This window comes from Pseudomonas corrugata, assembly GCF_001269905.1.
In the GTDB taxonomy this organism is placed as follows: Bacteria; Pseudomonadota; Gammaproteobacteria; order Pseudomonadales; family Pseudomonadaceae; genus Aquipseudomonas; species Aquipseudomonas corrugata.
Genome location: NZ_LHVK01000009.1, coordinates 112501 through 168971 on the forward strand (window position 1 = coordinate 112501; position 56471 = coordinate 168971).

Consider the following 56471-nt stretch of genomic DNA (forward strand, 5'->3'; position numbering starts at 1 on the left):
CCCAGGGTATCGGGCCGTTCGCGACGAAAGGTGCCAGTGCCACCGGCGATGTAGCAGGACAGCGTGTGGTGGCTCGGCGCCTCGTAGTCCCGGGCGTCATGATGATTGGTCCACAAGGCGGCCGCCATGCCGTCGCCGAGCTCGGCACTGTGCTCCAGGCGGGCATTGGGCGAGCTGTTGAGGGCCTGGAAGACTTGCAGGGTTTGCAGTGTGGGCATGATCGGTTATCTCCAACGCCTTGCATCCTACTCCGTTGGGGGGGCCGTGCCAGCCTGCACGCCGACAAAACCGCAAGTTTACGCAAGTGCCCGGTGGACGGCGGCGTGACACTGAGCGTCACTGTCAGGAGCCGTCACCATGAACCTCTCGCTATACCTGCTCACCGTGCTCATCTGGGGCACCACCTGGATTGCGCTGAAACTGCAACTGGGCGTCGTCGCCATCCCGGTATCGATTGTCTATCGCTTCGGCCTCGCAGCCCTGATCCTGTTTGCGATGCTCCTGCTCAGCCGGCGACTGCAGGTGATGAACCGTCGCGGTCATTTGATTTGTCTGGCCCAGGGGCTGTGCCTTTTCTGCATCAATTTCATGTGTTTCCTCACCGCCAGTCAGTGGATTCCCAGCGGCCTGGTGGCGGTGGTGTTTTCCACGGCCACGTTGTGGAATGCCCTCAATGCCCGGGTGTTCTTCGGTCAGCGGATCGCCCGTAACGTGCTGTTGGGCGGTGCGTTGGGGTTGTTGGGGCTGGGGCTGTTGTTCTGGCCGGAACTGGCCGGCCATCATGCGAGCCCGCAGACGCTGCTCGGGTTGGCGTTGGCGTTGCTGGGGACGTTGTGTTTCTCGGCGGGCAATATGCTTTCGAGTCTGCAACAAAAGGCCGGGCTCAAGCCGCTCACCACCAACGCCTGGGGCATGGCTTATGGCGCGACGATGCTGGCGGGCTGGTGCCTGTTCAACGGAATTGCTTTCGATATGGAATGGAACCTGCGCTACATCGGTTCGCTGCTGTACCTGGTGATCCCGGGCTCGGTGATTGGCTTCACCGCTTACCTGACGCTAGTGGGGCGCATGGGGCCGGAACGGGCGGCGTATTGCACGGTCCTGTTCCCAGTCGTAGCGCTGAATGTCTCGGCGTTTGTCGAAGGCTACCAGTGGACGACACCGGCGCTGGCCGGGCTGGTATTGGTGATGCTGGGGAACGTGCTGGTATTTCGCAAGCCTCGACCAGCGGCGACCAGTGTCGCGCTTTGTGGGAGCAAGGCTTGCCCGCGATGAAAGCGACGCGCTCTGTCAGAAACCGAGGCGCTCGTTTCGCGGGCAAGCCGTGCTCCCACAAAGCGGGGCGATGGGATGTGGCGCCGGCTTCTACTTCCAGACTTGCGGATTGACCAGGTTCTGCGGCCGTTCACCCAGCAGCGCACTGCGCAAGTTTTCCACCGCGAGATTGGCCATGGCTTCACGGGTTTCGTGGGTAGCCGAGCCGATGTGCGGCAGGGTGACGGCGTTCTTCAGCTGGAACAGCGGCGATTCGGCCAGCGGCTCTTTCTCGTAGACGTCCAGCCCGGCGCCGCGGATGCGGTTGTTCTGCAAGGCCTCGATCAGTGCCGGTTCATCCACCACCGGGCCACGGGAAATGTTGATCAGAATGGCGCTTGGTTTCATCAGCGACAGTTCCCGCTGCCCGATCAGATGGCGAGTCTTCTCACTCAGGGGCACAACGAGGCAGACAAAGTCCGCTTCGGCCAACAACTGGTCCAGCTCGCGAAACTGTGCACCCAGCTGGTTTTCCAGTTCGATTTTTCGGCTGTTGCCGCTGTACAGGATCGGCATGTTGAACCCCAACCGGCCACGTCGGGCAATGGCTGCGCCGATGTTGCCCATGCCCACGATGCCCAGGGTCTTGCCGTGCACGTCGCTGCCAAACAATTGCGGTGCCACCGTCGCCTGCCATTGGCCGGCCTTGGTCCAGGCGTCCAGTTCGGCGACGCGACGGGCGCTGCTCATCAGCAGGGCGAAGGCCAGGTCGGCGGTGCTTTCGGTCAGCACGTCGGGGGTGTTGGTGAGCATGATCCCGCGTTCATTGAAGTAGGCCAGGTCGTAGTTGTCGTAACCCACCGACACACTGGCGACCACCTGCAGGTTCGCGGCGCCTTGCAGTTGCTCGCGACCGAGTTTGCGACCAACACCGATCAGGCCGTGGGCATGAGGCAAGGCTTCGTTGAACTGTGCGTTGATATCGCCCTTCGATGGGTTCGGAACGATCACATCGAAGTCCTGTTGCAGGCGCTCGACCATTTGGGGCGTGATACGGCTGAAGGCAAGTACGGTTTTTTTCATCGTGCAAGGCTCGTCTTGGAGGCAATACCAAGCACGCTAACATTCTCGGCGAGGATTAGGCGAGAGGGGAGTGCAGGTTATGAAGTGGAATGGCCTGTGGGAGCGAGCCTGCTCGCGATGGCGGCGGTTCAGCCAGCGTTGATGTTGACTGACATACCGCTATCGCGAGCAGGCTCGCTCCCACAAAGGGACTTGTGTTGCCCCTAGGCCGCCCGCAGCGAAATGAACGCATAATCCGAAGCTGCCTCGGTGACGACCCGTGCCCCACAGGCCATGACCTCGCGGGCGATGTCATCCCCGGACAAATGGAACTGCCATTCTCCGGTTTCCTGCGCCATCGGCTGCAAACGCACCTGATCGATGGCGGCCGCGAACGCGGTCATGTCCGGCAGATAGGCGGTAAACCCATCGCCTTTCAGCGCGGTGGTGCGGATCCCCAGGGCCGCGCAGATGCGGTCCTTGATCGGAATTTCTTCACGATCGGCCTGGCGCGAGCGTTCGATCAGCCCAGCCAGCTCTTCATCCACCAGTTTCCCGCCGACGATCAGCTGCGGTCCGGTTTCCCAGGATTCCGGCGGGCAGTCCTTGGCGGCAGGATTGAGCGGGATGTGCGGATTGATCTCCATCGGATAGATGCGGCACACCAGCGGCCTGCGTTCATAGATGCGGCACAGGTTTTCTTCGTCGAGATTGTGGCAACGGCCCGCGTTATAAGCGGCGAAGGTGATCGCCACGAAGGCATCGCTGCTGCCGCTCTGAACCCTGACGGAACGGCGTTCGGCATGCTCGCGTTGTGCCATGGGCAGGCCGAGGCCGTTGGGCAGGAAGGCTTCCACCAGGACGATGACCTGACCGCCGTCGCTCGCCCACATCCGGGCTTCGTCGAGGGTCAGGGGAACATGGTGGCCGGAGCAGCATTTGCCGCAGCCTACGCAGGAAAACGTTGTATTCATTGAGCGACCGGTCGAGAGCTGAAAGGCGGCGACAGAAAAACGCCGTGACGAGCCTCACGAAGCAAGTTATGCGCCACTCATTGCTCGGTCGCGGCGGGGCGGATCGAGTCCCACTCGGTCACATGGGCCGTCTTGGTTTTCTTGCGGTAGAGACACAGTTCGGTACCGGTCGCTCCTTTCATGTGTTTCTGCGGGTATTGGCCTTGCAGCAACAGTGCGGTGTAGCCGATCCGGTCGTCGAATTGCGCGGCGGTGCCCACCGGCTCAGCGTTCTTCAGGCCACTGGCCTTGATGCAGCTGGCCAGCACGGCTTTGTCGTAGGCGGCCCAGGCCTCTGGGCTGGAGGCTTGGGCCTGGGAGGCCAGGGCAGCGACGCCAAGGAGAATCAATATGCGGATGTTCATCGGGATGTCTGGTTCCGGAAAGTCAGGGCAAAAGTATGCCTGAGGTTGCCGGACCCTCCCACGCCGGAACGCAGGAGCAAGTCATCGGTACAACTCAGTGGCCTTGTTCGGCCACCGCCTTGGCCGCCGTGATCAGGCACTTGGTCAGTTCTGGCGAGGAAAACTTGGTCAGTACTCCGTTGGCGCCGGCCAATCGGGCCTTTTCGCTGTTCATGGCGCTGTCCAGCGAGGTGTGCAGCAACACGTAGAGGTGGGCGAAGTCCGGTGTTTCCCGCAGGGTGCGGGTAAGGGCGTAACCGTCCATCTCCGACATTTCGATGTCGGAGACGATGAGGTTGATCTGCCCGGCTGTGCCTTGCAGGTCCAACAGGCATTCGATGGCTTCCTTGGCGCTGCGGGCGGTATGGCATTGCAGGCCCAGGTTGCGCAGGGTATGCACCGATTGCTGCAACGCCACCTGGCTGTCATCGACCACCAGGATCCGAGCGTTGCCCAGCACTTCGGCGTCTTCCATGCTCAGTTCGGTAGGCGCGGTTTCGATCTGCGCCGGAGCGATGCCGTGGATGACCTTCTCGATGTCCAGTACCTGCACCAGCGTGCCGTCCACCGACGTCACGCCGGTGATAAACGCGCGGTTACCGCCGGAGCCGTAAGGCGGTGGCTTGATGTCGGTGGTCAGGCAGTGGACGATTTTGCTCACCGCCTGCACATGCAGGCCCTGCTTGGAGCGGCTGACATCGGTGACGATCAGGCAGCCGCCATCCGGATCCTCCAATGGCCGCTCGCCAATGGCACGGCTCAGGTCAATCACTGATAACGATGCGCCACGCAGGGTCGCGATGCCTTTCACGTGCGGATGCGACTCCGGCAGTTTGGTCAGTGGCGGGCACGGAATGATCTCACTGACTTTGAGCAGGTTGATTGCCATCAGCTTGCCGCTGCGCAAGGTAAACAGCAGAAGCGAAAGTGAATCTGCGCGGGCTTTGTTAGAAGACATAAAAACCTTCTGTGGAAAAAGGTGGGGCGAACGTGACGATCGCCAAAACAGCTTTTGATATCGGGTTATCGACTTGTTGGGGGCAGGCTTTAGGGTGAAAGCTGTCGACATCCGATTTCCGGGCCAACAACTTATAGATACACAGCCTGTGGCGGTTGAGGGGAGGGCTATTTGAGCCCCAGACGCCGTGCCATCCGCCCCAGGTTCGCCCGATCCAGCCCCAGTTCCCGGGCGGCACTGGCCCAGTTGTGCTGATGTCGTTCCAGGCTGGCGCCGATCAGCCTGCGCTGGAAATCGTCCACGGCTTCGCGCAGGTCGCCCACCACCTGTTCCACCGCCGTTGCAGAGTGGGTAAATGAAGGCTCGGACGTGGCCTCGGCAGCCTGGGGCAAGTCCAGGTCCTGGGCACTGAGGCTGAGGATTTTCGGACGCACCGGGCATCTGCCCAGCGCTTTCAGGGCGCTACGGCCGATCAGGTGTTCCAGTTCACGAACGTTACCCGGCCAGTCGTAGGCCAGTAGAGCGGCCTGGGCGTCGCTGCTCAGACGCAGGCTGTTAAGGCCCATGCGCGAGCGGTTCTGCTCCAGGAAGAAGCCGCTGAGCAACAATACATCCCGGCCGCGATCCCGCAGCGCCGGTACCAGCAAGGGGTACACGCTCAAACGGTGATAGAAGTCGGCCCGATAGCGGCCGTTGCGCACTTCTTCGGCCAAGTCGCGATTGGTCGCGGCGATCAGGCGCACGTCGACCTGGTGTTCCTTGTCCGAGCCCAGGCGCTGCAACTGCCCGCTCTGCAACACTCGCAACAGTTTGGCCTGGACGGTCAGCGACAATTCGCCTACTTCATCGAGGAACAACGTGCCGCCATCGGCCAGCTCGAACTTGCCGCGCCGGTCGCTCGTGGCTCCGGTGAACGCGCCGCGTACATGGCCGAAGAGTTCGCTTTCCACCAAAGTGTCCGGCAGGGCTGCGCAGTTGAGGCTGATCAACGGCTGATCGGCGCGTTTGGAGGCCGCGTGGATGGCCTGGGCGACCAACTCCTTGCCGACGCCGGTTTCCCCGGTGATCAACACGGTCAGGTCGCTGCCGCCCACCAGATTGATCTCTTCCACCAGACGTTTATGGGCCTTGCTCTGGCCGACCATATCGCGGGGTTGCTGGCCGCTGGCCTGGCGATAGAGCTCGGCGCGACGGTGTTCGTCTTCGGCTTTCAAGGCCAGGCGCTCAATGCGTTGGGCGGCGCTGACCGTGGCGGCGGCGAGACTGGCGAAGGCTTGCAGCGCACTGAGGTCGATAGGTTCGAAACGCTCCGGGTCCAGGGAGTCAAGGGTCAGCAGGCCCCAGGGGCGCTCGTCGACGAACAGCGGGCAGCCCATGCAATCGTGAACTTCCAGATGGTCGTCGAGACCTTCGACCAGCCCGTCATAGGGATCGGGCAGGTCGCTGTCGGTGGCGAAACGGGTGGGGTGCGGGTTGGCCAGCAGCGTTTCGAAGCGCGGGTGTTCGCTGACCCGGAAACGCCGGCCCAAGGTGTCGGTGCTCAAACCGTCTACCGCCAACGGCACCAGGCAGTCGCCATCCAGCTGCAACAGTGCCGCCGCGTCGCAGGGCAGCAAGGCGCGCAGGGCTCCGAGCAAGCGGCGATAACGCTCACCCTCAGGCAGTTCGCGAGACAGATCGGCTACCAGCGGCAACAGGGCAGTCAGCAGGGAGGTTGCGGTCATAATGACTCCTAGTAGTCAAAAAGACTATAACGCCAACCGTGTCGTTATGACTACTTTATTTTTAACCTATTGAAAAACAAGAAAAATATTTGTGGCATGGAAACTGATAAGCATGGATATCCGTTTCCGTAACACACGAGGAGTCACCTAATGCTCACCCGGGAAGAACGCGCCATCATTCGCTCCACCGTTCCATTGCTCGAAAGCGGTGGTGAAGCGCTCATTACTCATTTCTATCGCATGATGCTTTCCGAATATCCCCAGGTTCGTCCTTTGTTCAACCAGGCTCACCAGGCCAGCGGCGATCAACCCCGGGCTCTGGCCAACGGCGTATTGATGTACGCGCGGCATATCGACCAGCTCGACCAGTTGGGTGACCTGGTGGCGAAGATCGTCAACAAGCACGTCGCCTTGCAGATCGAGCCACAGCATTACCCGATTGTCGGTTCCTGCTTGTTGCGGGCGATTGCCGAAGTGCTGGGCAACGAGATTGCCACGCCCGAAGTGATTTGCGCCTGGGGCGCTGCCTACAACCAACTGGCCGATATCCTCATCGGCGCCGAAGCCGGCATGTATGACCAGAAAGCCGCTGCCCCGGGTGGTTGGCGGGGCGAGCGGGAGTTCATCCTGGTGGCCAAGGTCCAGGAAAGCTCGGAGATTACCTCGTTCTATTTCGAGCCGGCGGACAAGGGGGCGATTCTGCAGGCCGAACCGGGTCAGTACATCGGCATGAAGCTGTTCCTGGACGGTGAGGAAGTACGCCGCAACTATTCGCTGTCGGCCCTGGCGGACAACGGCCAGTACCGGATCAGCGTCAAGCGTGAGCCGGGCGGACGGGTATCGAACTACCTGCATCATGATTTCCAGATCGGCAGCAGCATTCAGTTGTTCCCGCCGTCAGGAGATTTCTACCTGACCGCCAGTGACAAACCCCTTGTGCTGATCAGCGGTGGTGTCGGCATCACCCCGACCCTGGCGATGCTGCAGGCGGCGCTGCAAACCGAACGCCCCGTGCATTTCATCCACTGCGCACGCAATGGTCGCGCCCATGCCTTCCGTGAGTGGATCGACGATCTGGCCGGGCGGCACCCGCAGCTCAAGCGCTTCTATTGCTATGACGAAGACGACGGCTTGAGTCCGGCGGCCGACCGGATTGGATTGTTGAGCCAGGAGCAACTGGCCAAATGGCTGCCGGAACAGCGTGACCTGGATGCCTATTTCCTTGGACCTAAGGGCTTCATGGCGGCCGTGAAGCGTCATCTCAAGGCCCTGGGTGTGCCGGATGGGCAGAGCCGCTACGAGTTCTTCGGGCCGGCTGCGGCGCTGGAATAAAGGCAAGCGGCAAGCCCGGCAGAACCGGGTTGCCTTCATCGCGAGCAGGCTCGCTCCCACATTGGATTCGGGGTGCACGCAGCATTTGCATGCACCATCGGACCCTGTGGGAGCGAGCCTGCTCGCGAAGGGGCCGGTAATGCGTTGCACTTACTCAACTGACCCTTCGCCCGCTCAAAGTTAATCCGCATTTAACCTTTCTTCTGTTTATTCCCCCTCAAAGTTGGCGCAGCCGCTCGTTCGCCGTCATGGCCAACGTGTAGACTCCGACCATCCGACGGCGCGCCGAGTGTCGCAAGGCTGCGCGTCGATCCATGCATCCAAAGGAAAACGCAATGAGTGAGGAAATGATGCGGTTGGGCCGCGAGCGTCGCTATCTGGTGCTGCTGGGATTGATCTGCCTGGCGCTGATCGGTGGAGCGCTGTACATGCAGGTGGCCCTCGGTGAAGCACCGTGCCCGCTGTGCATCCTGCAACGTTATGCGCTGTTGCTGATCGCGATCTTCGCCTTCATCGGCGCGGCCATGCGCACCCGTCGCAGCCTGACGATCCTTGAAGGTATTGTGGTGCTCTGCGCCTTGGCCGGTGCTGGAGTGGCGGGGCATCACGTATATACGCAGTTCTTCCCGGCAGTCAGCTGCGGTATCGACGTGCTGCAGCCGATTGTCGACGGTCTGCCTCTGGCGAAGATCTTCCCGCTGGGTTTCCAGGTCGATGGGTTCTGCTCGACCCCGTACCCGCCGATCCTGGGCTTGTCCCTGGCGCAATGGGCGCTGGTGGCCTTCGTACTGATTGTGGTGCTGGTGCCCTTGCTGGTGTCGCGTAACCGCAAGCCCCTTCGCTGAAGCGCCTTGATGGAACGCCTTGATGGAACGCCCCGGTCTCTCTGTTGGAGAACCGGGGCGTTTTGCGTTTCACTCCTCGAAGGGGTCGACCTTGATCCGAGACAAGAATGACCTGCGACACTGTGCGACACGTTGTCACACATTCCCCTGTTCCAGGGGCGTTCGCGGCGTGGATAGGTACCTCCTCTTGCAATAAAAAACACGTTGCTGCTTGCCATGCCTGTCATCTTTGTGGAGTAGGCAGCAGGCATTTTTAACAGCGCAGCGTCACTTGGCGAGCCCCCCGAAAAACGGGCGCTTGCCAAGCATGAAAGCTCAAAGCCTCCCCTTCATGCTGTCTGAATCGGGCGTAGTAGACCTACGTTTTTTGGGGTTCTTGTTGAGAATCAATTTCGATAACATGCCGCACCGTTGCGGTATCGGGAAGAGATTGTTGTCGGTTTGGATAAAAATTATTTCGGGATGAGACATGGTCTCCGGCGCTTCAGCTCACTACAATCGCCCGCACCGAATATCCGACCCGGCTCAAGCTTGAGCACGAGAGGTGGTCGAAGGGCGCCAGCGCCCCATGCGACCCAGGTGTCGGTGCCTTCCAACTACCCGCACCAAATGGAATTGGGCTGTAACCAAGGCCTTTTACCGACGAATTCGAATAAGAACTCACTGCTGGCCCAGGATATGTCGAACAGCGTCTGACGCTCGACGGGCAGCCCTTATTCAAATCCAAGAAAATGCCAACCCTTGGCAGGGTGAAGTGTTGGCGATCAAAACCCAACTGCATTGCGCAAGCTGCTTTAGAGGTCGTGAGATGAGTAAAAACAGGTACCCCCGATTACTAGGCTTGTTGCCGCTGCTCGGCACGTTGCTGCTGGGAGGCTGCAACATGACCTTGCTCGATCCCAAGGGTCAGGTCGGCCTGGATGAACGAAACCTGATCATCACCGCCACGCTGCTGATGTTGCTGGTCGTCGTGCCGGTTATCGTCATGACGTTCCTGTTCGCCTGGAAATACCGCGCATCCAACACCAAGGCCGTGTACACGCCGAAGTGGTCGCACTCCACCAAGATCGAAGCGGCCGTATGGACAATCCCGGTCCTGATCATCATTGCCCTGGGTTATGTCACCTACAAGTCGACCCACGCCCTGGACCCGTACCGTCCGCTGGAATCCGACGTCAAGCCGATCACCATTGAAGTGGTCTCGATGGACTGGAAGTGGCTGTTCATCTATCCGGAACAAGGCATCGCCACCGTCAACAAGATCGTGTTCCCGGCCCACACGCCGATCAACTTCAAGGTCACCTCCGACACCGTGATGAACTCGTTCTTCATTCCGGGCCTGGGCGGCCAGATCTACGCGATGGCGGGCATGCAGACCAAGCTGCACCTGATCGCCAACCAGAACGCCGAACTCGAAGGGATCTCCGCCAACTACAGCGGCGCGGGTTTCACCGGCATGAAGTTCAAAGCAATCGCCACCACTCAGGAAGACTTCGACGCCTGGGTCAACGATGTGAAGAAGGCACCTAAACAGCTTGAAAAAGCTGAATACGAAGCCCTTTCCAAACCGAGCCAGAACAACCCAGTCGAACTCTACTCCGCGGTCACGCCGAACCTGTTCCAGACCATCATCGACAAGTATGAAGGGATGAATCCGGGCAAGCCGATGCACCACGAGAAGAAAGAGCAGGAAGTGGCGCACAACATGGAAGGGATGGACATGAGTTCGCATTCAGCTGCCGGGGCAGAGGAGTAAACGATGTTTGGTAAATTAAGTTGGGAAGCGATCCCGTTCCACGAGCCGATTGTCATGGTGACCCTTGCCATCATCGCGCTCGGTGGTCTGGCGCTGTTCGCCGGGATCACTTACTTCAAGAAGTGGACCTACCTGTGGACCGAGTGGCTGACGTCGGTCGACCACAAGAAAATCGGCGTGATGTACATCATCGTCGCCATGGTCATGCTGCTGCGCGGTTTTGCCGACGCCATCATGATGCGTACCCAGTTGGCCATGGCCACCGAGGGTTCGCCTGGCTACCTGCCACCTGAACACTATGACCAGATCTTCACCGCCCACGGTGTGATCATGATCATCTTCATGGCGATGCCATTCTTCACCGGCCTGATGAACCTTGCAGTGCCGCTGCAGATCGGTGCCCGTGACGTTGCCTTCCCGTTCCTGAACTCCCTGAGTTTCTGGTTGCTGGTATCCGGTGTCGTGCTGATCAACCTTTCCCTGGGTGTTGGTGAATTCGCCAAGACCGGTTGGGTTGCCTATCCGCCGTTGTCGGGGCTGCAATACAGTCCGGGTGTAGGTGTGGATTACTACATCTGGGCGCTACAGCTATCCGGCTTGGGTACGACGCTGACGGGGGTCAACTTCCTGGCCACCGTGCTGAAAATGCGTACCCCGGGCATGAAGTTGATGGACATGCCGATCTTCACCTGGACCTGCACCTGGGCCAACGTACTGATCGTCGCTTCGTTCCCGATCCTGACCGCTACCCTGGCACTGCTGACGCTTGACCGTTACATGGATTTCCACATTTTCACCAATGAACTGGGTGGAAATCCGATGATGTACGTCAACCTGTTCTGGGCCTGGGGTCACCCTGAGGTGTACATCCTCATTCTGCCGGCGTTCGGGATCTTCTCCGAAGTCATCTCGACCTTCTCCGGCAAGAAACTGTTCGGCCATCACTCGATGATCTACGCTTCCGGCGCGATCTCCGTGCTGGGCTTCATGGTCTGGCTGCACCACTTCTTCACCATGGGTTCGGGGGCCAGCGTCAACGCCTTCTTCGGCCTGGCGACGATGCTGATTTCGATCCCGACCGGGGTGAAGCTATTCAACTGGCTGTTCACCATCTATCAGGGGCGCCTGCGTTTCACCAGCCACGTCATGTGGACCCTGGGCTTCATGGTGACCTTCGCCATCGGCGGCATGACCGGCGTACTGCTGGCCATCCCGGGTGCCGACTTCGTTCTGCACAACAGCCTGTTCGTGATCGCGCACTTCCATAACGTGATCATCGGTGGCGCGGTGTTCGGCTACATCGCCGGCTTCGCCTTCTACTTCCCGAAAGCGTTCGGCTTCAAGCTGCACGAAGGCTGGGGCAAGGGCGCGTTCTGGTTCTGGATCACCGGCTTCTTCGTCGCATTCATGCCGCTCTATGTACTGGGCTTCATGGGCATGACGCGTCGCTTGAACACCACCACCAACCCTGAGTGGGTGCCGTACCTGTACGTCGCCATGTTCGGTGCGGTGCTGATCGCCGTCGGTATCGCCTGCCAGCTGATCCAGCTGTACGTCAGCGTGCGTGACCGCAACAAGCCAGAGAACATGTGCGCACACGGCGACCCGTGGGATGCCCATACTCTTGAGTGGTCGACCTCTTCGCCACCGCCGTTCTACAACTTCGCCGTGCTGCCGAAAGCGGACACCATCGACCCGTTCACCGAAGCCAAGGAAAACGGTACTGCGTACCAGCCTGCGGCCAAGTACGCGCCGATCCACATGCCGAACAACACCGCTACCGGTGTGGTCATGGGCGGCCTGTTGACCGTGTTCGGTTTCGCGATGATCTGGCACATCTGGTGGCTCGCCGCTGCCAGCCTGGTCGGCACCGTGGTGTATTTCGCCATCCATGCCGCCCGCGACGATCAGGGCTACATGGTGCCGGTGGATGTCATCGAGCGCATCGAAGCCGAGCAGCACAAACGTCTGGTCGCGGCCGGGAAAGTCCGGGCAACCTCCACCCGTGTTGAAACCTCGTTGGAACAGGCTTAAACCATGTCGAACTTAGTGACCAATGTTGGACACGCCCATGGTCATGACCATGGGCACGATGACCATCACCACGACTCGGGCGAGATGACCGTATTCGGTTTCTGGCTCTACCTGATGACCGACTGCATTCTGTTCGCGTCGATCTTCGCGGCCTATGCGGTGCTGGTAAACAACGTAGCCGGTGGCCCGTCGGGCCACGACATCTTCGAGCTGCCCTACGTACTGGGCGAAACCGCTCTGCTGCTGTTCAGCTCGATCACCTACGGCTTCGCCATGCTGGCGTTGTACAAGGGCAAGAAAACCCAGGTCCTGGGCTGGCTGGCCATGACCTTCCTGTTCGGTGCCGGCTTCATCGGCATGGAGATCAACGAGTTCCACATGTTGATCTCCGAGGGCTTCGGTCCTAACCGCAGTGGCTTCCTGTCCGGGTTCTTCACCCTGGTAGGCACCCACGGTCTGCACGTGACCAGCGGCCTGATCTGGATGGCGATCATGATGTACCAGGTCCAGAAAAATGGCCTGACCGCCACCAACAAGACTCGCCTGAGCTGCCTGAGTCTGTTCTGGCACTTCCTGGACGTGGTGTGGATCTGCGTATTCACCGTTGTTTATCTGATGGGGACCCTGTAAATGGCTAACGCACATTCCCATGATGGTCATGACGCCGGCCACGGCAGCGTCAAGTCCTATGCCATCGGCTTCATCCTGTCGGTGATCCTGACCATCATCCCGTTCGGCCTGGTGATGTACCCATCGCTGCCCAAGAGCCTGACCCTGTGGATCGTCCTGATCTTCGCCGTGGTCCAGGTCCTGGTGCACCTGGTGTACTTCCTGCACCTGGATCGCTCCGCCGCCCAGCGTAGCAACGTGATTGCGTTTGTCTTCGCGGCGTTGGTGATTGTCCTGCTGGTCGGCCTGTCGTTGTGGATCATGTTCAGCATCCACACCAACATGATGGCGCACTGAGGAAAGTCCGGATGTCCTTAAAGCACTTTATCCAAATCACCAAGCCGGGGATCATTTTCGGTAACGTGCTTTCTGTGGCAGGCGGGTTCTTCCTGGCCTCGAAAGGGCATGTCGATCTGGCCATCTTCCTGGCGGCGATGATCGGCACTTCCCTGGTGGTGGCGTCCGGTTGTGTGTTCAACAACTGCATCGACCGTGACATCGACATCAAGATGGAACGCACCAAAAACCGTGCGCTGGTACAGGGTCTGATCCCGGTACAGCTGGCCCTGGCGTTCGCCACGGTGCTGGGCGCAGCCGGTGTTGCGCTGTTGTACCGGGTAGCCAACCCGTTGGCGGCGCTGTTCGCGGTGATCGGTTTTGTCATCTACGTCGGCCTCTACAGCCTGTACCTCAAGCGCAAGTCGGTTCACGGCACGCTGGTGGGCAGTCTGTCGGGGGCGATGCCACCGGTGATCGGCTATGTGGCGGTCAGCAACAGCTTCGACATGGCTGCGCTGACGCTGCTGGTGATGTTCAGCCTGTGGCAGATGCCGCATTCCTATGCCATCGCGATCTTCCGCTTCAACGACTACCTGGCGGCCTCGATTCCGGTGTTGCCAGTCAAGCGCGGCATCCGCGTGGCCAAGAAGCACATCCTGCTTTACATCCTGGCCTTCCTGGTGGCGACCTTGATGCTGACCTTCAGCGGTTACGCCGGCATGAGTTACCTCGCCGTCGCTGCCGCCATGGGCATGTACTGGCTGTACATGGCCTGGACCGGCTACAAGGCGGTGGATGACACGGTCTGGGCACGCAAGCTGTTCGTGTTCTCGATCTTCACCATCACCGCCCTGAGCGTCATGATGTCCCTGGACTTCAAAGTGCCAAGTGAGCTGCTGCTGACCTACGCACCTTAAGCGCCAGATGCCCCACAAAAAGCCCCGCCTTCGAGAGAAGCGCGGGGCTTTTTCTTGGGCGCTGCCCGGGATGGTGATGTTCCTGTGGGAGTGGGCTTGCTCGCGAAGACATCGGCACGTTCGATATCCCTGGTGGCTGACCCGCTGCTATCGCGAAGCAGGCTCGCACAGATATGGGGGGTGGCGCATCACCGGCGAACACTGCAGAACCCATGTGGGAGCGAGCCTGCTCGCGATGGCGGCGGCACATCCACCCTCCATTCAACTGATTCACCGCCTTCGCGAGCAAGCCCGCTCCTACAGGCTTACTGCTGGGCGATGCTGTAGCCGTCAAAGGCCTTTTGCTGTTGCAAGGCGGTGATGATGCTTTTGCGGGTAGCCTGTTGTTCGGTGCCGTCGTTGTCCAGGAACAGGTCGTTTTCCAGTTCGGCCTCGTCCCCTTCGCCGACGAAATTGAAGCCCAGGAATTCGAAGGCTTCACGGTCGATATTCGGCTTGGAACTCGGGGTGCGCAGGGGCAGGGTGACGCTGATGCCATCCTTGCTGATGACAAACACTTGCGCTTCCTTCTTGGCCCGCGAGGCCTTGCCCTTGCCGCCGCTCGGGTTGCTGATGGCCTGGTGGGTCTGGTTCAGCACCTTCAGGGCCAGGCCATAGACCAACTCCTGGAAGGCTGGGTCGTCCTTGTAACTGGAAAGAATCCGGCTGATGGGGAAGCGGCTGCTCAGGTCTTCCAGCGCGGCGAAATCGGCGGCTTCGGCGTCCTTGAGCTGCTTGAGCTGGCCCATCAGTTCGTAGGCTTTGTCATCGTCGAACGCATCGTGAGCCTGGCGGATGGCGCTGCGCAGTTCGCGGATCTGGTCGCTCTCGCGGTTCGACTGGAAGGCATCCAACACCATCTCACTGATGTTTTTGGCCTGGGGCAGATGCTGTGAAAGATTGATGGAGTTTTCGTATTCCGCTTTGGACGACAGGGTGACTACGGATTCAGCGGTATTGGAATCGGACATTGAAATTTCACTACTTCTGTTAGCTGGATAAGACGAGAAAGGCATTGAGCTTTTTTTCGGTCGCCTAATCTATTGGACGCGGGCGGTGTTGTCACGGCTGATCCGGTGGCTGGTCGGCATTTGTTGCAGGCCCAGCCGTTCAGGTGCGCATCAGTGCCTCCAATCGCAACGCGTCGGGCATGGCGGCGCCACTGGCGGTGTTGTCGAAGATGCACCAGGTCGGCGTATCGGGCTCGCGTTTCAACTGCCGGGCGAGTTGCTCCAGCCAGGCGTCTTCGTAGCGGGAATGGTAGATCCGCGGTGAGCCGTGCAGCCGGTAGTAACGTACCCCGGGCCAGCCCTCAGGCTGGTCGCCGCCGGGCAAGGGCGATGGATCGGCGGCTACACGGCCGATGTGTTCATCGTGCAGCAGTGCCGTGACGTGCGCGCCCAGCCAGCTTGGATGTCTGGGCTCAAGCACCGCGTGCCCCTGATAACGGTCCCGCAAGGCTTTGAGAAACGATTCGGCCACCGCCGCTTCGAAGGCCAGTGAAGGTGGTAGCTGGATCAACAGGCAGCCCAGCTTTTCCCCCAACTGCGAACACTGGCCGAGAAACTCATCCACAAGCCCGTCGCAATCGCACAACCGCCGTTCATGGGTGATCTGCTTGGGCACTTTGACCGAGAAGCGAAAATGCGGCGCGACGCTGTCTGCCCATTTGGCATAAGTGGCGGGACGGTGCGGGCGGTAGAACGAACTGTTGATCTCCACGGCCGGTAAGCGGGCGCTGTAGCGTTGCAGGTGGGTGCCGTCCACGGGAAAGGCCGGCCATTGCTCCCGGGGCAACGACCAGCCGGCGCAGCCCAGGTGAAAGTCAGGTGAAGAGTGAGATGGAATCGACAAGGGCAACGACCTGTACCGTCTCTGGTTTCGCTGGGATGTTCTGTAGCCTTCAGAGGCTACTTCTCCAAAAGTAGCCTCTGAAGGCTACTCCTACGTTTAGTCAGCGGATCTCGCCCATTTCTCCAACGCAAATTCCACAAAGCTGCGCAGCTTCGGCAACCGGTAGCGATCCTGGGCGTAGATCAGGTTCATCGGTCGATGGGGCAGTTGATAATCCTGCAACAGTGCCACCAGGTGTCCATCCTTCAGGTCCTGCTCCACCAGCGCATCGGGCAACATCACCACGCCCATGCCGGCCAGGGCCGCGCGGTGCAGGCCCGCAGAACTGTTGATCAGCATCGGTCCGTTCACCGGTACTTTGATTTCGCCGTCCGGGCCGTTGATGGGCCAGTGGTCCTGGGCGAAGCGCCACTCGTCACTGGCGGAATAGGCGAACGACAGGCAGTCATGCCCTTGCAGGTCGGCGGGCTGTTGCGGGATGCCCCGGCGGGCCAGGTAGGCCTTGGACGCGCAGATCGTCAGGGTGTAGTCAATCAAGGGCCGGGCGATCAGTTTCGGATCGGACAGGCCGAGGCGGATGGCGGCATCGAAGCCGTGGTCGAGCAGGTCCAGGCGCTGGTTGGTCAGTACCACGTCGAGTCTGACTTGCGGATAACGCTGGCTGAATTCGGCCAAGGCCGGCGCGAGGCGTTCGGTGCCGAAGGTCAGCGGCGCGGTGATGCGCAAGGTGCCGGTGGGTTCGCCTTGGGTCTGCTCGGCCAGGCGCTCGGAGTCGGCCACCAGCCCCAGGACTTCCAGGCAACGCTGATAATAGGTCGAGCCGAATTCCGTCAGGCGCTGACGACGGGTCGTGCGGTTGATCAGGCGCACTCCCAGGCGTTGCTCCAGTGCCCGAAGGTGATTGCCCACCATGGTGGTGGACATTTCGCACGCCTGGGCCGCCGCGGTCAGGCTCCCGGTTTCTACCACTTTGACGTAAACCGTCATTGCCTGGAACAGATCCATTATCAAGCCTGGCTTCTAAATGATTGAAGTAAAGCAGTGTTTATCCAGCAAGGGTGGCTAACCATACTGGAAAAAACCACTTGATGGAGCTTGATGTCATGACCGCTGCCTGCCTGATGACCACCTACCAACCCCTGGCGCTGAGTTTCACCCACGGGCTGGGGACGCGCCTGTGGGACCAGGACGGACGTGAGTACCTCGATGCGGTGGCCGGCGTGGCGGTGACCAATGTCGGTCACTCCCATCCCCGGTTGGTCGCCGCCATCAGTGAGCAGGCCGGTCTGCTGCTCCACACCTCGAACCTGTACAGCATCGACTGGCAGCAACGGCTGGCGCAGAAGCTCACGCAACTGTCTGGGTTGGAGCGGGTGTTTTTCAATAACTCGGGTGCCGAGGCCAACGAGACTGCCTTGAAGTTGGCGCGTCTCTACGGCTGGCACAAAGGCATTGAGCAGCCTCTGGTGGTGGTCATGGAAAACGCCTTTCATGGACGCACCCTGGGCACCCTGTCCGCCAGCGATGGCCCGGCGGTACGGCTGGGTTTCAACCGGTTGCCGGGGGATTTCATCAAGGTGCCGTTCGGTGATCTCGCCGCGCTGGAAGACATCCGGCAGCTCCACGGCGAACGTATCGTCGCGATACTGGTGGAGCCGATCCAGGGGGAAAGCGGTGTGCAAATGGCGCCACCGGGCTACCTCAAGGCTTTGCGCCAGTTGTGCTCCCGGCGTGCATGGTTGTTGATGCTCGACGAGATCCAGACCGGTATCGGTCGTACCGGCCATTGGTTCGCCTTCCAGCACGAAGGCATCGTGCCGGATGTCATGACCCTGGCCAAAGGGTTGGGCAATGGCGTACCTATCGGCGCATGCCTGGCACGGGGCAAGGCGGCTGAACTGTTCACACCCGGTAGTCATGGCAGCACCTTCGGTGGTAATCCGCTGGCCTGCCGGGTCGGCTGCACGGTACTGGACATCATCGAAGAGCAGGATTTGGTGGACAACGCCAGGCGTCAAGGAGAGCAACTGCTCGGCCGGTTGCGGGCGGAACTGGCGGGCAATCCGAACGTGCTGGCGATTCGTGGCCAGGGATTGATGATTGGCATCGAGCTCAAGCAACCGGTCCGCGACCTGGCGTTGTGCGCCGCCCGGGACCACGGCTTGTTGATCAATGTCACCCGGGGCAAAACCATCCGTTTGTTGCCGCCGCTGACGATTGATGGCCGGGAAATCGAGATGATTGTCCGGGGGGTAAGCCGCAGCCTCAACCAATGATAAAATAGGCCTGAGCGAAACGCAGCGGGACGGAATTTTTAACGTTTGCTGCGTTCCAACGCCAGCCAGAGTCGATTGCCCATGTCCTGGCACATCAGACTGAAAAACCAGGAGCTTGTCCCATGTTCACCTCGCGTCGCTTGATCGTTGTCGCTACCGCTGTGGCCCTGTTGTCCGGCTGCGCGTCGCCTAACCCGTATGACAATCAGGGCCAGGCTTCCACGGATTCTTCAGGGATGAGCAAGACCGCCAAGTACGGCGGCCTCGGAGCCCTGGCCGGGGCACTGGCCGGTGCGGCCATCGATCACAACAATCGTGGCAAGGGCGCGTTGATCGGCGCCGCGGTCGTGGGTGCTTCCGCGGCAGGTTACGGTTACTACGCCGACCAGCAGGAAAAGAAACTGCGGGCCAGCATGGCCAACACCGGTGTTGAAGTGCAGCGCCAGGGCGACCAGATCAAACTGATCATGCCGGGCAATATCACCTTCGCCACCGACTCGGCAAACATCGCATCCAGCTTCTACCAGCCGCTGAACAACCTGGCCAACTCCCTCAAGGAGTTCAACCAGAACCAGATCGAAATCGTCGGCTACACCGACAGCACCGGCAGCCGCCAGCACAACATGGACCTGTCCCAGCGCCGTGCCCAGAGCGTGGCGACCTACCTGACGTCCCAGGGCGTCAGCGGTGCCAACCTGAGTGCCCGTGGTGCCGGTCCGGATAACCCGGTGGCCAGCAACGCCGACGTCAACGGTCGGGCGCAGAACCGTCGTGTCGAAGTCAACCTCAAGGCTATTCCGGGCCAGCAATACCAGGCTCCAGCGCAGCAGGGGCAGACTTACCAGCAGTACCCATGATCGCCTGACGGCACATGAAAACGGGGGGCCATGGAAACATGGCCCCCCGTTTTTTTTGAGGTTATCAGTCCTTCGGCCTGGCACTGCACCTTGTGGCGAGGGGATTTATCCCCGCTGGGCTGCGCAGCAGCCCCAAAGAAGCGGGGATAAATCCCCTCGCCACAAATAATTTTCTCACCACAGGGATGGTCACTTGAGTGATAGGGCTCAGTTAGCCTCCTTCACCGCACTCAGAAACGCACACGTACGTTCCTGCTGCGGGTGCTCGAAGATCTGCGCCGGTGTGCCCTGCTCGTGGATCTGCCCCTTGTAGAAGAAGCACACCCGGTCGGCGAATTCCCGGGCGAAGCCCATCTGGTGGGTCACCATCAGCATCGTCAGGTTGTGCTCGGCCCCCAGCCTGCGGATCACGTTGAGCACCTCGCCGCACAGTTCCGGGTCGAGGGCCGAGGTTACTTCGTCAAACAGCATCACTTTCGGCCGCATCGCCAGGGCTCGGGCAATGGCCACGCGTTGTTGCTGGCCCCCGGAAAGCTGCGAAGGATAGTGCTCGAGCTTGCTGCCCAGCCCCACCATGTCCAACAGATCGGCGGCGCGCTCCCGGGCTTCCTTCGGGTTCATGCCCAGTACCTGCACCGGCGCCTCGATCACGTTCTGCAGCGCGGTCATGTGGGGAAACAGGTTGAAGCTCTGGAACACCATGCCGATCTTGCCCCGCACCCGGCGGATATGCCGGTCGTTGGCCGGCACCAGTACACCGCTGCGGTTGGGCATGTGGGTCAGCGAATCGTCCTCGATGAAGATCTGCCCGTGATTGATCCCTTCCAGCGTCATCAATACCCGCAGCAAGGTGGATTTGCCCGAGCCGCTGGGGCCGATGATCGCGACCTTTTCACCGGGCGCGACATCCAGGTTCAGATGATCCAGCACGGTGAAACTGCCGTAGCTTTTGCTTACATCCTGGAAACTCACGATCGGCCGGGATGGTGTCGGATCCTGCATGGCCGGGGCCTCCTGCTGCGATGCCAGCGTACTGCGCCGGGACAACTCGATGGACGAAGACAGAGGTAAAGTCATTAGCGTAGCTCCATGCGCGTTTCAAGGCGCCTTACCAGCCAGGCCAGGGCGAGGCTCAGTGCGAGGAAGAACAGGCCGACCATGGTGATCGGTTCCAGGTAGCGGAAATTTTCGGAGCCGATGTTCTTGGCCTGTTGCATGATTTCCACCACGGTAATTGCCGACAGCACGGGGGTGTCCTTGAGCATCGCCACCAGGTAGTTGCCCAGCGGCGGCACGATCGGACGAAGAGCCTGGGGCAGGATGATGTTGCGGTAGGCGTCGTAAGGCGCAATGTTCAACGCCGTCACCGCTTCCCACTGTGCTCTTGGCACCGCGTCGAGGCCGCTGCGATAGACCTCCGCGATGTAGCAGGCGTAGTGCAGGCCGATGCCAAGGATGCCGACTTGCATGGCCGTCAGGCTCAAGCCGTAGTTGGGCAATACGTAATAGAGGAAATACACCTGGATGAGCAATGGCGTGCTGCGAATGAACTCGATGACCAATGCGGTCGGCCATGACAGCCAGAGTTTCTGGCTGCGACGACCAATCGCCAGGAACAGCCCCAGCACAATTGCGATCACAAAACCGATCAGCGTGATGCCCACGGTGTTGAGGGAGGCGCGCAGCAGGGCCGGCAGGATTTGCCCGGCGTAAGACCAGTCGAACAGCGTCATGACAGACCTCCACGCATCCGTCCCCGGCTCAGCCGGCGCTCGACGTTACGCATGCCGAAGTTGATGGCCTGGGCGAGGATGAAATACAGCACCAGCGCCAGGCTGAAGATTTCCAGGGTCTGGAAGGTTGCCTGATCCAGCTGACGAGCCCGGAAACTCAGGTCCGACAAGGTGATCAGCGACACCAGCGAGGTGTTCTTCAGCAGTTCGATCAGCAGGTTGGTGCCCGGCGGAATGGCGGCCAACAGGGCCTGGGGCAGGATGATCCGCTGGAAGCGCTTGAAGCCGCTGAAGTTCAGCGCCGTACAGGCCTCGTATTGGCCCTTGGCAACCGAGCTGATGGCGCCGCGCATGACTTCGGCGCCGTAGGCACCGATATGCAGGCCCAGGCCGACTATCGCCACGGCGTAGGGGCTCAGCTCGATGTTGAACGGTGGCAGCGGCAGCACGAAGAACAGCCAGAACAACTGCACCAGCAGCGAGGTGCCTCGGAACACTTCGATGTAGCTGATGGAGAACCAGCGCAGCGCCCGCCATGGCGACAGCCGCCCCAAGGCCGCCAGGACCGCCGCGACAATGGCCAGCAGTGAGCCGAAGAACGTCACCTGCAGCGTGACCCAGGTCCCTTGTATCAATAACGGAAGTAGTTCGCCCATGGTTCAACCCGATATCCGATGAAGCAGGGAACAGGCATCACGCTGTATGCGTCATGCCTGCTTCGAAGCGCCGGTTTCTACTGGGCGCAGAGTTCGGCGGCGGTTTTGCTGGTCACGTTGGACTTGTCGAAGCCGAATGGCGCGACAGTCTTGAGGTGTTCCTCGGAACCCAGCCACTTCTTCAGCTCGGCATTGACCGCGTCGCGCAGGTCTTTGTCTTCGGGACGGAAGGCGAGGGCGCCATAGCCGATGTGGGACGGATCGTCCTTGAATTCGGACATGGCCTCGACCTTGTCGCCACCCTTGGCCGCCAGGCCTTTCATGGTCAACTGGGTGCCGACGGCCGCGTCGGCGCGACCGGCGCGAACCGCCTGCAACTGAGCGGTGGTGTCGGGCACCTGGAGGATCTGGTCGTCCTTGACCCCGGAATCACGGGCGTAGGCCAGGTTCACCGTACCGGCCATGATCGCCAGCTTCACATCCGGCTGTTTGGCGATGTCTTCATAACTGTGGAGTTTTTTCGGGTTGCCCTTGGCGACGAGCAAGGCATCGGGCAACTGGTATTGCGGATCGGTGAACAACACCTGCTTGCAGCGCGCCGGAGTGATGTACATGCCGGCGGCGATCACGTCGAAACGACCGGCGCGCAGACCGGGAATCAGCGAGCCCCATTCGGTGAGCACGCCGTTGACCTGCTTGATGCCCATCTTGGCGAAGATGATCTTGGCGATTTCCGGCGATTCACCGGTCACGGTACCGTCGGTTTCGGTGAAGGCGAACGGGGTTTCGTTGGCGTAGCCGATCCGGATACTGCTGTTGCTTTTGACCGTCTCCAGGGTGCTCGCCTGGACGCTGCCGGCGAGGCCGAGTACAGCGCAGGTCAACAAGAGCCGACGCAGGGGCGCGCAGGTGCCGGGAAGAAAATTGCTCATCGATAAAATCTCCTGTTTCTTGTGGATCCGTCAGTCGACGGCTCTGTGGTAGGAGGCAGTGTGGCAAGAGCAAAGCGTACAGCGGCTGATCCGCAAACCGTGCCGGTACAGGTCGATCCGGCTTTTTTGTCAAGGTAACAACCTGCCTGGACGACGACCTTGAACCGGAGCATACAAAAGCCTCGGCAATGATTGCATTGCACTAGGACAATTGCTTTGTCCCGATTCCCGCGGGATGCTGTGCACACCAGAATACACGCGGGTTGCAGCGTCATGGATAAATGGAAATCGGCCCTGGATGTCGCCCGTAGCGGTGAGTCCAAATACAAGATTCTGGTCCAGGCCATTGCCGAGGATATCGAACAGGGGCTCCTGGCCAACGACCAGCGCCTGCCGCCGCAGCGGCAAATGGCCGACGCCATGGGTATCAGCGTGCAGACCGTGACCAATGCCTACAAGGAGCTGGAACGTCAGGGACTGGTGCGTTGCGAGGTGGGGCGCGGCAGTTTCGTTTCTCGGCGCATGAGCGACCGGGTCGCGACCTACATTCTCGACAGCCCCGAGCGGACGCTGGTGGATTTCTCCAATGCGCGAATCCTGCACACCCGCGAGCACGACCAGTGCTGGCGCGATACCTGCGCCGAGTTGAGTACCGAAGAAGACCAGCCGTGGATTCACGCTTTCCGGCCGATTGCCGGCTACGAATCCCACCGTGAAGCGGCTGCCCAATGGATCGGTCGGCAGAAGCTGAAGGTCGAGCGCAACGATATCCTGATCACCAACGGTGCCGCCCACGGAATCTTCCTGGCCCTGGCTTCGCTGGCCGGGCCCGATGATGTGGTGCTCTGCGAAGGGCTGACGGATCACGGGGTGATTGGCAACTCTCAGGTGTTGGGTTTTACCCTCAAGGGCCTCGAGATGGACCGGTATGGCATTGACCCGGAACATTTCGAGGACATGTGCAGCAACGAGCGCATCACCGCCCTGGTATGCACGCCAAACCTCAACAACCCCACCACCAGCCTGATGCCGGATGCCCGTCGCCGGGAAATTGCCGGGATCGCCCGGCGTTTCGGGGTGCACATCATCGAGGACGATGTATATGGCCCGCTGCTGGACGAGCGCCGGGCGCCGCCCATCAGCCATTACCTGCCGGAACTGTCGTTCTATTGCACCAGCATGACCAAATCGGTGCTCACCGGGTTGCGCACCGGCTACCTGGTGGTGCCCAAGCGCCTGGCGTTGCGCACCGAGAGCATCCTGCGGGTCAACAGCTGGATGGGTACGCCGATGGTGTCCGAAATTGCTGCCCGCTGGATTCGCGACGGCCGTGCGGACGCCCTGGTGCACTTGCAACGCCGGTTGTTGACCGGGCGCCAGGCCATGGTGACCGAGTACATGGGCGAGCACGTGCTCGGGCAGCATCCTCATGCATTGAACACCTGGATCGGCATCCCGGCCCATTGGGAAGTGGACAGTCTGGTGCGGGCGCTACGGCACAAGCACATCGCCGTGACCTCCCCCGATCCGTTCACCGTCCGCGGCACCCCAAGGCCCCGGGCCGTGCGGGTGTGCGTCGGTGCCGAATGCAGCGACGAGGAAATGCGCCATGCATTGATCGGCATGCGGGAGATCTTCAACCAGTACCCGCAGATTCATGATTTCTGAAGAACTCAGAGCCGCCCCTGTGGGAGCGAGCCTGCTCGCGATAGCGGCGTTACATACAATACTTGTGCAAGCTGACACACCGCTTCGCGAGCAGGCTCGCTCCCACGGGATCTGTGGTGTGTGGAAAATTAAATTGCCCTAGTACATTCATCACCACAATCCAGCCCTCTTAGACTGCGCCCAACACCTCAACCCGGGACGCGGTCATGGCAGTGTTGCAGCTTCAGGATATCTACCTCGCTCGCCAGCGCATCGGGGCACTGGTGCGGTGTACGCCGATGGAGCATTCCCCCAGCCTGTCGCGGCTGATGGGCGTGGCGGTGTACCTCAAGCTTGAATCCTTGCAGATCACCGGCAGCTTCAAGCTGCGCGGTGCGAGCAATGCCGTGGCGCAGCTCAGCCCCGCGCAAAAGGCCCAAGGTGTGGTGACCGCGTCGACCGGTAATCATGGCCGGGCGCTGGCCCACGCCGCGTCGCAACAGGGGGTCAAGGCGATTGTCTGCCTGTCCAACCTGGTGCCGGCCAACAAGGTCCAGGCGATCCGCGACCTGGGGGCCGAGGTGTGCATCGTCGGCCAGTCCCAGGACGATGCCCAGCGCGAAGCCGAACGCATCTCCAGGGAGCAGGGCGCGACCTTCCTGCCGCCCTTCGATCACCCGGCGATCATTGCCGGCCAGGGCACCCTCGGCCTGGAAATCCTCGAGCAACAGCCGGACGTGGCCCAGGTGCTGGTGCCGTTGTCCGGCGGTGGCCTTTTCGCCGGGGTCGCCCTGGCTCTCAAGAGCGCCAACCCGGCCATCCAGGTCCGCGGCATCAGCATGGCCCGTGGCGCCGCGATGCACGCCAGCCTCGCTGCCGGCCATCCGGTGGACGTCGAAGAACTGCCGACACTGGCCGACTCCCTCGGCGGCGGCATTGGTCTGGACAACCGCTTCAGTTTCGCCATGACCCGCCAGTTGAGCGACAGCGTGCACCTGCTCTCGGAAGCGTCCATCGCCAGCGCCCTGCGCCACGCCTATCACCAGGAACGCCTGGTGCTCGAAGGCGCGGCAGTGGTGGGTATCGCGGCGTTGCTCGACGGTCTGATCGAACCGCGCGGCCCCATCGTGCTGGTGGTAAGCGGTCGCAATGTCGACACCGAACAACATGCCCGCGTGCTCGCCGGCGCTCATCAATAACCACTCGCAACGGAGCCTGTCATGAGTCAAGTCACCTTATTGAGCGAAGCCGACCTGCGCAGTTGCGTGGCTCTCGACCTGCCCAGCATCGACGCCGTCGAGCAGGCCTTCGTGCTGCTGGCGACGGCTGCGGTGGCGATGCCGCCGATCCTGCGCCTGGACATTCCCGAACATAACGGCGAAGTGGATGTGAAGACCGCCTACCTGCCGGGCCTGGAACGATTCGCCATCAAGGTCAGTCCCGGCTTTTTCGACAATCCCAAGCTTGGCCTGCCCAGCCTCAACGGCATGATGATGCTGCTGTCGGCGCGCACCGGTCTTCTGGACGCACTGCTGCTGGACAACGGCTACCTCACCGCCGTGCGCACGGCGGCGGCTGGTGCCGTAGCGGCGCGTTGCCTGTCGCGCCAGCAGAGTCGCAGCGTGGCGTTGATCGGCGCGGGTGAGCAGGCGGCGTTGCAGCTTCAGGCGCTGCGGCTGGTGCGGCCTGTCGATGAGGTGCGGGTCTGGGCCCGCGACGGGCAGAAGGCCAAGGCTTTCAGTGTCGAACTGGCCCGCAGTACGGGCCTTTCGGTGACGATGTGCCCTGACATTGACAGCGCAATGGAAGGCGTGGACATCGCCATTACCTGCACCCCCAGCCGCGAGCCGTTGATCGAAGCCCGGCATTTGCACCCCGGCCTGCACATCACCGCGATGGGCTCTGATGCCGAACACAAGCACGAGATCTCCCCCCAGGCCCTGGCCGCCGTCGACCGCTACGTCGCCGACCGCCTGAGCCAGACCCGGGTGCTTGGCGAGCTGCATCACGCCCTGGCGGCCGGCGCCGTCCGCGACGAGTCCGCACTGGCTGAATTGGGCCAGGTGTTGGCCGGGCAGCGGCCCGGGCGCACCGATGAAGCGCAAGTGACCCTGTGCGACCTCACGGGCACCGGCGCCCAAGACACCGCCATCGCCAACCTGGCGTTCGAGCGAGCCAGGGCGGCGGGCAAGGGTTACCCGTTCGGTCGTTAACCATTTTCCATTCGTGCGTCATTGAACAGAGGACAAGTGGATGTCAGAGATAGTCGTCAAGCTTCCGTTCCAACGGGAGGAATACGCCCAGCGCCTGGCGAAGGTTCGCGCGGCGATGCAGGCCCAGGGCCTGGAACTGTTGCTGGTCACCGATCCGTCGAACATGGCCTGGCTCACCGGCTACGACGGTTGGTCGTTCTACGTACACCAGTGCGTTCTGCTGGCGCTGGAAGGCGAGCCGGTGTGGTTCGGTCGCGGCCAGGACGCCAACGGTGCCCGGCGCACGGTGTTCATGCAGGCCGACAACATCGTCGGCTATCCGGACATCTATGTGCAGTCCCGCGAGCGCCATCCCATGGACTATCTGTCCCGGGAAGTGATTATCGCCCGGGGCTGGGGTGCCTTGACCATCGGCGTGGAGATGGACAACTACTACTTCAGCGCCGCCGCCTACCTGTCGCTGCAACGCCATTTGCCCCAGGCGAAACTGGTGGACGCCGTGGGCCTGGTGAACTGGCAACGGGCGGTCAAGTCGCCCCAGGAAATCGCCTACATGCGCATTGCCGCGCGCATCGTCGAGAACATGCACGGGCGCATCCTCGAACGGATCGAGCCGGGCATGCGCAAGAACGAACTGGTGGCCGAGATCTATCAGAGCGGCATCCTTGGCGTCGACGGCCATGGCGGCGATTACCCGGCCATCGTGCCGCTGTTGCCCACCGGCGCCGATGCCAGCGCGCCGCACCTGACCTGGGATGACTCGCCGTTCGAAAAGGGCGCCGGCACCTTCTTCGAGATCGCCGGTTGCTACAAGCGCTATCACTGCCCGTTGTCGCGCACCATTTACCTGGGCAAGCCGCCCCGGCACTTCCTCGACGGTGAAAAGGCGGTGGTCGAAGGGATCGCAGCCGGCCTGGACGCGGCCAAGCCGGGCAACACCACGGGGGACATCGCCGTGGCGTTCTTCAAGGTGCTCGAGAAATTCGGTATCTACAAGGACAGCCGTTGCGGCTACCCCATCGGCATCAGCTATCCGCCGGATTGGGGCGAACGCACCATGAGCCTGCGTCCCGGCGACACCAGCGTGTTGCAACCGGGCATGACCTTCCACTTCATGCCGGGGCTGTGGATGGATGACTGGGGCCTGGAGATCACCGAAAGCATCCTCATCACCGAGACGGGCGTCGAGACGCTGTGCAACGTGCCCCGCCAACTGTTCGTGAAGGATTGAACCATGAGTGATTTGCCCGCCAATCCCATCAACGCCACGGTCGACTTCAGCCGCGAGGGCGTGCAGCACGGTTTTCTCAAGCTGCCGTATTCGCGGGACGACTCGGCCTGGGGCGCGGTGATGATCCCCATCACTGTAATCCAGCGCGGCAGCGGCCCGACGGCCTTGCTCAGCGGCGGCAACCACGGCGACGAGTATGAAGGCCCGGTGGCGCTGAGCAAACTGGCGCAGCGCCTCACGGCCGAGGAGGTGACTGGACGCGTGATCATCGTGCCGTTCATGAACACTCCGGCGTTTCACGCCGGGCGCCGGACGTCGCCCATCGACAAAGGCAACCTCAACCGCAGTTTCCCCGGCCGGCCGGACGGTACCGTCACCGAGAAAATCGCCGACTACTTCACTCGCACATTGCTGCCGTTGGCGGACATTGTCCTGGATATCCACTCCGGCGGTCGGACCCTGGATTTCCTGCCGTTCGCTGCCTGCCATGTGCTGCCGGACAAACAGCAACAAGCCCGCTGCGAAGCCGGGATGCTCGCCTTCAACGCGCCGTACTGCATGCGCATGCTGGAACTGGACGCCGGAGCGATGTACGACACGGCCGCCGAATCCCAGGGCAAGGTGTTCGTCACCACCGAGCTGGGCGGCGGCGGCTCATCGACGGCCCACAGCGTGGCGATTGCCGAGCGTGGGGTACGTAACCTGCTGGTTCACGCCGGCATCCTGCGGGGGGAGATCCAACTGCAGCCATCGCTGATGCTCGACATGCCGGACGCCAGTTGCTTCATCGCCAGCGAGCATGACGGTTTGTTGGAGATGTGCCGTGACCTGGGTGAGCACGTGACCCGGGGCGAGGTGGTGGCGCGCATCCACGACGCCACCCGCAGCGGCGTCGCCCCGGTGGAATACCGCGCCGCCCGCAGCGGATTGCTGGCGGCGCGGCACTTTCCCGGGCTGGTGCAGTGCGGCGATACATTGGCGGTGATTGCGGATGTGTTGGCGTGATTGCCTGGTCAAGCGGGACACCCTGTGGCGGGAGGGCTAGTGGGAGTAAGGCTTGCCCTGGTACGAGTCATTGAAGGATCAAACGGCGCAAAACCTGTGGGAGCAAAGCTTGCTCGCGATAGCGGCAGGCCAGTCAATGTTATTGCTGACCAACTTGGCGCAATCGCGAGCAAGCTTTGCTCCCACACATTCCCTCAGTTTCTGGAGATTCTCCTCGTGCACAAACTCGATCGCTACGACCTCAAGATTCTGCAGATCCTCGCCGAGGACGGGCGGATTACCAAGTCGAGCCTGGCCGAGGCCATCAACCTGTCGGTGACGCCGACCTGGGAGCGGGTGCGCAAGCTGGAGATGGTCGGTCTGATCACCGGCTACCGGGCACAGATCGACTGGGGGGCGGTGTTCAAGCGCCAACAGGTACTGGTTGAGATCACCCTCGCCCGGCACACCGCCCAGGACATGCGCCGTTTCGAGCTGCGCATGGCTACGGCACCGGAAGTCGCGTTTTGCTACGCCACCGGCGGCGGAGTGGATTACCTGGCGATGATCCAGGCGCCGGACGTTGATCACTACCAGCGCTTTGTCGATCAACTGCTGCTCGAAGACCTCGGCATCGAGCGCTATTTCACCTACATCGTCACCAAAACCATCAAGACCACCGGAGCCGTCCCGGCGGAGTTGGTGTAGTCGTCCTGAGCACGGCAGAAACCACTTTTACGGGCTGCTCCTTCAGAAAAAAACCACGGTTTCACCCCCGGCAATCACCCGATTACTCAAGTGCAGCTGCCCTAGCATGGGGTCATGCACACGCTCTGGAGTGAACGTCATGACTTACCAACATCCGCTGCTGTTCAAAGCGCTTTGCTACATCGATGGTCATTGGGTCCACAGCGACAGCGGTGACAGTGTTGCCGTGCACAACCCCGCCACCCGCACGGTGATCGGCCATGTGCCCATGCTCGACCCGCCGCAGATCGTCGCGGCGGTGGACGCAGCCCATCGTGCGTTTCCGGCATGGCGCGAGCTGAGCCTGGACGCCCGCGGTGCTGTCCTGCGCCGCTGGGCAGCGTTGATCCTCGAGCACCGTGAAGACCTGGCGCGCATCCTCAGCCTGGAGCAGGGCAAGCCACTGGCCGAATCCCGCGGTGAAATCGCCTACGCTGCGAGTTTCATCCCCTGGTTTGCCGAAGAGGCCCGACGCTTGTACGGGCAGAACATTCCCAGCCACATTCCCAATGCCCACCTGGGCACGATCAAGGAACCTGTTGGCGTTTGCGCGCTGCTGACTCCGTGGAACTTTCCCTCGGCGATGATCACCCGCAAGGCCGCCGCCGCGCTGGCCTCCGGTTGCACCGTAGTCATCAAGCCGGCCCACGAGACGCCGTATTCGGCCCTGGCCCTGGCGCAACTGGCCGAGGAAGCGGGCTTCCCTGCCGGAGTGTTCAATGTAGTGCTGGGCGAGCCGCAGATGACCATGGAAACCCTGGTCAAGGACCGGCGTGTGCGCTCCGTGAGCTTCACTGGCTCCACCCGGGTCGGCAAACTGGTGCTGCAAGCGGCGGCCCACGATGTGAAGAAAGTCGCGTTGGAACTGGGCGGCAACGCGCCGTTCATCGTCTGCGCCGATGCCGACCTGGCGCTGGCGGTCGAAGTCGCGGTGCAAGCGAAGTTCCAGACCTCGGGCCAGGATTGCTGCGCGGCCAACCGGATCATGGTCCAGCGTCCGCTGTACCAGGCGTTTGTCAGCCGTTTCGCTGCAGCGGTCCGCGCCTTGCGGGTCGGGCCGGCCATGGTCGATCGACAGGAGCAGGACGTTGACGTCGGTCCGTTGATGCACCAGGCCGCGTTCGATGCCACCACCGACCGGGTTGCTGATGCGCTGGCCCTTGGCGCGCAACGCCTGGTGGGTGGCGAGGCTCACGCCCTGGGCGGATTGTTTTATCAGCCAACAGTCCTGGCCGATGTCACGCCGCAGATGCGCATCTACCGTGAAGAAAACTTTGCACCCATCGCCGGGGTGATGCCGTTCGACACCCTGGATGAAGCCATCGAAATGGCCAACGACACCGAGTACGGCCTGGCGGCCTATATTTGCTCCAACCGCCTGGACCTCATCTACCCGCTGATCCGCCGTCTCGATCACGCCATGGTGGCGGTCAACGGCGTCAAGTTCACCGGCCACCCGATCCCTTTCGGTGGCATGAAAGCCTCGGGCCTTGGCCGCGAGGGGGGCAGCGAGGGCTTCGAGCCCTTCGTCGAAACCAAATACTTTTGCCTGCACCATCAAGGCCAGTTCCCAGGAGAATCCGCATGAGCCAAGAACTCAACACGCTGTTCGAGCAAGACCGCGCGCATTTCATGCATCCGTCGACCCACGCCCATGACCACGCCAGCGGTGCGCTCAAGGGCCGGATCATCAAGAGCGCCTCGGGTGTGCGCATCCGTGACCATGAGGGCCGCGATTTCATTGATGCCTTTGCCGGCCTCTACTGCGTGAACATCGGCTACGGCCGCACCGAAGTTGCCGACGCCATCTACAAGCAAGCCAAGGAGCTGGCCTACTACCACACCTATGTTGGCCATTCGAGCGAGGCGATCATCGAACTGTCGAGCCGCATCATGGACTGGGCGCCACAGGGGATGAAAAAGGTCTATTACGGCTTGTCCGGCTCCGATGCCAACGAAACCCAGGTCAAGTTGGTGCGCTATTACAACAACGTGCTGGGGCGGCCGCAGAAGAAAAAAATCATCTCCCGTGACCGTGGTTACCATGGCTCGGGCATCATGACCGGCAGCCTGACCGGGCTGGCGACCTTTCACCAGCACTTCGACCTGCCGGTAGAAGGGGTCAAGCACACCGTCTGCCCGCACTGGTATCGCAAAGCGCCGGTGGGCATGGACGAGGCGACCTTCGTGCGTTACTGCGCCGATGAGCTGGAGAAGATGATCCTGGCCGAAGGACCTGACACCGTGGCGGCGTTCATCGGTGAACCGTTGATGGGCACCGGTGGCATTATCGTTCCGCCGGCCGGTTACTGGGCGGCGATCCAGGCGGTGCTGAATAAATACGATGTGTTGCTGATTGCCGATGAAGTGGTCTGCGCATTCGGTCGCCTCGGCTCGAAGATGGGCAGCCAGCGCTACGGCCTCAAGCCGGACCTGATCACCACGGCCAAGGGCCTGACCAGTGCCTATGCACCGTTGTCGGCAGTGATCATCGGCGAGAAGGTGTGGGGCGTAATCGAAAAAGCCTCACAGGCCGAAGGCGCCATGGGGCATGGCTGGACCTATTCCGGGCACCCGATCTGCGCGGCGGCGGCACTGGCCAACCTCGACATCCTCGAGCGGGAAAACCTCACCGCCAATGCCGAGGAGGTCGGTGGCTACCTGAATCGTCGCTTGCGTGAAACCCTCGAAGGCCATCCGCTGGTGGGCGAAGTGCGCGGGGACGGCATGCTGGCGGCGGTGGAATTCATGGCCGACCGCGAACAGCGCACAGCTTTCGACCCCGCTCTGAAAGTCGGCCCCAAGGTTTCGGCTGCCTGCCTGGAACGCGGCATGATCGCCCGCGCCATGCCCCACGGCGACATCCTGGGCTTTGCCCCACCGCTGATCCTCAGCCGCGAAGACGCGGACCTGATCGTTGACATCGCCAAAGACGCCATCGATCAGGTGGCGGGTGAAGTGTTGGGGTGAGGCTGTTGGGAGTGTGATGGCGGTCTATCCGAGCCGGTGGGATCTGCTGCCGTCATCGCGAGCAGGCTCGCTCCCACAGGGTCGGATACACCGCAGATCCACTGTGGGAGCGAGCCTGCTCGCGATAGCGGTCTACCGGAATCGGCGAAGTCGCGCCGTCAACGCGGTCCCAGCATCCGCGTCGGCGGTTTGCCGTTGGCGTTGTGCTGGTAGATCTGCGTGGGCTGGCCTTGCTCATTGAAAAACACCTGCCCGATCCCGGCCGAGTTCCACAAGCGCTCTCCCGCCTCGGCATGTTCCGGGGTGTGGGGGATGATGCGCATGCGTCGGCGCTGGGTGAACCAGTTCAAGGGCGAACGTGGGGCGTAGAGCCAACGGTTCAGGCGGTCGAACCATTCCAGCAGCACCGGTGGGAACTCATTCTTGATGCCACTGCTGGTGATCTGCCAGATGCGCGGGCCGCCCTTGCGGTGCGGGATCAAGACCTCGTAGACGAAGGAATAATGCACATCCCCTGAAAGCACCACATAGTTCCCCGGGGTCCGCGAGTGTCGGAAAATGTTCAGGATCACCTGGGCTGCGCCGCGGTGGGCCATCCAGTTTTCCGCGTCCACCAGCAATGGATAACCACACCAACTGAACACCCGCTGCACGGTTTCGATCAGCTTCACCCCGAAGATCGGCGCCGGCGAAACGATGATCGCCGAAGGGTGGTCCAGCAGTTCCTGTTGCAGTTCGCTCAGGGCTTCCCAGTCCAGCAAACCGGAGGGATGCCTGAGGTTGCGTTCGCTGCGCCAGCGGCGGGTGCGGGTGTCGAGCACCACCAGGGCCGGGGTGCTGGGCAGTACGTAGTGCCACTGCTGGAAGCCCAGCAAGGTATCGATCAGGGAGTCCTGGGGGCCGCTGTCGAGGTAGCGGTCCCGTGCCGTGTCGCTCAGGGCCACGGTCTGGCGAACCACATCTTCGAACGCATCGGGGTTGTTGCCCCATCCCTGACAGAGCATGTAGGCGATCAACGCGTTGCCGATGATGCGCTTGGAGAACGGGTGACCATAGGCTGTTTCTTCCCATTGCGCGGACAGATTCCAGTCATCGGTGATGTCGTGATCGTCGAAGATCATCAGGCTCGACAGGTGCGCGAACACCCGCGCCACGCTACCCAGGCCGGCCTTGAAGCCATCGATGCGTTGCTGCTCCAACGCGTAGCGCTGGCGTCGTTCGGGTGTCAGTTCGGGTGGCTGCGGGTCGATCAGCGTCCATGGCACCGGCGACCAGACCAGCAGGTACATCGCCAAGACCTCGGCGAAGGTCACCAGGTGATTGTCGGCGCTGCTGCTGGTGAAAATCGGCTTGCGCGCGCCGCCGAAAAATCGCTCGCGCAGGGTTTCGTTGCTTTCCAGGGCCGGCAACAGATCGGCGCGGTGGTAGTAGCTGGCCGGGTGCCGATAAAGCCGGGCGCTGTCTTCCACCACTGCACCGTCCAGGCATTCCTCGAACAACCCCAACCGCTCGATCAGCGCGTGAATCGCCCGTAGCATCGGCCCGGCCACGTCATCGGCGTAGACTTGGTCGCCACTCATCATCAACAGCGCCGGCCGTTGCCCGGTAGCCTGGGCGAGCAGCCGATCGACACAGAGCAAGCCGTCGTTGGCCGGATGATGAGGCTTGCGACACGAGCCGTGGACCAGTTGCCCGATACGCGAATGCAGCACGAAGGTCGGCCGTGTAGCCTCGCCATACAGCAGGTGCGGCGCCCACTCGGCGATGGGTGCGCCGTCCACCAACAGGTCGTATTCCAGCGCGATGTCCTGAGGCAATGGCTGGTCGAGCCGTACATCGATCAGGTGCACAAACGCGTGCTGCCCCACCGGTACCACCGTGCAGCGTTCGGCCTCCAGCGCCAGATCGCCCACACCTTCCACCTGCAATGTCAACGCCAGCGACCGCGTCCCTACCAGCCACATCACCAACCGCGTGGGCTCCAGCCGCCGCAACAGCGGGCCGACCAGGACAGGGGGCAGGACAGTGGGGATATCAGGGGGGAACGGCATGCGCGGGTAAGGCTCTGGCTCAGGTGGAGCAGGGATCATAACGCAGTGCGCTTTGGCATTGAGGAGGAGGGATGATCAAGAGCAGCAGACACCACGCCTGTGGCGAGGGGATAAATCCCCTCGCCACAGGCAGCTCGATCACTGAACCTGATTGGCCGCCTGCGCCGCCTTGAGCAGGTCCGTCCCGATCTCCTTCTCGAACATCCCCCACACCGGCTTCATCTTGTCACGCCAGGCGTTGCGCTGTTCCGGCGTGAGGGTAATGATCTCGGTGGTCTTGGCGTCCAGGACGTGTTGCTTGTCCTGCTGGTTCAACCGCTCTGCCTCACCGTTGGTATAGGCGGTCACCTCAACTACGATCTTGTCCAGTTCTGCGCGGATGTCCGGCGGCAGGCCATTCCAGAAATCGGACGTGGTTATCCACATGTAGTCGAGTGCACCGTGGTTGGTTTCGGTGACGTACTTCTGCACCTCATGCAGCTTCTGGTTGTAGAAGTTTGAATAAGGGTTTTCCGCGCCATTGACGACACCCGCGCGCAAGGCCTGGTATGCCACGGAAAAAATCATCGGCTGCGCCTTGGCGCCCACGGCCTTGAACTGTTCTTCCAATACCGCGGAAGTCTGTATCCGGAACACCAGGCCACGGGCATCATCGGGTACGCGCAGGGGTTTGTTGGCCGACAACTGCTTCATGCCGTTGTGCCAATAGGCCAGGCCGACGATGTTCTTGTTTTCCATGGACTTGAGCAGCTTCTGGCCCTCGGGGCTCTGTTGAAAGCGTTCCACCGCGGCCATGTCGTCAAACAGGAACGGCAAGTCGAACAACTGCACGGTCTTGGTGTACTGCTCGAACTTGGCCAACGACCGCGCAATCATTTGCACATCCCCCAGCAGCAGGGCCTCCATCTCCTTGTCATCGTTATACAGGGTGGAGTTGGGATACACCTCGACCTTCACCTTGCCCGCCAGCCGTTCCTCGACCAGCTTCTTGAACATCAACGCGCCCTGGCCCTTGGGTGTCTGCTCGCCCACGACGTGGGAGAACTTGATCACGATCGGTTCAGCGGCCATCGCGGTGGCCCACGCACTGAGGGCGAAAATGCAGAGGAGTGTCTTCCATATCGGCTTGAGCATTGCAGGCTTCCCTTTTTATTTGTCTTTATCGTATAGGCTCATTCAAAACCGGGCGTACAGCGGACAACGACAAGTCTAGGAGAAAAATCGCCGACCGCAGGATGCCCGTCCAAGAGAGGGCCCTCAGTATCTGCTAGGCTATGCCGTCAGAATCGAGAACCTAAGGAAGGGGCAGGATGTTCACATTCGATAAATTATGGAGCAGCCATCCGCAGATATTCGGCGATGCCGCGCCCTGCAGAACCAAAGGCGCCAAAAACTTCAGCGACCAATGTGCGATCAACCTCGGCGTAGCCCTGCGTCGCGCCGGTGCCGACATAAGCCAGCTCAAAAGCGTGCGCCATTGTTGGCAGCACCCCAAAAGCGAAGGGCACATACTGGCCGCCGAAGAACTCGCCAACGCCTTGAACCACGCCAGGATTCCCGGCTTGCAGCCTATGAAGGCCGTCAAAAGTGAAGACTTCGAAGATGCCCTGAAAGGGCAGCAGGGTGTCATTTTTTTCAAGGACTTCTGGCGTCGGGCAAATGAAACCACTGCCGGTCGCAGTGGTGACCACATCGACTTATGGAATGGTCGGCGCCTGACGGATTGGATGAGCTACGTGCGTATACAGATGGGTTTTTCGATCGAAGGTACGTTTTCGGATTTCCATGACTCCAAGGACATCTGGTTCTGGAGAGTCATATGAACGTCATCAAGGGAACGTTGTTTGTCCTCCTGATCATTGTCCTGGCCGTCGGGGCGTTCAATCTGGTTTTCATCGCGGTCGGCAACTACTTTGGGCCGTTCTACGAAAGCGAGGCGGATCAGAGCCGTAACTTTGCGATCTGGTTGTTCGGTAATGCCGGGGTGGTGATCATCGCGGCGGTGGTCGGGGGCTTGTGGAATCGCCGGCGCAACCGCCGAATCTGACCACGCCACAGCATCGCAGGAATGCCGCGGCACCCACAGGTCACAGCGACGCCCTGAAGGGCGCCGCTGCAAGGCTGAGACTCAAACCTTTGCAGGGTTCTGTTTTTGCGGATCAATGCCGCGAGGGCGATGAAGTGCCGATCCCCTGCGCTGAAGTCAACGCGATGGTTCTGGAACCGAGGCGTCTTTATCGCGGGCAAGCCTTGCTCCCACAGTCGATCGGCAGTTCGGTCATTGAGCCTGGTTGGCGATCTGCACCACCTTGAGCAGATCCGCTCCGATCTCCTTTTCGAACTCCGGGAGAAAACCGCCGCCGCCACGATTCCGGCAGGCCGGGGATTAATTCATCCCCAACCAGTTCGGCAACGCCAACGAGATCCACGGCACATAGGTGATCAGCATCAGGAACGTCAGCAGGATCATCAACCACGGCAAGGCCGCTCGGATGGTGGCGGGCAGGGACATGCCGGTCACCGCTGAGGTCACGAACAGGTTCAGGCCCACCGGCGGTGTAATCAAACCGATCTCCAGGTTCACCACCATGATGATGCCCAGGTGGATCGGGTCGATACCCAGTTGCGTGGCGATAGGGAACAGGATCGGTGCCAGGATCAGGATGATTGCCGATGGCTCCATGAATGCGCCGGCAACCAGCAGCACGATGTTCACCACCAGCAGGAACGTCACGGGGGTGAGCCCTGCATCGATCACCCAGGCGGTGATTTGCTGGGGAAGTTGCTCGGTGGTCAGCACATGGGCGAAGAGCATGGCGTTGGCGATGATGAACATCAGCATGATGCTCAGCTTGGCCGACTCCAGCAGTACCTTCGGCGTTTCACGGAACGTGAGGTCCTTGTAGACGAACAAGGCGATGAACGCCGAGTACACCGCAGCCACCGCAGCTGCTTCGGTTGGGGTGAACATCCCCGAATAGATCCCGCCGAGGATGATGATCATCAACAGCAGACCCCACAACGCCTTGCGCGCCGTAGACAGCCATTCACGGAACGTTGCCCGGGGCAGGGCCGGCAGGTTCTTTTTCACTGCGACGATGTAGATCGCTACCATCAACGAAATACCCAGCAGCACCCCGGGAATCACACCGGCCATGAACAACTTGCCCACGGAGGATTCGGTCGCGGCGGCATACACCACCATCACGATCGAGGGCGGAATCAGGATTCCCAGTGTCCCGGCGTTGCACACGATACCGGCGCCGAACGATTGTGGATAACCCGAGCGCACCATGCCGGCAATGGCGATGGAGCCAACCGCCGCCACCGTCGCCGGACTTGAGCCGGACAGCGCCGCAAACAGCATGCACGCCAGCACTGCCGCAATCGCCAGGCCGCCGCGGATGTGACCGACGCAGGCGTTGGCGAAGTCGATCAGCCGTCGCGCCACGCCGCCTGTGGTCATGAACGCGCCGGCCAGCAGGAAGAATGGAATGGCCAACAGCGTGTAGTGTTCAGAGGTTTCGAACAGCTTGATCGCCAGGGAGCGTACCGAGTCCGGGCTGAAGAAAATAATGGTCAGCGAACCGGCCAGCCCCAAAGAAATGGCAATGGGCACGCCGATCAGCATCAGGGCAAACAGTGCCGCAAACAGGAAGGCAATGGTCATGGTTTGTCTTCCTCGTGTTCGGTCAGCTTCATCGCTTCCGCCGCTTCATCGGCCAGGCCCAGGCCTGTCTGACGATTCCTCAGGATGCGCACGAGGATTTCCGCGAAGCGGATAAACACCAGGGCAAAGCCCACCGGTACGATCAACCCGATGTGCCATTGCATGATGCCGAATTGACCCAGGTCCTCGGCGCCGATCTGCGCGATCATCAACGTATTGATCCATTCGTAGCTCGCCACCGCCAGCAGCCCGGCGTAGCTCAGGCAGAACAGGCAGGCGATCACTCCGATAAAGCGCTGTACTGGCTTGCTGGCCAGTTTTACCAGCGCGTCGACGCCGATATGTCCGGCGGTGCGCACGCCATACGACAAGCCGAAAAAGATCAGCCAGCCGAACAGCGCCTTGGTCAGCGAGCTGCTCCAGGTCATGGCCTGGGCCATATTCATGATGCCGTCGCCAATGGCAAATGCCGACTCGCTGGCGGCAGGCCAGTTGTCGCCAATGCTGTAAAAAACGGTGTAGAGGTTATTGAGCACGACATAAACGAAAGTGACCAACGTCATGGCGGCCAGAAGGAAGGCAATGAAACCTTCCTCGAAGTGTTCCCAGGTGCGCCGAAAAGCGTTCATGGAGGACATCTCCTGCAGGGGGACGACAAGCCGGTGCCGCCGTGGCGGCACCGGCCAACCCATTACTGAGCCTTGTTGGAGGCTTCGGCCGCTTTGATCAGATCAGCACCGATGTCGCCTTCAAACTTCTTCCATACCGGCTTCATCTTGTCGCGCCACTCGCCACGCTGTTCAGGTGTGAGCGTAATGATCTCGGTGGTTTTGGCATCGATGATCTTTTGCTTGGCATCCTGGTTCAGTTGCTCGGCTTCCTTGTTTACCTGGGCGGTGACTTCCTTGATGATCTTGTCCAGTTCGGCACGGACATCGGGTTGCAGGCCGTTCCAGAACGTGGTGTTGGTGATCAGCATGTAGTCGAGTACACCGTGGTTGGATTCGGTGATGTACTTCTGAACTTCATGCATTTTCTGGCTGTAGATGTTCGAGTACGGGTTCTCGGCGCCATTGACCACGCCGGTCTGCAGGCCTTGGTACACCTCGGCGAAACTCATCTTGCGCGGGTTGGCGTTTACCGCCTTGAACTGTTCTTCCAGCACGGCTGAGGCCTGTACCCGGAACTTCAGGCCACGGGCATCCTTGGGTTCACGCAGCGGCTTGTTGGCCGACAGCTGCTTCATACCGTTGTGCCAATAAGCCAGCCCGGTGATGTTTTTGCTTTCCATGGACTTGAGCAGCTTCTGCCCATCAGGGCTCAACTGGAATCGGTCCACGGCGGAGATGTCATCGAACAGGAACGGCAGGTCGAACAACTGCACGCTCTTGGTGTATTGCTCGAACTTGGCCAGTGACGGCGCAATCATCTGCACATCACCCAGCAGCAAGGCTTCCATCTCCTTGCCATCACCGAACAGCGAGGAGTTGGGGTAGACCTCCACCTTCACTTTGCCCGGCAGCCGTTCTTCCACCAGTTTCTTGAAGAGCAACGCGCCCTGGCCCTTGGGCGTTTGTTCGGCCACCACATGAGAGAATTTGATGATGACCGGATCAGCCGCCATGGCCGTGCTCAATGCACTGAGGGCGAGGGTACAGACGAGTGCTTTCCAGATTGGTTTGAACATTGTGGGGATACCTCGTTATTTTTGTATTTATCGTGCGGGCTCATTCAACCCTAACGCACGTCGGGACAGTTGCAAGTCTAGGCAGAAAACAGTCTGCCTGGGGATTGTGACGGTCGATAACGGAAGAATCGTCCGTACGGTTAACGCCTCGAAGGGAGGCTTCAGCGTCTCCAAGGCCGAGTCGCAAGCATCGTGACCGGCACTGGGTGAAAGGCTTCAGCCAACAACTGCAACGGCAGCAGGAAACCATAAACGAGCCGTAATGGCTACTGGCTTTCAATGCTGCCGGCGGGACAAAGTCGAGGAACTGTGGCGAGGCTGCATGTTTCCGGCGGACGCTGGAAAGGTCCGTTTCCTGTCCTTGTGATACCTGTTGCGATTGCTTCACAATTCCATCTGCCCAGGAAGCCTGGAACGCTTTTCAACTCGACAAGGACCTACGGATGATCGACTTCAACAACAAAGGCTTCTTCAAGCTCAAGCAGAACGATGAATATGCCGAGCGTGTCACGGCCCTGCTGCTGGACGGCGAGCAGGTCATCGACGCCTATAAATCCATGCGTGACGGCGTGGTTTTCACCAATAAACGTATCATTGCGGTGAACGTACAAGGCATCACCGGCAGCAAGAAGGACTTTACCTCTCTGCCGTACAAGAACATCGTGGCTTACTCGGTCGAAACATCCGGCACTTTCGATCTGGATTCCGAGCTGGAGATCTACTTCTCGTCCCTGGGCAAGGTGAAGTTCGAATTCACCGGCAAGACGGGAATCGTTGAGATCTCCAAGGTGATTTCCAAGCACCTTCTGGCTTGACCTCAGGACTCGCTGGAGGGAGGGGCGCCAGGGGGCGGCGCCTTCTCTCAATCGAAGTCTGTCCTGCCGGGCTTCAAGACCAGTAAACGATACTCGCCGTTCTCCACTTCGATTCCATGGGTGTCATGGGAGAAGCCCGGGAAGGCTCTATCGAAGCCCTCCAGTGCTTTCAGATACGCCAGCAAAGGCCCGTCCGCAGGACCGGCGCTTTCCCCCGGCATCAGCAAGGGGATACCCGGTGGGTACGGCACGATGCCGGTGGCGGCGATGCGTCCGGCTGCTTCCTCCAAGGTCACTTGCTCGACATCGTTGCGCACCAGTTTTTCGTAGGCTTGCACCGGGCTGTACACGGCGTTGGGCAACGTGCCGAAAGCCTGGGCCATGGTCGAGGTGGTCTTGTTCTTTTTCATCGCGGCGAAGATCTCATCGGCCAGGTCCTTGAGGCCCATGCCGGCATAGCGCTGTTGGTTGGCCGACAGCAGGTCCGGCAGGCACAGCTCCAGCTCGGTGTTTTCGTCATAGTCGCGCTTGAAGTCGAGCAGGGCGTTGACCAGGGTGCCCCATTTTCCTTTGGTGATGCCGATGGAGAAGAGAAACAGGATGGTGAAGTCGGTGGTTTTCTCGACCACGATGCCCTGGTGCTCCAGGTAGGCCGTCAGCACGCAGGCCGGGATGCCGAAGTCGAGCAGGTTTCCATCGTCACCCATGCCAGGGCTCAATACCGAGACCTTGATGGGGTCGAGCATGCAATAGCCCTCTTCGATATCGCCGAAGCCGTGCCAGACCTCGTTCGGATGCAGCACCCAGCAACTCGGGTCCGTTTTGAGCAACACCGGGTCGACCGCATGGAATGGCATCTGGCTGGCGCCAACGCGCACCGACGAAGGCTGCCAGCAGGTGAAGAACCATTGCTGCTTGCTCGACATCTCGTTATGCATGCGCGACAGGACCTGGCGAAATGCAACGGCTTCCTCGATGGATTCGCTGGTCAGGATCTGTCCGCTCGGTGCCTCCATCATGGCCGAACTGACGTCGCAGGAGGCCATGATCGCGTAGTTGGGCGAGGTCGAGGCATGCATCATGAACGACTCGTTGAACCGCCCGTGTTCGATCGGGTTGCGGCCATTGCGAACATGAATCATCGAGGCCTGGGACAAGGCAGCAATCAGCTTGTGTGTCGACTGGGTGGCGAACACGGTCGGCTTCGAATCATCGTGTTCGTCGGGGTTGCCGTGCATGGCGAAGCGGTCGCGGTAGAGCGGGTTGAAGCGCGCATAGCCGTACCAGGCTTCATCGAAATGCAGACGGTCGACGCTCTGCCCGAGCAATTCTTCCACACGAGTGACGTTGTAGGTCAGGCCGTCGTAGGTGGAGTTGGTGATGATCGCGTGCACCGGTGTCGGGTCGATACCTTTCTTGACCAGCGGGTTGTTTGCGATGGCTGCTTTCACCCCCTCGGCGCTGAGGGTTTGCGGCAAGATCGGACCGCTGATGCCATAGCGGTTGCGGACGGGTACCAGGTAGGTGGGCAGCGCCCCCGACAGGGTCATCGCATGCTCGGCAGACTTGTGGCAGTTGCGGTCGCAGAGGGCGATCTGGTTACGGGTGACGCTGGCCATCAGGATCACACGATTGGACATCGAGGAGCCGTTGGTGACGTAGTACGTGCGATGGGCGCCGAACACCTTGGCCGCGTAGCGCTCACCCTGGCCGATGGGACCACTGTGATCCAGCAGCGAGCCCAGCTCCCCGACCGAAATGGACAGGTCGGCACGCAGCAGGTTTTCCCCAAAGAACTCGTAGAACGCCCGGCCAGCAGTACTTTTGAGAAACGCCGTGCCACCCGCATGGCCGGGGGTATGCCAGGAGTATTCGTAGGAACTGGCAAACCTGACCAGCGCACCGAACATCGGGGGCAGGGAGGCTTTGCGATACCGCTCGATGGCCGCCAGGACACGCCCGCTGAGGAAGCGGCTGGTGTCCTCCGGCAGCCAGATGAAGTCGTCGGCGTATTGCATGACCACCAGGGGAATACTGGAGGCGCTGCTGCGATCGCTGATCAGGAAAACCGGTACCCGGGTGTTGCGTTCACGCAGATTGGTCAGCAGCTTGATGCATTCATCATGGTCCTCGCTGTCGTCCATTTCCCAACTGAGCAGGACACATTGAATCGCCGGGTCCGAATTCAGGATTGACGTGGCGTCGCTCAGGGATTCGGACACCAGCAGGCTGATGGCCCGTTGCTCCACGTCGTTGATCAGCTGAAGCAGCGCTCGACCAAAGACCGTGCGTTTATCCGGCGGGCTGCTGACCAGCAGGGTGAGCATCCCGAGCGTGTGCTTGTTTTCCGTCATGACAGGCCCCCCGAAGTGGTTTTATTCAAGAGGTTCACCGGTACTGGCCCGCCTCCGGAATGCTGTGCGCTGACGGTTTGCGTCGGCACTGTTCAATTGCACCACCGTCATCTTCCGGGTGACTGACATCCCTGCTTCACTCAATGAGCGGTAAAAGCTTAGCTATAGCTGAAGATAGGGATGTCGCAAGGCATCCAGTGGTGGGCTCTGGAGATCTGTCGGGCGGAAAAACGTTCGCAGTCACCTCGGGTTCAGTGGCCCGGAAACTCAGGCAGATAACACGCAGGCGAACTCATTTGCGCCCGTTTCTCCACCTCATCCTCCAGCCATTCGGCCAGCACCACGGCATTGTTTTCGGTGGTCGAGCGCGCTGCGTAAACCAGGGTGAGATTGCCGTTGAGCGCAATGTCCACCAGCTTCCACCAGTGCTGCGGTTGCGCGCCCAGCTCGTGGCGATAGGCTGTTTTGAACTGATCAAAGGACATCTCATCGCCCTTGAGCGCCTTGCGCAATTCAGGAGACGGCGCAACCTCCTTGAGCCATGCATCGATGTTCAGCTCATCCTTGCGGCAATTGCGCGGCCACAGGCGGTCAACCAGCACACGCTGGCCATCGCCGGCGGTGGGTACGTCGTAGGCGCGTTTGCATTGGATCATGACGGGTGGCCTGTCGAGGGGATTGGGTCAGCATAGGCCTTGGCGGCTGGGTTATCACGCACAGAACTGGCGATGCCCTGTGGGGCGAGCCTGCCCGTGAATGCAACCTGTCCGTCACCTCGATACGGACAGTCGGCGCAAAGGCAATTCCCCCCGCTGGACGACCCGAATTCCCCTGTCTAGAGTGAAATATCCGCGCCGGATGCCTCGGGAGGGATTCCAATGAATCAGCTTAATGACTACACGGACCTAAAGGATCCATTGAATATAAAAATCATGGAGCTGGCTCCCAAGGAAAAGCGCGATGGCAAAAAAACCAATCTGTTCTTCACCCCCGACACCGCATTTGACTCCAAGCCACTGACCCTGACGACCGGCAGCTATCCCTTCACGCCCCTCGGCAGCCTGGGTATCACCCAAGTGGATACCACCGGACAGGAGTGGAGGCATGTACTCAATCAAATCACCAACAGGCATGGCCTCACTTCGGACTACGGCAATCCTGACCGAGCCGATCAGTTGGTGTTGCTGGACACTCTGGATGCCGTGAAGATCAAGGAGGCCGTTGCACGGGACAAGCAATTCACCAAAGGCAGCTACTACCACCCCGACGTCGAGCAGGTATTCGGGACAACCAACCCTGTCACAACCTATGCCGCCCAACAGGTCATCGAACGCCGAGCCGTCTTGTGTCAACCCGTGCCCGATCCGATTGCGCTCAACTACTGGAACCTGCTCAGCTCGGACCCCACCGCGCAGGCGAAGCTATATAACTGGCTGCAAACCCATGGGGGGATTTCCCACAAGTTCTCGGTCAATGACAGAAAATCGGGAAACAGAATCCAGAACCACTTCCAGAACCTGGAGAACTCCAACGCCATACATTTCGCCAGCGAAACCCGTGGTGAATATGCCGCCGCCAAACTGCTGATTACCGTCCTCGGCAACGAATACCAGATGAAGATCGGCAAAGCCTCTTCAGGCCGCACCAATGGAATCGACCAGATATGGGTCAAGCGCAACCTGATCAGTGGCGTGGTAGAGGAATACATCATCGTCGAATGCAAAGGCAGCGTGGATGCCTCCCTCAACGAAGCCAAGTATGGCTGGCAGATGTCACCCTGCTGGGTCTTCTACTGCCTTGTCGGCCTTTTGGGCACCAACGGCAGCCTCGCCAGCACCTCGACCACGGATGTGTTCGCCAAGGCCACCATGGTCAGGAAAATCCTCAACGCCTTGATCAACCCGGGTCCTCCCGTGGTGAAAGGCCTGGTCATCCAGCCCATGACCAAATCCGTTACGGCGCCCAATAACATCGAAATGGTCGACTTGGGGGCCTATGACCTGGTCGAGCAATATACGAATGCGGTGGCTGGGCACTCGAAGTTCCATAACGCCCAAGTGTTCACCGGCACTCTGTTCTAGGACGCCAACGCCATGAAAAAAACAGAACAGGAAAACCTCCTGCACACCCTGGAATCCCGCTTCGAACAAAACCCTCATCGCCACCCGGACCTTCAATGGCCTGACGTCCGGGCCCGGCTTGAAAGTAACCCCGCCGCGCTTGAAACCCTCCAGGCCATGGAAACCACCGGAGGCGAGCCGGACGTGATCGGCCACGACAAGCAAACCGGCCGCGTGACCTTCTGCGATTGCGCCAAGGAAACCCCGGCCGGCCGCAGAAGCCTTTGCTACGACCGCGCCGCCCTGGACGCGCGCAAGGAAAACAAACCTCGGGGCAGTGCGCTTGAGCTGGCCGAAGAGATGGGCATCGCCCTGATGACGGAGGATCAGTACCGCGAGTTGCAGGCGTTGGAGGCATTTGACCTGAAGACGTCCAGTTGGCTGGCAACACCCGCTGACGTTCGCTCGCTGGATGGCGCGATATTCGGTGACCGGCGTTATGGCAGGGTGTTCGTGTACCACAACGGCGTGCAGTCGTATTACGCGGCGAGAGGGTTTCGTGGGGTGTTGGGCGTCTGAACTGGACGCGCCTGCGCAAGCCTGAGTGCATCACCTCATCATTCATACGCTTTCTGGACAGAGTGTTTGTCCAACCGACCGATGTTTCCTAGCAGGAGCAGTCCTTAGCATCGTCTCCAACCCATGAGCAAACGGCCCATGGGCGAACCTTTCAATGAGACGGTGAATAGCATGAAACTTTCAAAATGGGCGTTGCTTCTGGTCCTGGGCGGTATCGGTGCACAGGCTTATGCCGATGATTCCTCGGCAATGGCCGACGCCGACAACGGGGCGGTCGAAATCTATAGCTACTCCACCAGTCTGGACATCAAACGAGTGATTTCTATCAGCGACGCAGGTGATACCTGTGGGCCGGTGTCGCAACAGATGACCTATGAAGATTCTCATGGCCAGCGGCATGTCTTGCAGTATCAAGTGATGGGCAGTGCTTGTTCCAACGGTTGAGCACCGTGCGGACGATGGAGGGTCGACACTCCATTCGACGCCACCGATCAATCAACGGTCCGGCGATTTTCTTGTGCCTGCAATGGCCTCATCCGATGCCAGCAGCTCGGGGATGGCCGTTTTCAGAAACGCCACCCAGGTCCTGATTTTCGCATCGACGAACTTTCGCGACGGGTAGATCGCGAACAGGTTGAGTTCCTCCAGATGGTAGTCGGGCAGCACCCGCGTCAAGGTACCTGCCTTCAGGCCTTTCACCGCCGAAGCAATCGGCTGGATGCCAATCCCCATGCCATTTTCTATGGCGACGGTCATCCCGTCGGCCGTATTGATATGCAGGGGAGACACGGGTACCGTGACCGTCTCCCTGCCTTCGGGTCCCTCGAATGTCCAATTCTCCACCGGCATAACCGTATTGACGATTCTCAGGCAGTCGTGCTCGCAAAGGGCGCCTGGCGTTGCCGGAAGTCCATGCTTTGCCTCGTAAGCCGGTGAGGCGCAGAGCACGCTGTAGATGGCGCCGAGCCGTTGTGCGACGAAACCGGAATCGGGCAGGTCGCGAGCCAGAACGATGGACATGTCGTAGCCTTCTTCGAGCAGGTCGGGCATCCGGTTGGTCAGGGTCAGGTCGAACATCACCGAGGGATGCATTTCCCGATAGCGCGCAATGGCGTTGATCACGTAATGATTGCCGATGGCCGACATGGTATGGATCTTCAGCCTGCCTGCCGGCAGGGTCTGCGCCGTGCCGGCTTCTTCATCGGCTTCCCGTACCTCATCCAGAATCTTCTCGCAGCGTTGCAAGTAGCGCACGCCGGCTTCGGTCAGGACCAGGCGCCGGGTGGTGCGGTTGATCAGGCGCACGTGCAATCGGGCTTCGAGGCTGGAAACCGCCTTGGACACGTTGGTCGTGGTGGTGTCGAGCAACTCGGCGGCGGCTGTAAAGCTGCCGCCCTGGGCGACGGCAATGAAGCACCGCATGGTCTGGAAGACATCCATCGCTGTCACCTCGGATGATGAGTCGCAAATTATAGGGGCTGACCCCGTGTTTACCGGACGGAAAAAACGAAGACCACGCAACGAGTCGCCGCTGTATCGGATCTCACTGCTTGCGCGGAATGAAGCCGGGAACACCGGTTTCCACTACCGAATTGAAGCGGATACGGGTGGTGATCTCTTCCTTGATCTCCTGCATGGCCCGCTGCGGCAAGGTCGCGATGTTGAAGTTTTCCTGGATGTGGCTCGGTGTCGACGAGGTGGTCAAGAAGGCCGATCCGCGCTGCACCGCCCAGGCCAGCGCCACTTGTGCTGGAGTCTTGCCTACCCGCTTGGCGATGCCGGTGATCACCGCGTCTTCCAGCACGCTCGGCGTCATGCCGTGACCGAGCGGGGCGAAGGCGAGCACGATGATGCCGTGCTGTCTGCAGAACTCCAACAGTTCCCATTCCGGCAGGTAGGGGTGGGCTTCGATCTGCACCACGGCGGGCTTGATACGCGCCGCCGCGACAATCCCCTGGAGGGCGGGCAGAGTGATGTCCGAGAGTCCGATGGACTTGCAGCGGCCTTCATCCACCAGCGCCTCCAGCGCTCGCCAGGTTTCAATCAGGCTAACGCCACCGTCATAGATGACATGCGCAAATGCATCCCGCGGTTCCTGGTCCTCACCCGGGGCGAAGGCGAACGGGGTGTGGATGAGGTAGCAATCGATGTAGTCGACTTGCAAGCGCCGGCGGCTCGCTTCGAAAGCCGGTCTGACCCGCTCGGGACGGTGGTTGGTGTTCCACAGTTTGGTGGTGATAAACACATCTTCGCGGCGGATCCTGCCGGTGGCGAACACTTCCTGAAACGCCATGCCGATCCTGTCCTCGTTGCGGTAGCGTTCGGCGCAATCGAAGTGACGGAAGCCGACCTCCAGTGCGCACTTCACTGCCTCAGTGGTGCTGTTCAGGTCCCGGAACAGCGTGCCAAAGCCCACCGCCGGCAGGGTGCCCACGCCGTTGTTCAACGCGATTCGTGTCGCGCCCAAGTCATCGTGAAACGCTTCGTAAGTCATGGTTGTTCTCCAAAAGATCTTTGATCTGGGCCGTTATCGGCAAGAGATTTCGCGTGATGCGACGTTTTGCTCCAGGACACCGACGCTGTTGCCACCGAGCGCCACGAACAGCTGCACCGTATCCAGGTAGCGCGCGGTCGTTACCTGGATCTGGCCGAGCAACGCCTGTTGATAGGCGCGCTCTGCTTCCAGTACTTGCAGGATGCTGTTTTCGCCTTGGGCGTAGGCTTGCCGGTTCAATTGCAAACTGGTTTCACCGGCGCGCAGTGCGTCGTCCTGGGCTCGCTGCTGTTCGCTGCCGTGGTTGATCGCTTGCAGCGTGTCCGCGACCTGGCCGAAGGATTGAATGACCGTCTGTTGATAGCGGGCGAGAGACGCGTTGTAGCCATCAATGGCCGCCTGCCGTTCCGCCTTGAGCGTCCCGCCGTTGAAAATCGGTGCGGTCAGACCGGCGGCGAAGCCCCAAAGCGCAGCACCGCCATTGCCCGAGGCCGCTTGTGTCAGCGAGGCCGACAATTCGATATGCGGGTAGAGATTGGCGGTGGCGACCCCCACTGCGGCGCTGGCGATGTGCAGCTCGGCTTCGGCCTGCAGCACATCCGGCCGGGCGTGGGCCAGCTCCGATGGCAAGCTGACGGGAATGTCGGCGGGCAAGGCGAGCTCATCCAGCGTGAAGTCCGGGGCGATCCAGTCCGCCGGGCCCCTTCCCGCCAGTATCGACAGGGCATGGCGCGCGGCGTCGCGCTGTTGGGCGAGCGGCGGCAGCAGTGTACGGTCCTGGGCGAGGCGGGTTTCGGCCAGGGTCACGTCGATTTGGGTCGTCAGGCCATTGAGGTGGGCGGCGCGCACCAGGTCGAGGTTTTTTCCATCGTTGGCCAGCAGCGTTTCCACCGCCTGCATCTGTGCGTTGGCCGAGGCCAGTAACAACGCCTGGCTGGCGACGTCACCGGTCAAGGTCAGGTACGCCGCTTCGTAGCGATGCCGTTGCAGATCCCTCGCTGCCTGCTGCTGTTCGACCCGTCGGCTGTTGCCACCGAACGCATCGAGGTCGAACGCCACCCGTGGTCCAACCCCATAGACGTTCGCGACGGCTGCCCGGGGCGCGTTGTGGGTCCGCTGGCGGCCGGCGGATGCGGCGAAATCGACTTGCGGATACAACGCACCTTCCGAGGCCGCGACGAAGGCCGACGCCTGACGCAGCGTGGCATCGGCGGCGACCAGTTCCAGGTTGCCGTCGATGGCGCGGCGCATCACCTGGTCGAGCTTCGGCGAACGGAAGCCCGACCACCAATTGCCCGTGAGCGTGTGGCCCATGTCGATATGTTGGGCCGGGGCCGATTCACCGAGTTGCTGTTCGGCCTGGGCGTCGTAGTGCTGCGACAGGCTCGCCGCAGGTCGTTGGAAATCAGGGCCCACAGTACAAGCGGACAACAAGAGCAGCGCTGCCAACAGCGTGAGTCGGGTTGGCAACGGCTGCCGATGGGACATACACATAGACGTTTTCATTGCACGGACTCCACGAATCAGTTGGCTGTAAGGGGCTTGCGCAGGAACAGCACCAGCGGGCTCACCACGAGCATCACCACCAGCAAGATCTTGAATTGCCCCACGACTGCAACGAACGCCGCCTGATGGGTCGCCAGATGGTTGAGCCCCTCGAGCGCGGACAGCGAGGTCACGTTCGACAGGCGGTTGGGCGTCAGCTGGCTGACCAGTGCCGAATGCATCGCCTGGGTGCTGTTGAAGAAAAAGATCTGCACCACGGCCACGCCCAAGGTGCTGCCGTAGACCCGCATCAAATTGAAGAATGCGGTGGCTTCCGGGCGCAGCGTTGCATCGAGGGTGCTGAACGCGACTTTGCCCAGGGCCGGCATCAACAGGCCGAGGCCGACGCCCTGGATGGCGCCGCTAACCGCCACCGGCGTCCAGTCCATCAACGGCGAATAGCCGAGCATCAGCCAATTGGCATACGCCGTCAGCGCAACGCCTGCCGCGATAAAGAACCGAGGGTCGAAGCGCCCGAGCAGACGTCCCGTCAGCAGGAACGCGCCCACCAGCCCCACGCCGCGAGGCAGGGTCAGCAGGCCGGTGGTGTCCGGTGGGTAGCCGAGAATCTCGTCCAGCATCGGTGAGGTCAGGGCCATGGTCGACAGCAAGACGAAACCGAAGGCAAAGAAGATGATCGTCGAGAGCACGTAATTGCGGTCGCTGAACAGGCCTTTACCGAGGAAGTGCGTCGTGGCCGTCAACCGGTGCACCATGAACACATAGAGCCCGAGTGCGCAGGCCAGTGCGTGCATCCAGATTTCCGCCGAGTCGAACCACTCCAGGCGTTCGCCACGGTCGAGGAGCATTTGCAGCCCGATCATGCCGAGGGTGAAGGTACCGACGCCGAAGAAATCGACTGCTGGACGCTTGTCGGCTTTCTTCTCCTTGAGCAGCAGCGTGACCGCCAGCAGGATGTAGGCCGTCAGGGGCAAGCTGAGGTAGAACATCGGCCGCCAGTCGAAGTGCTCGCAGATCCAGCCACCGATACTCGGAGCGCTGACAATGCCGAACAGCACCAACGCCGTCCATTGGGCGCCGAAGCTGGCGCGCCGTGCCGGTGGCAAGGTGTCCAGGGCAATCGCCATCGACAGGGGGGCCAATACACCGCTGGCCGCACCCTGCAGGATGCGTGCGCCGATGAATTGCATGGGCGTGGTCGCCAATGTACCAAGCCACAGGCCGAGGGCGAACAGCACCAATGCGGCCTGGTACACCCGCTTGAGGCCGAACCGGGCTGCTAGCCATTGGGCGATGGGTGTGGTGATCGCGGTCGCCGCCAGGTAGGCCGTGAAAATCCATCCAGCCTGATCGTCGCTCATCGACAGGCTGCCCTGGATCAACCGCAGCGCCGCGTTCGGCAGCGGCAGATTGGCGGACTGCAAGTAAGTCGCCAGCAGCGCGACAAAGCGCAGCGAACGGGCATCGGCAGTCGCTGGAGCATCCGCAGGAGAGGCGTTCATCAGAAGGCTCCTGCGGTCCACAGCGTCTTGAGCGGATGCCACCATGGCGTGCGATAGCCCGTGTCGACCTTGACCGTGGCGCTGGTGCCGGAAAACAGCGTCAGCTCCGGATCGACCTCATCCAGCTCGAGTCGTACCGGCACCCGCTGCACCACCTTGACCCAGTTGCCGGTGGCGTTTTCCGGTGGCAGCAGCGCGAAGTCAGAGCCAGCGCCGGGGCTCAGGCTGATGACGTGGGCTTTGAAGATCCGGCCTGGATACGTGTCGATCGAAATATCCGCGGCCTGCCCCGGGCGCATGTGGGTGACCTGGGTTTCGCGGAAGTTGGCTTCGACCCAGCGCTCATGGCCGGCAATCAAGGCGAACGCGGGCGTGCCGTTGTTCACGTAGTTGCCGACCTGGAGGTCGTCGACCTTGGCAACGACGCCATCGTCCGGCGCCGTGACCGTGGCGTAGGAGAGGTACAACTGCGCCTCGTCGAGGTGGGCCCTGGCTTCGCGCACGCTGGGATGATCGTCGACGGCGATCTCGGGATTGCCGTTCAGCGCGGCAATCGTTCTGGCGATCTGTTGCTCGACCGAGGCGCTGCGTTGGTGGGCGACTTTGAAGTCGGTTTCCGCGCGCTCATACGCCGCTTGGGAGACGAACTGGGTGGTAACCAGCGCTTTCTTGCGGGCAAAATCCCTTCGGTCGTAATCCTCCGATTCCCTGGCCGACTGCAACTCTGCCTGCTGCTGGCGATAGCTGGCTTTCAATTCATCGATGCGCAGGCGTGCGCTGCTCAGTTGTGCGTCGGCGCGGGCGACGGCGATCTGCAGAGGCTTGGGGTCGATGCGAAACAGCACCTGGCCCTTGCGGACGGGTTGGTTGTCCTCGACCGCGATCTCGACCACTTGCCCGGAAACACGCGTATTGATCGAGGCCTTGGCCACCCGGGTGTAGGCATTGTCGGTGGACACGAATGGCTCGTTTACCCGGTAGTGGGCATAGCCAATGACGGCGAACAGGGCGGGCACCCCTCTCATCAGCCAGGGGCGCAAGGTGGATTTGAACGGTTTTTTCGGGGCGCTATCCAGGTCAGGGCCCGGGTGCGGCAAGGCTTGTGTCGCTGAGAGGTCGAGTTGCTGGGTCATGATCGGATACACCTTTAGTCGGGGTATCGGGCCGACTGATGCACAATCGCTGCGGCGCCGACGTGTGTATTACGGTGAAAACCACTCCAGTGCGCAGTCGGGAGGATCACTCCGTTGCCGCTTGCTTCGTCGTCGCCACACCCAGTTCGAGCTCCGCCACAACAAACCTGTCCATCAAGGAATTTCTGGTTCCTTAATTTTGTGCGATGATGTAAGAATATCCCTCGATCCGATCCCCTTACAAGGATTTTGTACGACATGGCACAAAAAAAGATTGCGGAGGCGAAAGGCCGCGGCCGTCCACGCGCCTACGACCCGCAGACCGCCTTGGCCCAAGCCCTCGGCGTGTTCTGGAACACCGGCTACTCCGGCGCGTCACTGGACAGCATCGCCACCGCCGCCGGCATGAATCGCCCCAGCTTGTACGCAGCGTTCGGTGACAAACACGCCCTCTACATCAAGGCCCTCGAGCAATACTGGGAGACGGCTTCGGCGGCCATGGAACAAGCGCTGATGGACGACAGCCTGACACTGGAACAGGCGCTGACGCAGTTCTACGAGGGGCAACTGGCGATCTATTTTTCCGGGGACGGCCAACCCCGGGGTTGTTTCGCGATTGGTACCGCGACCACCGAGGCGGTGGAGGATCAGCAGATTCGCGACGTGCTGTCGGATCGCTTGAGCCGGCTCGACGCCCATCTTGAAGCGCGGTTGCAACGGGCGGTCGACGCCGGCGAACTGAAAGCCAAGGCCGATCCGGCCGCGTTGGCAGTGCTGGCTGCCTCCTTGCTGCACAGTGTTTCGATACGGGCGAGGGCGGGTAAATCCCGGGCCGAACTGACCGAGTTGGTGCGCACTGCGGTCAATGTGATTTGCGGTTCATGAGCGACAACGCACTCGAAGACATCCTGAGCCCGGACCTTTCGGTCGTGTTCTGCGGGATCAACCCTGGGCTGACGGCTGCCGCCCAAGGACATCATTTTGCCGGGCGCGGAAACCGCTTCTGGCGAACCTTGCGCCTGGCCGGCTTCACTCATGAAGAAATTTCGCCGCAACGGGATCGGTCGATTCTGGAATATGGCTATGGGCTGACGGCTGTGGTCCGGCGACCGACCGCCCGTGCCGACCAACTGTCGGCGTACGAATTCACCGCCGCCGCCGTGGATTTCGAACAGAAGATCCTCCGGTATGCTCCCCGCTGTGTCGCTTTTCTCGGGAAGGCGGCGTATGCGGCGTTGACCGGGCAGAAACAGGTGATGTGGGGGCCTCAGCCGAGTCCGTTCGGGAATGCGCGGGTCTGGGTATTGCCGAATCCGAGTGGAAGGAATCGTGCGTTCACGCTGGAGCAACTGGTGGAGGCGTATGGTCGGCTGCGTTCGGCGGTGAACTGCGAAGCATCAGCCTGCTGGGAATAATGCCGGTTTACTCATCCGCGACGCGATATCGATTCGGTTGGATACATTGAAGCAGAGACAGTTGTAAGCTGGCGATCAACAGTCCCACCCCGAGCCACGACACGGTGGCAATTGATGGATACCCCACATGCCCCAAGCAACCTTGAACCTGATCCTGAATGCCTTGAACGAAACCGAACTGGGCCCTCTCGCCTCGCGTCCGTATGACTGCGCGTTCAACGTGCTGGCAGCGCCGCCGGAACAGAAAAGGCTGATCGTGATGGGGTTCAACGGCTCTGAGGCCGACAAGGACTTCACCAACGTTTCCGCCATCGAAGGCGACTTCCAACAGCCCGAGGTCTGTAATGTGGGGCTTGGCGTAGAGGGCAAATGGGGAAGCACTCGCCTGGCGAATCAGCTCAGCACGTTGCCCGACAAACTCGGATTCACCAAGGCCGAAACCCTTTACACCAACGCTTTGCTGCTGTGCTCCAGGGACGCCGCCTCAATCGGCAGAGCGGCCAAGGCATCGGCGCTTGGCAGTCATCGGGTGCTTGCCGAGCGATCCATGCGGTTTTTCGCCGAGGCGACCATGAAGCTGAGTCGCCCTGAGTTGATCGTTGCCTACAGCAACTCGCTCCGGGCGCCTTCTGCTGCCAGCATTCTTTATGCGGCATTTGGTCAAGGCGAGGTTATCGACCACATCTGTACCGGCTCGCATACCGCAACATTCGGCTTCACCGCGACCATTGCTGGCGTTCGAGTGCCGGTGGTTGGCATACGCCACATGTCGCGTTTTACCGCCAGGCCGGAGCTCATTCATGAAGCCTGGAAGCGGCAGTTGGCCAGGTGAGTACGCGGCTTTCCAAGCCCTAACCCCCGGACACACTTTCCAGCAACACCTGCTCCAACATCCCGAAAAAACATTTGATATGCGCCTGCTTCAACGCCTGGGGTCGGCTCACCAGATAGACCTCCAGATCTGGAATAGGCAGCTCTGGAAACACCTCGATCAGATCCTGCGCCAATACCCGAGGCAATACCGCCACCCCCATGCCTCGCCGCACCGCCTCGATTTGTGCAGTGAAAGAGTTCACGCTGATCGGCGCACGCTCCAGGCCGCCGGCTTTTGCCGCGCGCAGTTGCGTCAGCATGTCCAGCGGGGGCAGCAAGGCGATATGGGCTGCGGTGGCTGGGGTGAGCACGGGAGATCGCTTCAGATACTGCGCATCGGCGAAGACGCCATAGGCGACCCGGCCGATGTGTTTATAGATCAATGACGGTTCACCCAGGTGGGCGGTGCGCACCGCAATGTCTGCCACGCCGCGGACGACCTTGTGGAATTCGGCGGTGGCCAGCAATTCCACTGAACAATTGGAGTGCAGGGCGGTGAAGCGGCTCGCGGCCTCCAGCACGGAGGAAGAGAAACCCTCCCCGGCACTGACCAGCACGCTGCCACTGAGCTCAGCTTGGCGCCCGGGCGGGCTCGTAACGGTTTGTCGGCGCAAACCGGTTTCCGCGGCCAGGGCGACTTCCACCAGCGACTGGCCTCGCGAGGTCAGCCAACAGCCTTCGACGCCCCGCTCGACAAGGGGTTCGCCCAAGGCGCTTTCCAACTGCGTCAGGCGACGCGACACCGTAGACGCCGCGATTCCCAACAACTGCCCCGCCTGAAGAAAACTGCCCCGCCGCGAGACGGCCAGCAGCAATCGAAGATCGTCCCAATTCGCTTGCGATGCCATGCGTCCTGTCTTCCCTGATTTGCATATGTGCAAAGCCATTATGCAGTAGTCGCTGTTTTTCAAAAGCGGCGCCAACGGTATATCTACGGCCCTTCGAAACCCACGGAGTGGACTGTATGACCGCCGGCCCCAACGACTACGCGGAACGCGCCTCAAGAGCCTTCAATTGCCGTGATGTGGAGGCGATGCTTGCATTGGTGAGCGAGGACTTCATCTACCTCGATGGCACGGGCATTCAGATTGGTCGCGAGGCCATGCGCAAACGGGAATTCGCGTTGTTCGAAGCGCTGCCCGACGCCGAAATCACCTTCAGCCCCTTCATGGTCGCCGAGGATCGATTGGCACTGGTCGCCGTACTGTCCGGCACCTTCACCGCGCCCCTGGTGCTGCCTGAGCGGGTGATACCGCCCCATGGTCGGCACATCACTGCGCACTTTGCGGCGCACTTCATCTTCAAGGATGGGCTGGCCACCCATGAAGAAGTGTTCTTCGACAGCGCGGTGTTGCTGCCGTCCGCCGAACTGGGCGAGGCTTGAGTCATGCGCAACGTATTTGTGAGCGGCGCCACCGGCCTGCTCGGCAACAACCTGGTACGGGAACTGGTTGCGCGTGGCTATGCCGTCAAAGCCCTGGTCCGCTCCAGAAGCAAAGGCGAACAGCAATTCAGTGACCTGCCCGGTGTGGAGCTGATTGTCGGCGACATGGCCGATGTCGATGCCTTCGCCGCTTCGCTGCAAGGCTGCGATACGGTGTTCCACACGGCGGCATTCTTTCGCGATAACTACAAGGGCGGCAGCCACTGGGCGGCGCTTGAAGCGATCAACGTCGGCGGCACCCGAGACCTGCTTCATCAGGCGTACCGCGGGGGCATACGCCGATTTATCCACACCTCTTCCATCGCTGTGCTCGACGGTGAACCCGGCGCGTCCATCGATGAAACCTGCCTGCGGGCCGAGGCCGATGCGGACGATTACTACCGCAGCAAGATCCTCGCCGACCGTGTCGTGTTGACCTTCTTGGACGCCCATCCCGACATGCACGCCTGCATGGTCCTGCCCGGCTGGATGTGGGGCCCTGGCGACATGGGCCCGACGTCCT

The 56471-nt window shown here is 60.9% G+C and carries 55 protein-coding genes (2 of these 55 only partly in view); 29 read left to right on the top strand and 26 right to left on the bottom strand.

Annotation, left to right across the window (positions count from 1 at the left end):
• Positions 1-218: the start of a helix-turn-helix domain-containing protein gene (locus AD665_RS14515; RefSeq protein WP_053192544.1), read on the bottom strand. 658 nt of this gene lie to the left of the window's left edge; 218 of the gene's 876 nt are visible here — the first part of the coding sequence; it begins with the start codon at positions 216-218; its stop codon lies off the left edge, out of view.
• Positions 219-357: 139 nt separating this feature from the next.
• Here AD665_RS14515 and AD665_RS14520 point away from each other — a divergent pair, with 139 nt between their 5' ends.
• The gene (locus AD665_RS14520) at positions 358-1275 is read left to right on the top strand and encodes a DMT family transporter (RefSeq protein ID WP_024777544.1); all 918 of its coding nucleotides are present in this window, start codon (positions 358-360) and stop codon (positions 1273-1275) included.
• Between the two features lie 90 nt (positions 1276-1365).
• Here AD665_RS14520 and AD665_RS14525 read toward each other — a convergent pair whose 3' ends face one another.
• The 5 genes from AD665_RS14525 to norR form a co-directional block, all read right to left on the bottom strand.
• Positions 1366-2337 carry a 2-hydroxyacid dehydrogenase gene (locus AD665_RS14525; protein ID WP_053192546.1) on the bottom strand — a complete coding sequence of 324 codons (972 nt, stop codon included), beginning with the start codon at positions 2335-2337 and terminating at the stop codon, positions 1366-1368.
• Positions 2338-2540: 203 nt separating this feature from the next.
• Positions 2541-3290, bottom strand: coding sequence for a YkgJ family cysteine cluster protein (locus tag AD665_RS14530; protein WP_053192548.1), 750 nt, complete (start codon positions 3288-3290; stop codon positions 2541-2543).
• A 77-nt stretch (positions 3291-3367) separates the two neighbouring features.
• On the bottom strand, positions 3368-3694 hold the full coding sequence (locus tag AD665_RS14535) for a hypothetical protein (protein ID WP_053192550.1): 327 nt from the start codon (positions 3692-3694) through the stop codon (positions 3368-3370).
• 94 nt (positions 3695-3788) lie between these two features.
• Positions 3789-4691 (bottom strand): chemotaxis protein CheV, encoded by a 903-nt coding sequence (locus AD665_RS14540; RefSeq protein ID WP_024777548.1) that lies wholly within the window; start codon positions 4689-4691, stop codon positions 3789-3791.
• Between the two features lie 167 nt (positions 4692-4858).
• Positions 4859-6415 (bottom strand): nitric oxide reductase transcriptional regulator NorR, encoded by a 1557-nt coding sequence (norR, locus tag AD665_RS14545; protein ID WP_024777549.1) that lies wholly within the window; start codon positions 6413-6415, stop codon positions 4859-4861.
• A 150-nt stretch (positions 6416-6565) separates the two neighbouring features.
• Here norR and hmpA point away from each other — a divergent pair, with 150 nt between their 5' ends.
• From hmpA to cyoE, 7 genes are all read left to right on the top strand, one after another.
• Complete coding sequence (gene hmpA / locus AD665_RS14550) at positions 6566-7747, top strand: NO-inducible flavohemoprotein (protein WP_024777550.1); 1182 nt, start codon at positions 6566-6568, stop codon at positions 7745-7747.
• 335 nt (positions 7748-8082) lie between these two features.
• Complete coding sequence (locus AD665_RS14555; protein WP_024777551.1) at positions 8083-8592, top strand: disulfide bond formation protein B; 510 nt, start codon at positions 8083-8085, stop codon at positions 8590-8592.
• 808 nt (positions 8593-9400) lie between these two features.
• The gene (gene cyoA, locus AD665_RS14560) at positions 9401-10348 is read left to right on the top strand and encodes a ubiquinol oxidase subunit II (RefSeq protein ID WP_024777552.1); all 948 of its coding nucleotides are present in this window, start codon (positions 9401-9403) and stop codon (positions 10346-10348) included.
• Positions 10349-10351: 3 nt separating this feature from the next.
• Positions 10352-12382: a cytochrome o ubiquinol oxidase subunit I gene (cyoB, locus tag AD665_RS14565; RefSeq protein ID WP_024777553.1), complete on the top strand. Its 2031-nt coding sequence runs from the start codon at positions 10352-10354 to the stop codon at positions 12380-12382.
• A gap of 3 nt (positions 12383-12385) precedes the next feature.
• Complete coding sequence (locus AD665_RS14570) at positions 12386-13012, top strand: cytochrome o ubiquinol oxidase subunit III (RefSeq protein ID WP_024777554.1); 627 nt, start codon at positions 12386-12388, stop codon at positions 13010-13012.
• The gene (gene cyoD, locus AD665_RS14575) at positions 13013-13348 is read left to right on the top strand and encodes a cytochrome o ubiquinol oxidase subunit IV (protein ID WP_024777555.1); all 336 of its coding nucleotides are present in this window, start codon (positions 13013-13015) and stop codon (positions 13346-13348) included.
• Between the two features lie 11 nt (positions 13349-13359).
• A complete protein-coding gene (gene cyoE / locus AD665_RS14580; RefSeq protein WP_024777556.1) occupies positions 13360-14247 on the top strand; it encodes a heme o synthase in 888 nt (295 codons plus the stop codon).
• 305 nt (positions 14248-14552) lie between these two features.
• Here the strand turns inward: cyoE and AD665_RS14585 are convergent, their stop codons facing one another.
• From AD665_RS14585 to AD665_RS14595, 3 genes are all read right to left on the bottom strand, one after another.
• Positions 14553-15257, bottom strand: a complete 705-nt coding sequence (locus tag AD665_RS14585) for a hypothetical protein (RefSeq protein WP_024777557.1) — start codon at positions 15255-15257, stop codon at positions 14553-14555.
• Between the two features lie 139 nt (positions 15258-15396).
• Complete coding sequence (locus tag AD665_RS14590) at positions 15397-16146, bottom strand: DUF72 domain-containing protein (RefSeq protein WP_414860473.1); 750 nt, start codon at positions 16144-16146, stop codon at positions 15397-15399.
• A gap of 90 nt (positions 16147-16236) precedes the next feature.
• Complete coding sequence (locus tag AD665_RS14595) at positions 16237-17145, bottom strand: LysR family transcriptional regulator (protein WP_024777559.1); 909 nt, start codon at positions 17143-17145, stop codon at positions 16237-16239.
• Between the two features lie 98 nt (positions 17146-17243).
• On the opposite strand from AD665_RS14595, the gene AD665_RS14600 reads away from it, so the two are divergent.
• Together AD665_RS14600 and AD665_RS14605 are read left to right on the top strand one after the other, a co-directional pair.
• Positions 17244-18416 (top strand): aspartate aminotransferase family protein, encoded by a 1173-nt coding sequence (locus AD665_RS14600; RefSeq protein ID WP_053192554.1) that lies wholly within the window; start codon positions 17244-17246, stop codon positions 18414-18416.
• A 122-nt stretch (positions 18417-18538) separates the two neighbouring features.
• Complete coding sequence (locus AD665_RS14605; protein WP_024777561.1) at positions 18539-19273, top strand: YiaD family glycine zipper/OmpA-like lipoprotein; 735 nt, start codon at positions 18539-18541, stop codon at positions 19271-19273.
• A 207-nt stretch (positions 19274-19480) separates the two neighbouring features.
• Here AD665_RS14605 and ehuA read toward each other — a convergent pair whose 3' ends face one another.
• The 4 genes from ehuA to ehuB all read right to left on the bottom strand — a co-directional run bounded on the left by ehuA (position 19481) and on the right by ehuB (position 22594).
• Positions 19481-20350: an ectoine/hydroxyectoine ABC transporter ATP-binding protein EhuA gene (gene ehuA, locus AD665_RS14610; protein WP_024777562.1), complete on the bottom strand. Its 870-nt coding sequence runs from the start codon at positions 20348-20350 to the stop codon at positions 19481-19483.
• Entirely contained in the window at positions 20350-21006 is a 657-nt protein-coding gene (gene ehuD, locus AD665_RS14615) for an ectoine/hydroxyectoine ABC transporter permease subunit EhuD (protein WP_024777563.1), read from the bottom strand. Before ehuD ends, ehuA begins: the two co-directional genes overlap by 1 nt.
• Positions 21003-21662 (bottom strand): ectoine/hydroxyectoine ABC transporter permease subunit EhuC, encoded by a 660-nt coding sequence (gene ehuC / locus AD665_RS14620; RefSeq protein ID WP_024777564.1) that lies wholly within the window; start codon positions 21660-21662, stop codon positions 21003-21005. The genes ehuD and ehuC overlap by 4 nt, the downstream gene beginning before the upstream one ends.
• Positions 21663-21739: 77 nt before the next feature.
• Complete coding sequence (gene ehuB, locus AD665_RS14625) at positions 21740-22594, bottom strand: ectoine/hydroxyectoine ABC transporter substrate-binding protein EhuB (protein WP_053192556.1); 855 nt, start codon at positions 22592-22594, stop codon at positions 21740-21742.
• 273 nt (positions 22595-22867) lie between these two features.
• Here ehuB and ehuR point away from each other — a divergent pair, with 273 nt between their 5' ends.
• The 8 genes from ehuR (at position 22868) to AD665_RS14665 (ending at position 32386) form a co-directional block, all read left to right on the top strand.
• Entirely contained in the window at positions 22868-24262 is a 1395-nt protein-coding gene (gene ehuR / locus AD665_RS14630; protein WP_024777566.1) for a MocR-like ectoine utilization transcription factor EhuR, read from the top strand.
• Positions 24263-24468: 206 nt separating this feature from the next.
• On the top strand, positions 24469-25440 hold the full coding sequence (gene eutB, locus AD665_RS14635; protein WP_053192559.1) for a hydroxyectoine utilization dehydratase EutB: 972 nt from the start codon (positions 24469-24471) through the stop codon (positions 25438-25440).
• A 21-nt stretch (positions 25441-25461) separates the two neighbouring features.
• A complete protein-coding gene (locus AD665_RS14640) occupies positions 25462-26454 on the top strand; it encodes a cyclodeaminase (RefSeq protein WP_053192561.1) in 993 nt (330 codons plus the stop codon).
• Between the two features lie 40 nt (positions 26455-26494).
• Entirely contained in the window at positions 26495-27685 is a 1191-nt protein-coding gene (doeA, locus tag AD665_RS14645) for an ectoine hydrolase DoeA (RefSeq protein ID WP_053192563.1), read from the top strand.
• Positions 27686-27688: 3 nt separating this feature from the next.
• Positions 27689-28690 (top strand): N(2)-acetyl-L-2,4-diaminobutanoate deacetylase DoeB, encoded by a 1002-nt coding sequence (gene doeB / locus AD665_RS14650; RefSeq protein ID WP_024777570.1) that lies wholly within the window; start codon positions 27689-27691, stop codon positions 28688-28690.
• A gap of 216 nt (positions 28691-28906) precedes the next feature.
• On the top strand, positions 28907-29377 hold the full coding sequence (locus AD665_RS14655; RefSeq protein ID WP_024777571.1) for an Lrp/AsnC family transcriptional regulator: 471 nt from the start codon (positions 28907-28909) through the stop codon (positions 29375-29377).
• A gap of 139 nt (positions 29378-29516) precedes the next feature.
• Positions 29517-31004, top strand: a complete 1488-nt coding sequence (locus AD665_RS14660; RefSeq protein ID WP_024777572.1) for an NAD-dependent succinate-semialdehyde dehydrogenase — start codon at positions 29517-29519, stop codon at positions 31002-31004.
• Positions 31001-32386 (top strand): aspartate aminotransferase family protein, encoded by a 1386-nt coding sequence (locus tag AD665_RS14665; RefSeq protein ID WP_024777573.1) that lies wholly within the window; start codon positions 31001-31003, stop codon positions 32384-32386. Before AD665_RS14660 ends, AD665_RS14665 begins: the two co-directional genes overlap by 4 nt.
• A 158-nt stretch (positions 32387-32544) precedes the next feature.
• Here AD665_RS14665 and AD665_RS14670 read toward each other — a convergent pair whose 3' ends face one another.
• Both AD665_RS14670 and AD665_RS14675 read right to left on the bottom strand, forming a co-directional pair.
• On the bottom strand, positions 32545-34437 hold the full coding sequence (locus AD665_RS14670) for an alkaline phosphatase D family protein (protein ID WP_053192565.1): 1893 nt from the start codon (positions 34435-34437) through the stop codon (positions 32545-32547).
• 138 nt (positions 34438-34575) lie between these two features.
• The gene (locus tag AD665_RS14675; protein WP_024777575.1) at positions 34576-35571 is read right to left on the bottom strand and encodes a TRAP transporter substrate-binding protein; all 996 of its coding nucleotides are present in this window, start codon (positions 35569-35571) and stop codon (positions 34576-34578) included.
• Positions 35572-35747: 176 nt separating this feature from the next.
• Between AD665_RS14675 and AD665_RS14680 the strand changes: the two genes are divergently transcribed.
• Positions 35748-36260: a type VI secretion system amidase effector protein Tae4 gene (locus tag AD665_RS14680; RefSeq protein ID WP_024777576.1), complete on the top strand. Its 513-nt coding sequence runs from the start codon at positions 35748-35750 to the stop codon at positions 36258-36260.
• A complete protein-coding gene (locus AD665_RS14685) occupies positions 36257-36484 on the top strand; it encodes a hypothetical protein (protein ID WP_024777577.1) in 228 nt (75 codons plus the stop codon). Before AD665_RS14680 ends, AD665_RS14685 begins: the two co-directional genes overlap by 4 nt.
• 339 nt (positions 36485-36823) lie before the next feature.
• On the opposite strand, the gene dctM is transcribed toward AD665_RS14685, so the two are convergent.
• From dctM to dctP, 3 genes are all read right to left on the bottom strand, one after another.
• Positions 36824-38107, bottom strand: a complete 1284-nt coding sequence (gene dctM, locus AD665_RS14690) for a C4-dicarboxylate TRAP transporter large permease protein DctM (RefSeq protein WP_024777578.1) — start codon at positions 38105-38107, stop codon at positions 36824-36826.
• Entirely contained in the window at positions 38104-38736 is a 633-nt protein-coding gene (locus AD665_RS14695) for a TRAP transporter small permease (RefSeq protein WP_024777579.1), read from the bottom strand. The genes dctM and AD665_RS14695 overlap by 4 nt, the downstream gene beginning before the upstream one ends.
• A gap of 62 nt (positions 38737-38798) precedes the next feature.
• Positions 38799-39794 carry a C4-dicarboxylate TRAP substrate-binding protein DctP gene (dctP, locus tag AD665_RS14700; protein WP_024777580.1) on the bottom strand — a complete coding sequence of 332 codons (996 nt, stop codon included), beginning with the start codon at positions 39792-39794 and terminating at the stop codon, positions 38799-38801.
• 443 nt (positions 39795-40237) lie between these two features.
• On the opposite strand from dctP, the gene AD665_RS14705 reads away from it, so the two are divergent.
• Entirely contained in the window at positions 40238-40609 is a 372-nt protein-coding gene (locus AD665_RS14705; RefSeq protein WP_024777581.1) for a PH domain-containing protein, read from the top strand.
• A 47-nt stretch (positions 40610-40656) separates the two neighbouring features.
• Here AD665_RS14705 and AD665_RS14710 read toward each other — a convergent pair whose 3' ends face one another.
• Together AD665_RS14710 and AD665_RS14715 are read right to left on the bottom strand one after the other, a co-directional pair.
• Positions 40657-42963 (bottom strand): Orn/Lys/Arg family decarboxylase, encoded by a 2307-nt coding sequence (locus AD665_RS14710; protein ID WP_053192567.1) that lies wholly within the window; start codon positions 42961-42963, stop codon positions 40657-40659.
• A gap of 251 nt (positions 42964-43214) precedes the next feature.
• Entirely contained in the window at positions 43215-43619 is a 405-nt protein-coding gene (locus tag AD665_RS14715) for a DUF488 domain-containing protein (protein ID WP_024777583.1), read from the bottom strand.
• A 222-nt stretch (positions 43620-43841) separates the two neighbouring features.
• Between AD665_RS14715 and AD665_RS14720 the strand changes: the two genes are divergently transcribed.
• The 3 genes from AD665_RS14720 (at position 43842) to AD665_RS14730 (ending at position 46046) form a co-directional block, all read left to right on the top strand.
• On the top strand, positions 43842-45044 hold the full coding sequence (locus AD665_RS14720; protein ID WP_147460398.1) for a hypothetical protein: 1203 nt from the start codon (positions 43842-43844) through the stop codon (positions 45042-45044).
• A gap of 12 nt (positions 45045-45056) precedes the next feature.
• Positions 45057-45602, top strand: a complete 546-nt coding sequence (locus AD665_RS14725) for a DUF4256 domain-containing protein (RefSeq protein ID WP_024777585.1) — start codon at positions 45057-45059, stop codon at positions 45600-45602.
• 171 nt (positions 45603-45773) lie between these two features.
• Entirely contained in the window at positions 45774-46046 is a 273-nt protein-coding gene (locus AD665_RS14730; protein WP_024777586.1) for a DUF2790 domain-containing protein, read from the top strand.
• A 51-nt stretch (positions 46047-46097) separates the two neighbouring features.
• Here AD665_RS14730 and AD665_RS14735 read toward each other — a convergent pair whose 3' ends face one another.
• From AD665_RS14735 to AD665_RS14755, 5 genes are all read right to left on the bottom strand, one after another.
• The gene (locus AD665_RS14735; RefSeq protein WP_053192569.1) at positions 46098-47042 is read right to left on the bottom strand and encodes a LysR family transcriptional regulator; all 945 of its coding nucleotides are present in this window, start codon (positions 47040-47042) and stop codon (positions 46098-46100) included.
• 103 nt (positions 47043-47145) lie between these two features.
• Positions 47146-48096: an aldo/keto reductase gene (locus AD665_RS14740; protein WP_053192571.1), complete on the bottom strand. Its 951-nt coding sequence runs from the start codon at positions 48094-48096 to the stop codon at positions 47146-47148.
• Between the two features lie 33 nt (positions 48097-48129).
• Complete coding sequence (locus AD665_RS14745; RefSeq protein WP_414860490.1) at positions 48130-49590, bottom strand: efflux transporter outer membrane subunit; 1461 nt, start codon at positions 49588-49590, stop codon at positions 48130-48132.
• Between the two features lie 29 nt (positions 49591-49619).
• Entirely contained in the window at positions 49620-51104 is a 1485-nt protein-coding gene (locus AD665_RS14750) for a DHA2 family efflux MFS transporter permease subunit (RefSeq protein ID WP_053192575.1), read from the bottom strand.
• Entirely contained in the window at positions 51104-52237 is a 1134-nt protein-coding gene (locus AD665_RS14755; RefSeq protein ID WP_053192577.1) for an HlyD family secretion protein, read from the bottom strand. The genes AD665_RS14750 and AD665_RS14755 overlap by 1 nt, the downstream gene beginning before the upstream one ends.
• A gap of 258 nt (positions 52238-52495) precedes the next feature.
• Here AD665_RS14755 and AD665_RS14760 point away from each other — a divergent pair, with 258 nt between their 5' ends.
• The 3 genes from AD665_RS14760 (at position 52496) to AD665_RS14770 (ending at position 54484) form a co-directional block, all read left to right on the top strand.
• Complete coding sequence (locus AD665_RS14760; protein WP_024777592.1) at positions 52496-53122, top strand: TetR/AcrR family transcriptional regulator; 627 nt, start codon at positions 52496-52498, stop codon at positions 53120-53122.
• Positions 53119-53652: a G/U mismatch-specific DNA glycosylase gene (mug, locus tag AD665_RS14765; protein ID WP_024777593.1), complete on the top strand. Its 534-nt coding sequence runs from the start codon at positions 53119-53121 to the stop codon at positions 53650-53652. Before AD665_RS14760 ends, mug begins: the two co-directional genes overlap by 4 nt.
• 127 nt (positions 53653-53779) lie before the next feature.
• A complete protein-coding gene (locus AD665_RS14770; RefSeq protein ID WP_053192579.1) occupies positions 53780-54484 on the top strand; it encodes a hypothetical protein in 705 nt (234 codons plus the stop codon).
• 19 nt (positions 54485-54503) lie between these two features.
• On the opposite strand, the gene AD665_RS14775 is transcribed toward AD665_RS14770, so the two are convergent.
• Positions 54504-55373: a LysR family transcriptional regulator gene (locus AD665_RS14775; protein WP_053192581.1), complete on the bottom strand. Its 870-nt coding sequence runs from the start codon at positions 55371-55373 to the stop codon at positions 54504-54506.
• Between the two features lie 116 nt (positions 55374-55489).
• On the opposite strand from AD665_RS14775, the gene AD665_RS14780 reads away from it, so the two are divergent.
• Both AD665_RS14780 and AD665_RS14785 read left to right on the top strand, forming a co-directional pair.
• Complete coding sequence (locus tag AD665_RS14780; protein WP_053192583.1) at positions 55490-55909, top strand: ester cyclase; 420 nt, start codon at positions 55490-55492, stop codon at positions 55907-55909.
• A gap of 3 nt (positions 55910-55912) precedes the next feature.
• Positions 55913-56471, top strand: partial view of an SDR family oxidoreductase gene (locus AD665_RS14785; protein ID WP_053192585.1) — the 5' portion only. The gene runs 479 nt beyond the window's last position; only the first 559 of its 1038 coding nucleotides appear in the window; its start codon is at positions 55913-55915; its stop codon lies off the right edge, out of view.

Bases quoted from the DNA above. Each gene is read 5' to 3' on its own strand.
- AD665_RS14640 (WP_053192561.1), top strand. From the start codon at position 25,462: ATGAGTCAAGTCACCTTATTGAGCGAAGCCGACCTGCGCAGTTGCGTG.
- doeA (WP_053192563.1), top strand. From the start codon at position 26,495: ATGTCAGAGATAGTCGTCAAGCTTCCGTTCCAACGGGAGGAATACGCC.
- AD665_RS14705 (WP_024777581.1), top strand. From the start codon at position 40,238: ATGATCGACTTCAACAACAAAGGCTTCTTCAAGCTCAAGCAGAACGAT.
- AD665_RS14710 (WP_053192567.1), bottom strand. From the start codon at position 42,963: ATGACGGAAAACAAGCACACGCTCGGGATGCTCACCCTGCTGGTCAGC.
- AD665_RS14760 (WP_024777592.1), top strand. From the start codon at position 52,496: ATGGCACAAAAAAAGATTGCGGAGGCGAAAGGCCGCGGCCGTCCACGC.
- AD665_RS14585 (WP_024777557.1), bottom strand. From the start codon at position 15,257: ATGTCCGATTCCAATACCGCTGAATCCGTAGTCACCCTGTCGTCCAAA.
- AD665_RS14740 (WP_053192571.1), bottom strand. From the start codon at position 48,096: ATGACTTACGAAGCGTTTCACGATGACTTGGGCGCGACACGAATCGCG.
- AD665_RS14595 (WP_024777559.1), bottom strand. From the start codon at position 17,145: ATGGATCTGTTCCAGGCAATGACGGTTTACGTCAAAGTGGTAGAAACC.
- AD665_RS14535 (WP_053192550.1), bottom strand. From the start codon at position 3,694: ATGAACATCCGCATATTGATTCTCCTTGGCGTCGCTGCCCTGGCCTCC.
- cyoD (WP_024777555.1), top strand. From the start codon at position 13,013: ATGGCTAACGCACATTCCCATGATGGTCATGACGCCGGCCACGGCAGC.
- cyoE (WP_024777556.1), top strand. From the start codon at position 13,360: ATGTCCTTAAAGCACTTTATCCAAATCACCAAGCCGGGGATCATTTTC.
- eutB (WP_053192559.1), top strand. From the start codon at position 24,469: ATGGCAGTGTTGCAGCTTCAGGATATCTACCTCGCTCGCCAGCGCATC.
- cyoA (WP_024777552.1), top strand. From the start codon at position 9,401: ATGAGTAAAAACAGGTACCCCCGATTACTAGGCTTGTTGCCGCTGCTC.
- ehuC (WP_024777564.1), bottom strand. From the start codon at position 21,662: ATGGGCGAACTACTTCCGTTATTGATACAAGGGACCTGGGTCACGCTG.
- AD665_RS14725 (WP_024777585.1), top strand. From the start codon at position 45,057: ATGAAAAAAACAGAACAGGAAAACCTCCTGCACACCCTGGAATCCCGC.
- AD665_RS14600 (WP_053192554.1), top strand. From the start codon at position 17,244: ATGACCGCTGCCTGCCTGATGACCACCTACCAACCCCTGGCGCTGAGT.
- AD665_RS14745 (WP_414860490.1), bottom strand. From the start codon at position 49,590: ATGTGTATGTCCCATCGGCAGCCGTTGCCAACCCGACTCACGCTGTTG.
- AD665_RS14715 (WP_024777583.1), bottom strand. From the start codon at position 43,619: ATGATCCAATGCAAACGCGCCTACGACGTACCCACCGCCGGCGATGGC.
- ehuR (WP_024777566.1), top strand. From the start codon at position 22,868: ATGGATAAATGGAAATCGGCCCTGGATGTCGCCCGTAGCGGTGAGTCC.
- ehuB (WP_053192556.1), bottom strand. From the start codon at position 22,594: ATGAGCAATTTTCTTCCCGGCACCTGCGCGCCCCTGCGTCGGCTCTTG.
- doeB (WP_024777570.1), top strand. From the start codon at position 27,689: ATGAGTGATTTGCCCGCCAATCCCATCAACGCCACGGTCGACTTCAGC.
- AD665_RS14720 (WP_147460398.1), top strand. From the start codon at position 43,842: ATGAATCAGCTTAATGACTACACGGACCTAAAGGATCCATTGAATATA.
- AD665_RS14735 (WP_053192569.1), bottom strand. From the start codon at position 47,042: ATGGATGTCTTCCAGACCATGCGGTGCTTCATTGCCGTCGCCCAGGGC.
- hmpA (WP_024777550.1), top strand. From the start codon at position 6,566: ATGCTCACCCGGGAAGAACGCGCCATCATTCGCTCCACCGTTCCATTG.
- AD665_RS14685 (WP_024777577.1), top strand. From the start codon at position 36,257: ATGAACGTCATCAAGGGAACGTTGTTTGTCCTCCTGATCATTGTCCTG.
- ehuD (WP_024777563.1), bottom strand. From the start codon at position 21,006: ATGACGCTGTTCGACTGGTCTTACGCCGGGCAAATCCTGCCGGCCCTG.
- AD665_RS14775 (WP_053192581.1), bottom strand. From the start codon at position 55,373: ATGGCATCGCAAGCGAATTGGGACGATCTTCGATTGCTGCTGGCCGTC.
- dctP (WP_024777580.1), bottom strand. From the start codon at position 39,794: ATGTTCAAACCAATCTGGAAAGCACTCGTCTGTACCCTCGCCCTCAGT.
- AD665_RS14555 (WP_024777551.1), top strand. From the start codon at position 8,083: ATGAGTGAGGAAATGATGCGGTTGGGCCGCGAGCGTCGCTATCTGGTG.
- cyoB (WP_024777553.1), top strand. From the start codon at position 10,352: ATGTTTGGTAAATTAAGTTGGGAAGCGATCCCGTTCCACGAGCCGATT.
- AD665_RS14570 (WP_024777554.1), top strand. From the start codon at position 12,386: ATGTCGAACTTAGTGACCAATGTTGGACACGCCCATGGTCATGACCAT.
- AD665_RS14605 (WP_024777561.1), top strand. From the start codon at position 18,539: ATGTTCACCTCGCGTCGCTTGATCGTTGTCGCTACCGCTGTGGCCCTG.
- AD665_RS14770 (WP_053192579.1), top strand. From the start codon at position 53,780: ATGCCCCAAGCAACCTTGAACCTGATCCTGAATGCCTTGAACGAAACC.
- AD665_RS14525 (WP_053192546.1), bottom strand. From the start codon at position 2,337: ATGAAAAAAACCGTACTTGCCTTCAGCCGTATCACGCCCCAAATGGTC.
- AD665_RS14670 (WP_053192565.1), bottom strand. From the start codon at position 34,437: ATGCCGTTCCCCCCTGATATCCCCACTGTCCTGCCCCCTGTCCTGGTC.
- norR (WP_024777549.1), bottom strand. From the start codon at position 6,415: ATGACCGCAACCTCCCTGCTGACTGCCCTGTTGCCGCTGGTAGCCGAT.
- dctM (WP_024777578.1), bottom strand. From the start codon at position 38,107: ATGACCATTGCCTTCCTGTTTGCGGCACTGTTTGCCCTGATGCTGATC.
- AD665_RS14540 (WP_024777548.1), bottom strand. From the start codon at position 4,691: ATGTCTTCTAACAAAGCCCGCGCAGATTCACTTTCGCTTCTGCTGTTT.
- AD665_RS14660 (WP_024777572.1), top strand. From the start codon at position 29,517: ATGACTTACCAACATCCGCTGCTGTTCAAAGCGCTTTGCTACATCGAT.
- mug (WP_024777593.1), top strand. From the start codon at position 53,119: ATGAGCGACAACGCACTCGAAGACATCCTGAGCCCGGACCTTTCGGTC.
- AD665_RS14750 (WP_053192575.1), bottom strand. From the start codon at position 51,104: ATGAACGCCTCTCCTGCGGATGCTCCAGCGACTGCCGATGCCCGTTCG.
- AD665_RS14730 (WP_024777586.1), top strand. From the start codon at position 45,774: ATGAAACTTTCAAAATGGGCGTTGCTTCTGGTCCTGGGCGGTATCGGT.
- ehuA (WP_024777562.1), bottom strand. From the start codon at position 20,350: ATGACTTTACCTCTGTCTTCGTCCATCGAGTTGTCCCGGCGCAGTACG.
- AD665_RS14520 (WP_024777544.1), top strand. From the start codon at position 358: ATGAACCTCTCGCTATACCTGCTCACCGTGCTCATCTGGGGCACCACC.
- AD665_RS14530 (WP_053192548.1), bottom strand. From the start codon at position 3,290: ATGAATACAACGTTTTCCTGCGTAGGCTGCGGCAAATGCTGCTCCGGC.
- AD665_RS14680 (WP_024777576.1), top strand. From the start codon at position 35,748: ATGTTCACATTCGATAAATTATGGAGCAGCCATCCGCAGATATTCGGC.
- AD665_RS14665 (WP_024777573.1), top strand. From the start codon at position 31,001: ATGAGCCAAGAACTCAACACGCTGTTCGAGCAAGACCGCGCGCATTTC.
- AD665_RS14755 (WP_053192577.1), bottom strand. From the start codon at position 52,237: ATGACCCAGCAACTCGACCTCTCAGCGACACAAGCCTTGCCGCACCCG.
- AD665_RS14695 (WP_024777579.1), bottom strand. From the start codon at position 38,736: ATGAACGCTTTTCGGCGCACCTGGGAACACTTCGAGGAAGGTTTCATT.
- AD665_RS14780 (WP_053192583.1), top strand. From the start codon at position 55,490: ATGACCGCCGGCCCCAACGACTACGCGGAACGCGCCTCAAGAGCCTTC.
- AD665_RS14675 (WP_024777575.1), bottom strand. From the start codon at position 35,571: ATGCTCAAGCCGATATGGAAGACACTCCTCTGCATTTTCGCCCTCAGT.